52 protein-coding genes (2 of these 52 only partly in view) are annotated in these 56,233 nt (G+C 70.9%); 27 read left to right on the top strand and 25 right to left on the bottom strand.

Annotated elements, in window-relative coordinates:
• Together ACWEPL_RS03815 and ACWEPL_RS03820 are read left to right on the top strand one after the other, a co-directional pair.
• Positions 1–805, top strand: partial view of a sugar phosphate isomerase/epimerase family protein gene (locus ACWEPL_RS03815; RefSeq protein ID WP_350726095.1) — the 3' portion only. It extends 188 nt beyond the left edge of the window; only the last 805 of its 993 coding nucleotides appear in the window; the start codon falls outside the window, past its left edge; the stop codon is at positions 803–805.
• On the top strand, positions 805–2,352 hold the full coding sequence (locus ACWEPL_RS03820; protein WP_452435082.1) for an apiosidase-like domain-containing protein: 1,548 nt from the start codon (positions 805–807) through the stop codon (positions 2,350–2,352). Before ACWEPL_RS03815 ends, ACWEPL_RS03820 begins: the two co-directional genes overlap by 1 nt.
• Before the next feature lie 48 nt (positions 2,353–2,400).
• Here the strand turns inward: ACWEPL_RS03820 and ACWEPL_RS03825 are convergent, their stop codons facing one another.
• The 5 genes from ACWEPL_RS03825 to ACWEPL_RS03845 all read right to left on the bottom strand — a co-directional run bounded on the left by ACWEPL_RS03825 (position 2,401) and on the right by ACWEPL_RS03845 (position 10,047).
• Positions 2,401–3,660 (bottom strand): serine hydrolase domain-containing protein, encoded by a 1,260-nt coding sequence (locus ACWEPL_RS03825; RefSeq protein WP_452435083.1) that lies wholly within the window; start codon positions 3,658–3,660, stop codon positions 2,401–2,403.
• 103 nt (positions 3,661–3,763) lie between these two features.
• On the bottom strand, positions 3,764–3,889 hold the full coding sequence (locus tag ACWEPL_RS03830; protein WP_350726089.1) for a hypothetical protein: 126 nt from the start codon (positions 3,887–3,889) through the stop codon (positions 3,764–3,766).
• Between the two features lie 100 nt (positions 3,890–3,989).
• Positions 3,990–8,291: an HAD-IC family P-type ATPase gene (locus tag ACWEPL_RS03835; protein ID WP_452435085.1), complete on the bottom strand. Its 4,302-nt coding sequence runs from the start codon at positions 8,289–8,291 to the stop codon at positions 3,990–3,992.
• A gap of 83 nt (positions 8,292–8,374) precedes the next feature.
• Positions 8,375–9,277 (bottom strand): hypothetical protein, encoded by a 903-nt coding sequence (locus tag ACWEPL_RS03840; protein WP_452435087.1) that lies wholly within the window; start codon positions 9,275–9,277, stop codon positions 8,375–8,377.
• Positions 9,278–9,402: 125 nt separating this feature from the next.
• Entirely contained in the window at positions 9,403–10,047 is a 645-nt protein-coding gene (locus tag ACWEPL_RS03845) for a TetR/AcrR family transcriptional regulator (RefSeq protein ID WP_452435089.1), read from the bottom strand.
• 59 nt (positions 10,048–10,106) lie between these two features.
• Between ACWEPL_RS03845 and ACWEPL_RS03850 the strand changes: the two genes are divergently transcribed.
• Positions 10,107–11,513 carry an MFS transporter gene (locus ACWEPL_RS03850; RefSeq protein ID WP_452435091.1) on the top strand — a complete coding sequence of 469 codons (1,407 nt, stop codon included), beginning with the start codon at positions 10,107–10,109 and terminating at the stop codon, positions 11,511–11,513.
• Positions 11,514–11,558: 45 nt separating this feature from the next.
• Here the strand turns inward: ACWEPL_RS03850 and ACWEPL_RS03855 are convergent, their stop codons facing one another.
• Entirely contained in the window at positions 11,559–12,026 is a 468-nt protein-coding gene (locus tag ACWEPL_RS03855) for a PPOX class F420-dependent oxidoreductase (protein ID WP_350726078.1), read from the bottom strand.
• Positions 12,027–12,168: 142 nt separating this feature from the next.
• Here ACWEPL_RS03855 and asnB point away from each other — a divergent pair, with 142 nt between their 5' ends.
• On the top strand, positions 12,169–14,013 hold the full coding sequence (gene asnB, locus ACWEPL_RS03860; protein ID WP_452435093.1) for an asparagine synthase (glutamine-hydrolyzing): 1,845 nt from the start codon (positions 12,169–12,171) through the stop codon (positions 14,011–14,013).
• A gap of 81 nt (positions 14,014–14,094) precedes the next feature.
• Here the strand turns inward: asnB and ACWEPL_RS03865 are convergent, their stop codons facing one another.
• On the bottom strand, positions 14,095–14,997 hold the full coding sequence (locus ACWEPL_RS03865; protein ID WP_452435095.1) for a hypothetical protein: 903 nt from the start codon (positions 14,995–14,997) through the stop codon (positions 14,095–14,097).
• A 197-nt stretch (positions 14,998–15,194) separates the two neighbouring features.
• Here ACWEPL_RS03865 and ACWEPL_RS03870 point away from each other — a divergent pair, with 197 nt between their 5' ends.
• The 5 genes from ACWEPL_RS03870 to ACWEPL_RS03890 all read left to right on the top strand — a co-directional run bounded on the left by ACWEPL_RS03870 (position 15,195) and on the right by ACWEPL_RS03890 (position 20,069).
• Positions 15,195–15,899 carry a ThuA domain-containing protein gene (locus ACWEPL_RS03870; RefSeq protein WP_355197721.1) on the top strand — a complete coding sequence of 235 codons (705 nt, stop codon included), beginning with the start codon at positions 15,195–15,197 and terminating at the stop codon, positions 15,897–15,899.
• Positions 15,884–16,960 carry a Gfo/Idh/MocA family protein gene (locus tag ACWEPL_RS03875; protein ID WP_363970417.1) on the top strand — a complete coding sequence of 359 codons (1,077 nt, stop codon included), beginning with the start codon at positions 15,884–15,886 and terminating at the stop codon, positions 16,958–16,960. Before ACWEPL_RS03870 ends, ACWEPL_RS03875 begins: the two co-directional genes overlap by 16 nt.
• 35 nt (positions 16,961–16,995) lie before the next feature.
• Positions 16,996–18,366, top strand: coding sequence for a cytochrome ubiquinol oxidase subunit I (locus tag ACWEPL_RS03880; protein WP_452435097.1), 1,371 nt, complete (start codon positions 16,996–16,998; stop codon positions 18,364–18,366).
• A 45-nt stretch (positions 18,367–18,411) separates the two neighbouring features.
• Positions 18,412–19,395, top strand: coding sequence for a cytochrome d ubiquinol oxidase subunit II (gene cydB, locus ACWEPL_RS03885; RefSeq protein WP_452435099.1), 984 nt, complete (start codon positions 18,412–18,414; stop codon positions 19,393–19,395).
• A 92-nt stretch (positions 19,396–19,487) separates the two neighbouring features.
• Positions 19,488–20,069 carry a TIGR03086 family metal-binding protein gene (locus ACWEPL_RS03890; protein ID WP_350726063.1) on the top strand — a complete coding sequence of 194 codons (582 nt, stop codon included), beginning with the start codon at positions 19,488–19,490 and terminating at the stop codon, positions 20,067–20,069.
• Between the two features lie 14 nt (positions 20,070–20,083).
• Here ACWEPL_RS03890 and ACWEPL_RS03895 read toward each other — a convergent pair whose 3' ends face one another.
• Both ACWEPL_RS03895 and ACWEPL_RS03900 read right to left on the bottom strand, forming a co-directional pair.
• The gene (locus tag ACWEPL_RS03895) at positions 20,084–21,283 is read right to left on the bottom strand and encodes an FAD-dependent monooxygenase (RefSeq protein ID WP_452435101.1); all 1,200 of its coding nucleotides are present in this window, start codon (positions 21,281–21,283) and stop codon (positions 20,084–20,086) included.
• A 108-nt stretch (positions 21,284–21,391) separates the two neighbouring features.
• Positions 21,392–21,898 (bottom strand): N-acetyltransferase family protein, encoded by a 507-nt coding sequence (locus ACWEPL_RS03900; RefSeq protein ID WP_452435103.1) that lies wholly within the window; start codon positions 21,896–21,898, stop codon positions 21,392–21,394.
• A 69-nt stretch (positions 21,899–21,967) separates the two neighbouring features.
• Here ACWEPL_RS03900 and ACWEPL_RS03905 point away from each other — a divergent pair, with 69 nt between their 5' ends.
• Both ACWEPL_RS03905 and ACWEPL_RS03910 read left to right on the top strand, forming a co-directional pair.
• On the top strand, positions 21,968–22,105 hold the full coding sequence (locus tag ACWEPL_RS03905; RefSeq protein ID WP_452435105.1) for a hypothetical protein: 138 nt from the start codon (positions 21,968–21,970) through the stop codon (positions 22,103–22,105).
• Positions 22,106–22,164: 59 nt separating this feature from the next.
• Positions 22,165–23,961 carry a DJ-1/PfpI family protein gene (locus tag ACWEPL_RS03910; protein ID WP_452435107.1) on the top strand — a complete coding sequence of 599 codons (1,797 nt, stop codon included), beginning with the start codon at positions 22,165–22,167 and terminating at the stop codon, positions 23,959–23,961.
• Between the two features lie 38 nt (positions 23,962–23,999).
• On the opposite strand, the gene ACWEPL_RS03915 is transcribed toward ACWEPL_RS03910, so the two are convergent.
• Entirely contained in the window at positions 24,000–26,501 is a 2,502-nt protein-coding gene (locus ACWEPL_RS03915) for a hypothetical protein (protein WP_452435109.1), read from the bottom strand.
• Positions 26,502–26,706: 205 nt separating this feature from the next.
• Here ACWEPL_RS03915 and ACWEPL_RS03920 point away from each other — a divergent pair, with 205 nt between their 5' ends.
• The 4 genes from ACWEPL_RS03920 (at position 26,707) to ACWEPL_RS03935 (ending at position 30,012) form a co-directional block, all read left to right on the top strand.
• Positions 26,707–27,534 (top strand): CPBP family intramembrane glutamic endopeptidase, encoded by an 828-nt coding sequence (locus ACWEPL_RS03920; protein ID WP_452435111.1) that lies wholly within the window; start codon positions 26,707–26,709, stop codon positions 27,532–27,534.
• A 75-nt stretch (positions 27,535–27,609) separates the two neighbouring features.
• Positions 27,610–28,725 (top strand): sensor histidine kinase, encoded by a 1,116-nt coding sequence (locus tag ACWEPL_RS03925; protein ID WP_452435113.1) that lies wholly within the window; start codon positions 27,610–27,612, stop codon positions 28,723–28,725.
• Positions 28,722–29,408: a response regulator transcription factor gene (locus tag ACWEPL_RS03930; RefSeq protein ID WP_350726049.1), complete on the top strand. Its 687-nt coding sequence runs from the start codon at positions 28,722–28,724 to the stop codon at positions 29,406–29,408. Before ACWEPL_RS03925 ends, ACWEPL_RS03930 begins: the two co-directional genes overlap by 4 nt.
• Before the next feature lie 79 nt (positions 29,409–29,487).
• Positions 29,488–30,012 carry a hypothetical protein gene (locus ACWEPL_RS03935; RefSeq protein WP_363970437.1) on the top strand — a complete coding sequence of 175 codons (525 nt, stop codon included), beginning with the start codon at positions 29,488–29,490 and terminating at the stop codon, positions 30,010–30,012.
• A 19-nt stretch (positions 30,013–30,031) separates the two neighbouring features.
• On the opposite strand, the gene ACWEPL_RS03940 is transcribed toward ACWEPL_RS03935, so the two are convergent.
• Positions 30,032–30,874, bottom strand: a complete 843-nt coding sequence (locus tag ACWEPL_RS03940; protein ID WP_452435116.1) for a poly-gamma-glutamate hydrolase family protein — start codon at positions 30,872–30,874, stop codon at positions 30,032–30,034.
• 11 nt (positions 30,875–30,885) lie between these two features.
• Entirely contained in the window at positions 30,886–31,437 is a 552-nt protein-coding gene (locus ACWEPL_RS03945) for a TetR/AcrR family transcriptional regulator (protein ID WP_363970441.1), read from the bottom strand.
• A 175-nt stretch (positions 31,438–31,612) separates the two neighbouring features.
• Here ACWEPL_RS03945 and ACWEPL_RS03950 point away from each other — a divergent pair, with 175 nt between their 5' ends.
• The 3 genes from ACWEPL_RS03950 to ACWEPL_RS03960 all read left to right on the top strand — a co-directional run bounded on the left by ACWEPL_RS03950 (position 31,613) and on the right by ACWEPL_RS03960 (position 34,342).
• Positions 31,613–32,245, top strand: coding sequence for an esterase/lipase family protein (locus ACWEPL_RS03950; RefSeq protein WP_355197696.1), 633 nt, complete (start codon positions 31,613–31,615; stop codon positions 32,243–32,245).
• A gap of 124 nt (positions 32,246–32,369) precedes the next feature.
• Positions 32,370–33,623 carry a serine hydrolase domain-containing protein gene (locus tag ACWEPL_RS03955; protein ID WP_452435118.1) on the top strand — a complete coding sequence of 418 codons (1,254 nt, stop codon included), beginning with the start codon at positions 32,370–32,372 and terminating at the stop codon, positions 33,621–33,623.
• 287 nt (positions 33,624–33,910) lie between these two features.
• Complete coding sequence (locus ACWEPL_RS03960) at positions 33,911–34,342, top strand: DoxX family protein (RefSeq protein WP_363970445.1); 432 nt, start codon at positions 33,911–33,913, stop codon at positions 34,340–34,342.
• On the opposite strand, the gene ACWEPL_RS03965 is transcribed toward ACWEPL_RS03960, so the two are convergent.
• From ACWEPL_RS03965 to ACWEPL_RS03980, 4 genes are read right to left on the bottom strand one after another with little or no spacing between them, the layout of a single operon-like run.
• Positions 34,332–35,618, bottom strand: a complete 1,287-nt coding sequence (locus tag ACWEPL_RS03965; RefSeq protein ID WP_452435121.1) for an alpha-L-fucosidase — start codon at positions 35,616–35,618, stop codon at positions 34,332–34,334. The two genes, ACWEPL_RS03960 and ACWEPL_RS03965, sit on opposite strands and share 11 nt — an antisense overlap.
• A 4-nt stretch (positions 35,619–35,622) precedes the next feature.
• The gene (locus tag ACWEPL_RS03970; protein WP_363970449.1) at positions 35,623–36,486 is read right to left on the bottom strand and encodes a carbohydrate ABC transporter permease; all 864 of its coding nucleotides are present in this window, start codon (positions 36,484–36,486) and stop codon (positions 35,623–35,625) included.
• Positions 36,479–37,408 carry a carbohydrate ABC transporter permease gene (locus ACWEPL_RS03975; RefSeq protein WP_350726029.1) on the bottom strand — a complete coding sequence of 310 codons (930 nt, stop codon included), beginning with the start codon at positions 37,406–37,408 and terminating at the stop codon, positions 36,479–36,481. Before ACWEPL_RS03975 ends, ACWEPL_RS03970 begins: the two co-directional genes overlap by 8 nt.
• 31 nt (positions 37,409–37,439) lie before the next feature.
• The gene (locus tag ACWEPL_RS03980) at positions 37,440–38,681 is read right to left on the bottom strand and encodes an ABC transporter substrate-binding protein (protein WP_452435123.1); all 1,242 of its coding nucleotides are present in this window, start codon (positions 38,679–38,681) and stop codon (positions 37,440–37,442) included.
• Between the two features lie 129 nt (positions 38,682–38,810).
• Between ACWEPL_RS03980 and ACWEPL_RS03985 the strand changes: the two genes are divergently transcribed.
• From ACWEPL_RS03985 to ACWEPL_RS03995, 3 genes are all read left to right on the top strand, one after another.
• The gene (locus ACWEPL_RS03985; RefSeq protein ID WP_452435125.1) at positions 38,811–39,962 is read left to right on the top strand and encodes an ROK family protein; all 1,152 of its coding nucleotides are present in this window, start codon (positions 38,811–38,813) and stop codon (positions 39,960–39,962) included.
• A gap of 81 nt (positions 39,963–40,043) precedes the next feature.
• Positions 40,044–40,454: a VOC family protein gene (locus ACWEPL_RS03990; protein WP_363970455.1), complete on the top strand. Its 411-nt coding sequence runs from the start codon at positions 40,044–40,046 to the stop codon at positions 40,452–40,454.
• Between the two features lie 9 nt (positions 40,455–40,463).
• On the top strand, positions 40,464–40,919 hold the full coding sequence (locus ACWEPL_RS03995; RefSeq protein WP_363970457.1) for a nitroreductase family deazaflavin-dependent oxidoreductase: 456 nt from the start codon (positions 40,464–40,466) through the stop codon (positions 40,917–40,919).
• A gap of 2 nt (positions 40,920–40,921) precedes the next feature.
• Here ACWEPL_RS03995 and ACWEPL_RS04000 read toward each other — a convergent pair whose 3' ends face one another.
• Genes ACWEPL_RS04000 through ACWEPL_RS04010 form a run of 3 tightly spaced genes read right to left on the bottom strand, consistent with a single transcriptional unit; the run spans position 40,922 to position 43,867 of the window.
• Entirely contained in the window at positions 40,922–41,752 is an 831-nt protein-coding gene (locus tag ACWEPL_RS04000) for a carbohydrate ABC transporter permease (protein ID WP_452435128.1), read from the bottom strand.
• Positions 41,742–42,641, bottom strand: coding sequence for a carbohydrate ABC transporter permease (locus tag ACWEPL_RS04005; protein WP_452435159.1), 900 nt, complete (start codon positions 42,639–42,641; stop codon positions 41,742–41,744). The genes ACWEPL_RS04000 and ACWEPL_RS04005 overlap by 11 nt, the downstream gene beginning before the upstream one ends.
• A complete protein-coding gene (locus ACWEPL_RS04010; protein WP_452435130.1) occupies positions 42,608–43,867 on the bottom strand; it encodes an ABC transporter substrate-binding protein in 1,260 nt (419 codons plus the stop codon). The genes ACWEPL_RS04005 and ACWEPL_RS04010 overlap by 34 nt, the downstream gene beginning before the upstream one ends.
• 152 nt (positions 43,868–44,019) lie before the next feature.
• On the opposite strand from ACWEPL_RS04010, the gene ACWEPL_RS04015 reads away from it, so the two are divergent.
• The 6 genes from ACWEPL_RS04015 to ACWEPL_RS04040 all read left to right on the top strand — a co-directional run bounded on the left by ACWEPL_RS04015 (position 44,020) and on the right by ACWEPL_RS04040 (position 51,522).
• The gene (locus tag ACWEPL_RS04015) at positions 44,020–46,308 is read left to right on the top strand and encodes a glycosyl hydrolase family 95 catalytic domain-containing protein (protein WP_363970461.1); all 2,289 of its coding nucleotides are present in this window, start codon (positions 44,020–44,022) and stop codon (positions 46,306–46,308) included.
• 59 nt (positions 46,309–46,367) lie between these two features.
• Positions 46,368–48,065 (top strand): sensor histidine kinase, encoded by a 1,698-nt coding sequence (locus ACWEPL_RS04020; protein WP_452435131.1) that lies wholly within the window; start codon positions 46,368–46,370, stop codon positions 48,063–48,065.
• Positions 48,056–48,703, top strand: coding sequence for a response regulator transcription factor (locus tag ACWEPL_RS04025; RefSeq protein WP_350726012.1), 648 nt, complete (start codon positions 48,056–48,058; stop codon positions 48,701–48,703). Before ACWEPL_RS04020 ends, ACWEPL_RS04025 begins: the two co-directional genes overlap by 10 nt.
• 94 nt (positions 48,704–48,797) lie before the next feature.
• On the top strand, positions 48,798–49,886 hold the full coding sequence (locus ACWEPL_RS04030; RefSeq protein ID WP_363970464.1) for a hypothetical protein: 1,089 nt from the start codon (positions 48,798–48,800) through the stop codon (positions 49,884–49,886).
• Positions 49,883–51,145 (top strand): hypothetical protein, encoded by a 1,263-nt coding sequence (locus ACWEPL_RS04035; RefSeq protein ID WP_452435132.1) that lies wholly within the window; start codon positions 49,883–49,885, stop codon positions 51,143–51,145. The genes ACWEPL_RS04030 and ACWEPL_RS04035 overlap by 4 nt, the downstream gene beginning before the upstream one ends.
• Entirely contained in the window at positions 51,142–51,522 is a 381-nt protein-coding gene (locus ACWEPL_RS04040) for a hypothetical protein (protein ID WP_452435133.1), read from the top strand. The genes ACWEPL_RS04035 and ACWEPL_RS04040 overlap by 4 nt, the downstream gene beginning before the upstream one ends.
• Positions 51,523–51,610: 88 nt before the next feature.
• Here the strand turns inward: ACWEPL_RS04040 and ACWEPL_RS04045 are convergent, their stop codons facing one another.
• The 6 genes from ACWEPL_RS04045 to ACWEPL_RS04070 form a co-directional block, all read right to left on the bottom strand.
• Entirely contained in the window at positions 51,611–52,042 is a 432-nt protein-coding gene (locus tag ACWEPL_RS04045) for a MarR family winged helix-turn-helix transcriptional regulator (protein WP_452435134.1), read from the bottom strand.
• 1 nt (position 52,043) lies between these two features.
• Complete coding sequence (locus ACWEPL_RS04050; RefSeq protein WP_452435135.1) at positions 52,044–52,448, bottom strand: SRPBCC family protein; 405 nt, start codon at positions 52,446–52,448, stop codon at positions 52,044–52,046.
• Positions 52,449–52,500: 52 nt separating this feature from the next.
• Positions 52,501–54,576, bottom strand: coding sequence for a DUF4132 domain-containing protein (locus ACWEPL_RS04055; RefSeq protein ID WP_452435136.1), 2,076 nt, complete (start codon positions 54,574–54,576; stop codon positions 52,501–52,503).
• 14 nt (positions 54,577–54,590) lie between these two features.
• A complete protein-coding gene (locus ACWEPL_RS04060) occupies positions 54,591–54,680 on the bottom strand; it encodes a DUF7737 domain-containing protein (RefSeq protein WP_435054238.1) in 90 nt (29 codons plus the stop codon).
• Positions 54,681–54,694: 14 nt separating this feature from the next.
• Positions 54,695–55,087 (bottom strand): hypothetical protein, encoded by a 393-nt coding sequence (locus ACWEPL_RS04065; RefSeq protein ID WP_363970472.1) that lies wholly within the window; start codon positions 55,085–55,087, stop codon positions 54,695–54,697.
• A gap of 126 nt (positions 55,088–55,213) precedes the next feature.
• Positions 55,214–56,233, bottom strand: the 3' portion of a protein-coding gene (locus tag ACWEPL_RS04070; RefSeq protein WP_452435137.1) for a hypothetical protein. It continues 234 nt past the right edge of the window; the window shows 1,020 of its 1,254 coding nt (coding positions 235–1,254); its start codon lies off the right edge, out of view — the gene reads right to left on this strand; the stop codon is at positions 55,214–55,216.

Consider the following 56,233-nt stretch of genomic DNA (forward strand, 5'->3'; position numbering starts at 1 on the left):
GCTGGAAGACCGGCTGAAGGCCAACGGGCTGCGGGCCATCGCGCTGACGCCGGAGATCTACACCAGGAAGTTCGCCCGCGGCGGCTTCACCAACCCCGACCCCGAGATCCGGCGCGCGGCCATCGAGCTGGTCAGCGAGTCCGCCGACCTGGCCCGCCGCCTCGGCTGCGACTACGTCAAGCTCTGGCCCGGCCAGGACGGCTGGGACTACCCCTTCCAGGCCGACTACAAGGCGCTGTGGCAGATGTCCATCGACGCCGTCCGCGAGCTGGCCCAGCGCCACCCCGACCTGCGCTTCGCCATCGAGTACAAGCCGCGCGAGCCGCGTAACCGCATGACCTTCTCCTCGGCCGCCCGCACCCTGCTGGCCATCGAGAAGATGGACGTGCCCAACGTCGGCATCCTGCTCGACTTCGGCCACTCCCTGTACGGCCTCGAGTCCCCGGCCGACGCGGCCCAGCTCATCCTCGAACACGACCGGCTCTACGCCATCGACGTCAACGACAACTTCCGCGGCTGGGACGACGACATGGTCGTCGGCTCCATCCACCTCGTCGAGACCTTCGAGTTCTTCCACACCCTGCGCCAGGCCGGCTGGCAGGGCGTCTGGCAGCTCGACCAGTTCCCCTTCCGCGAGGACTCGGTGGAGGCCGCCCGCGCCGGCATCGAGGTCATGCGGACGATCTGGCGGGCCCTGCAGGTCCTCGACGTGGACGCCCTCGCCGAGGCCCAGGCCCGCCAGGACGCCCTGGCCGCGCAGCGCATCGCGCGCAAGGCGCTGCTCAGCGCCCAGGTGGACGGCTGATGGGCGACGTGACGCGCGTCGGGGGAGCCTGGCGCGAGGTGGAGATCACGCTCACCGCCTCGGCCGACCTCCCCGACGCCTACACCGCCGTCGAGGTGTGGGCCGACTTCACCCACGACACCGGGCTGTCCCTGCGCAGGCCGGCGTTCTACGACGGCGGCCGCACGTGGCGGATCCGGTTCAGCTCGCCGCTGGCGCACGGCCGCTGGCACTGGACCACCGACGCGTCCCTCGACGACCGCGGGCTTCGCGGGGCGTCCGGGATCATCGAGGTGGACGCCGCCGAACCGCCCGCGCACCGCTTCCGGCGGCACGGCTTCTGGACCATGTCGCCGGGCGGGCGCAGCCTCGTGCACGCCGACGGCACCCCGGCGATCATGGTCGCCGACACCGCCTGGGGCCTGCCCTGGCGGGCCACCGAGGAGCAGGTGCGCACGTACGCGGCCGACCGGCAGGCCAAGGGCTTCAACGCGGTGCTGCTGATGTCGGTCCAGCCCGACATGCGCGCCGTCGGCCCGCGTGACCGCTCCGCCGACGAGGGCTTCGACGTCGCCTTCGAGGACCTGCCCGGCGGGCACGTCAACGCGCTCAACCCCGCCTACTTCCAGTATCTGGACCGGCTCCTGGACATCCTGGCAGAGCACGAGATCGTGCCCGTGCTCCAGCCGGTCTTCCAGGGGTTCGGCTGGAAGGGGCTCGACGTGGCCGGCACGGTCGTGCCTCCCGAGGAGTACGCCCGCTACTGCCGCTACCTGGTGGCCCGCTACGGCGCCCGCCCCGCGATCTACCTGGTCGGCGCCGACGGCTCCGGCCGCGAGCCGCAGATCGCGGCCGGCGGCGCCGAGGTCCACGCCTGGGACTGCTACGCCCAGCCCACCGGCATCCACTACCGCCCGCACGCCGACAACCGGGCCTGCCAGGACGCCGACTGGCTGGACTTCCAGTGGTGCCAGACCGGCCACGGCGGCGAGCACGTCCCCGAGCGGGTCGCGGTCATGCGGCGCGACACGCCCGTCAAGGCCGTCGCCAACGGCGAGCCCACCTACGAGCAGACCCGCAGCGTCACCAACGCCGCCGGCTGGTGGCAGGGCCACGAGGCGTGGAGCAACCTGTGCGCGGGCGGGGCCATGGGCGTGGTCTACGGCGCCGCGAACATCTGGCAGTGGAAGCTGCACGCCGACGAGCCCGGACACGCGCCGTACTTCCTGGCTCCGTCGGGCGGCTGGCGCGAGTCCCTCGACTTCGAGGGCTCCACGTACGTCGGGCTGCTCGGCAAGATCCTGGACGGCCTGCCCACGACCGACATGGAGCCGGACTGGGAGACGTTCATCAGCCCGCGCTCCCTGCGCGTGCCCGGCCGCCTGCACGTCGTCTACCAGGAGCACGGCGGCGCGCTGCGCCCGACGCGCGAGGACGGGCTGCCGACCGCCTACCGCGTCGTCGACCCGCGCACCGGCGACGTCGTCGCCAGCGGCCGGCGCCGGCCCGGCGAGGCCGTCGAGGACGAGCGGCAGGTGGCCCGCGTGGTCATCTTCTACGACGAATAAGACGAATGACCCGCCGCCACGCCTTGGAGGGGGCGTGGCGGCGGGGCCTCAGGCGATCGCCTGGTAGGCGGTGGTCCAGAAGTCCTTGTGGAGGCGGGGCGTGTGGACGGAGTCCATCGCGCTCTGGGTCAGCAGGATGCCGACCAGGTCCTCGGCCGGGTCGGCGTACCCGGTGGTGCCGAGGCCGCCGTCCCAGCCGAACTGGCCCGGCGAGGCCAGGTCGCGGCGGTGGGTGCGGACCGCCAGGCCGAACCCGTACCCGCCGTGCCGGCCGAAGTGGTCGCCGAACGCGTCCTTCTCGACCTTCTGCCCCGGCGTCAGGTGGTCCGTCGTCATCAGCTCGACCGAGGCCCGCGACAGGACGCGCGCGCCGCCGAAGGCGCCCTTGTCCAGGAGCATGCGGAAGAAGGCGTGGTAGTCGTCGACGGTCGAGACCAGCCCGTCGCCGCCGGCCTGGAAGAGCGGCGGGCGGCTGTATTTACCGCCTGCGGCCTCGTCCCAGACGACCGGTTCGCCGTTCTCGGGGTTGTGCGCGTAGCTGGTGGGCAGGCGGTGGATCCGGTCGGCGGGCACGTGGAAGCCGGTGTCCTTCATGCCGAGCGGCCCGAACAGCCGCTCGCGCAGGAACTCCTCCAGCGGCTGCCCGCTCACCCTGGCCACGAGCACGCCGAGCACGTCGGAGCCGACGTGGTACTGCCACAGCTCGCCCGGCTGGCGCATCAGCGGCAGCGTGCCGAGCCGGCGGATCCACTCGTCCGGCCCGAAGTCCGGCGAGGTGGTGTCCAGGCCGAGCTCGCGGATCGCGGTCTGGATCGGGTACGTGTCCGGCGCGGCCAGCACCACCCCGAACCCGAAGGTGAACGTCAGCAGGTCGCGCACGGTGATCGGCCGGGCCGCGGGGACCGTGTCGTCCAGCGGCGCGTCGATGCTCCTGAGCACCTGGCGGTCGGCCAGCTCGGGCAGCCACTCGTCGACCGGGTCGTCCAGCCGCAGCCGGCACTCCTCGACCAGGATCATCACCGCGGCGGCCGTGATCGGCTTGCTCAGCGACGCCATCCGGAAGAGCGTGTCACGCCGCATCGGCTCGGTGCCGCCCACGTGCAGGGTCCCCAGGGCCTCGACGTGCGTCTCGTCGCCCCTGCCGACCAGCGCGACCAGCCCGGGTACGCTCCCGGACCCGACATGTCCGGCCAGCACCTGCCGCATCCGGTCCAGCCCCGCCTGTGACAGGCCGGGCCGCTCGTGCACGTCCCACCGGCCCTTGGTGTCCCAGGTGCCCTTCATGTCCCAACTGGTGCTCGTGGACATCGTTCATCTCCCCGCGCTGCGTACGGCGTTCCCTCTTGCGAACACTGTACTCACAAGGAACAGTGTGCGCAACGAGGAAACGCCGGACGGGCGCGCGGGGCGGTCAGGCGATCCGGAGGCCCGCCGGGCTGAAGATCGACGCGGCGAGGCTCTGGACGAACCGAGCGAGCAGTGCCTCAAGGAGCATCATCGCGGCCTTGGCGAGCAGGGAGGCCAGGAATTCGGACAACTCTCTACCTCTTCGTTGAAACTACGCTTCAAGTCATATTGGGGTAGAAAGATGTATATACGGTGAGAAACCGGATGTCCATAGGGTGAACTCCAGATGACTATCCCTCGGCGTTCGACCGTTCGATCATGGTGGTCACCCAGGCCGTGGCCCCGGCGCACCCGAGCGCGATCCCCCACGCCAGCGGCCCCACCGGCCGGCAGCCGAAGAGCTGGCTGAGACCGGGCACGGAGACGATCACGCCCAGCGCCGCCAGGGACGACACCGAGGCGAGCACCACCGTGCGATCCCCGCCGCCCAGCGCCAGCGTCTGCAGCAGCTGCGCCGCCACCAGGCCGATGAGCCCCACCGTATCGGCCCGGCCCCGGGTGCCGGTCATCCGGGCCAGCACCCAGGCCGCGCCCGCCGCCACGGCCGTGGTGATGGCGCGCAGGTAGATGTCCCTGGTCAGCGCGGCGCCCAGCGAGGCCTCCGGGCCCTCGGCCAGGAGCTTCTCCGGGCTCGCGGCGCTCGGCGGCCGGATGGCCACCGCCATCGCGGGCAACATGTCGGTGAGCAGGTTGACCAGCAGGAGCTGGCGGGCGTTGAGCGCGCTGCGCCCGGTGAGCAGGCTGGAGCCGAGGGTGAAGGCGATCTCCCCGACGTTGCCGCCGAGCAGGATGCCCAGCGCGTCGCGCACGGAGGTCCACATCGCCCGGCCCTCGACGATCGCGTCGATGATCGTCTCGATGCGGTCGTCCACCACGACGATGTCCGCGGCGGCCCTGGTGGCCGGCGCGGCGCGCGACCCGAGGGCCACGCCCACGTCGGCGAGCCGGATCGCGGGCACGTCGTTGGCGCCGTCGCCGGTCACGGCCACGACCTTGCCGGCCTTGCGCCAGCAGGTGACGATCCGGGCCTTGTGCTCGGGCGTCACCCGGGCGAACACCGCCACCTTCGGCAGCTCCTCGGCCAGCGCCTCGTCGTCCAGCTGCTCCAGCTCCGGGCCGGTCATCACGCGCAGGCCGTTCAGGGCGCCGATCTCCGCGGCGATGGCCTCCGCCGTGCTGGGGTGGTCGCCGGTGAGCATGGCGACCCGCACGCCGGCCCGCATCAGGTCCTCCACGCTGCGCTTCGCCGTCGGGCGCACCGGGTCCGCCAGGCCCAGGAACCCGAGGAAGCACAGGTTCTCGATGCGCGACTCGTCGAGGTCGGCGCGGCTCGAGGCGGGGCGCTCGGCGACGGCGAGCACGCGGTAGCCGTGCAGGGCCAGCCGGTCCACCTCCTCCTCCAGCTGCCGCCTCATCCGATCGTCCAGGGGTACGGTCTCCCCGTCGACGACGATGCTCGTGGAGCTGGTGAGCACGATCTCGGGAGCGCCCTTGACGCTCAGCAGCTGTCCCGCCTCCGACCGGCCGAGGACGGCGTGGTAGCCGCGGGCCGGCTCGAAGGGCAGCTCGTCCACGCGGTGCCACGTACGCAGGCCGTACCTCGGGGTGACGCCGAGCTTGCCGGCGCCCTCCACGATCGCGCGGTCCGTGGGGTGCGGGATGGCCCGCCCGCCCTCGAACCTGGGCCCCGCGCGCAGCGCCGCGCCCACGATGGCCCGCAGCTCCGGCGTGGCCTCCTCCACCGACTGCTCGGCCCGGCCGTCCGACACCCGCCGCAGGCTGATGTGACCTTCGGTGAGCGTCCCCGTCTTGTCGAAGCAGAGCACGTCCACGCGGCCCAGCGCCTCGATCGTGGACGGGTTGCGCACCAGCGTGTTGTGCACCGACAGCCGCTTGGCCGAGGCCAGCTCGGCCGCGGTGGCGACGAACGGCAGCCCCTCGGGGACCGCCGCCACCATCATGCTCACCGCCGGGGCGAGCGCCTGAGACAGCGGCGAGCCGCGTACCAGCTCGACGACCATCAGGAGCAGGCCGGAACCGAGAGCCGCCGGGAGGATCCGGCGGCTCAGCGCGCGCAGGCGCAGCTCGACCCCGCTCGGCGGCGGGCCCTCCTGGCTGAGCCTGGCCGTCCTGCCCGCCTCGGTGGCCGCTCCGGTCGCCACGACCACGGCGTACCCGTGGCCCGCCGCGACGGTCGTGCCCTCGTAGACCATCGAGGTGCGGTCCGCGACGGCGGGCGCCGCGGTCGGCGTGTCCGTCTTGGAGACGAGCTGCGACTCGCCGGTGAGGGTGGACTCGTCGATCTCCAGCCCGGCCGCCTGGATGAGCCGCCCGTCCGCCGGTACGGCGTCGCCGGCGCGCAGCTCGATCACGTCCCCGGGAGCCAGGCCGTCGGCGAAGCCCGCCACGGCGCCCGTGGGCCGGCGGATCCGTACCCGGATGGCGGTGGTCTCGGTGAGGCGATGCAGCGCCCGAGCGACGTTGCGCCGCTGCGCGCCGCCGAGGACGGCGTCCACCACCATCACGCCGCAGATGAGCACGGCGTCCAGCGCGGAGCCGAGCCCGGCCGACACGCCCGCGCCCGCGGCCAGGACCGGGCTCAGCGGGTTGGCCAGCTCGTGCAGGGTCGCGCTGAGCATGGATTCGGGGCCGGCCGCAGCGGGCCGCGCCGGGCCCGTCCTGCGGCGTGCGGCCTCCGCCTCGCTCAGCCCCTCGGGCGAGGTGGCGAGCCGGGCCAGGACGTCGCGGGCCGCCATGGCGTGCCAGGGCGTGTGGTCGGCGAGGATCGGCGCGGGCCTGCTCCCGGCGCTGCGCCCCATCCACTCACCGACCGTGAGGGTGGCGAGCGCGGTGCAGTCGCGTGCCAGGTTGGCGCGTCCGATGGCGAGCGTGGCGGGGCCGAGGAACGCCAGGCCGGTGCCGACGACCGAGCCGGCGGCCGCCACGAGGACCCCGCGGACGCTCGCCTTCCTGGCCGACGACAGGCACTGCAGCAGCAGGTGCACGCCTTCGAGCCCGCCCATCACGTCGGCGTCCCAGGGGACGCGCCGCGCCCCTTCGAGCACCCCGATGCCCAGGTCGGCCTGGCGCAGCCCGCTGCGCCCCCGCTGCGAGACCACGGCCACGGCGTGGCCTTCCGACTGCAGCGCCCGCACGGACGCGCCCAGCCGCGGCCCGTTCTGGACCACGCGGTCCATGCGCAGCCGCTTGGCGAGGGCGGGCTCCCCGCCGGCCAGGACCATGTCGCAGGTGCCCCGCGCCGCCTCGACCAGGGCCTCGGCGAGCGGATGCAGCTCGGGGACCAGGTGGACCAGGGCGATCGGGGTCCCGTCGCGCTTGACCATGACGGTGGTACGGTCCTGCGCTCCATGGGGCTCGGCGCTCCACCCGTCGCGCTCGCGCCGGGCCGAAGGGTCGGCGAGGTCGATCAGCGCGTAGAGCCGGGTGTACAGATCGTCGCCGTCCACGTCGGGGCCGAGCGAGGTCACGTCGTCGATCGCCCACGCGCCCGTGGTGAGCACGGCGGCGTCGAGGACCACGGTGTCGATGCGATCCATGCGGACGAGGACGTCACGGTTGAGCACGATCGTGTCGCGCCCGGCGAGGCCGCGCGCGACGGCGCTGGCGAAGGCCTCCCTGCCGAGGTTCGCGGCCTTGGGGATGCCGGCGATCAGCACGGACAGGCCCCGCTCGCGGTCGCTGCTGAGCACCGTGGTCAGGCCGAGCCCCGCCAGCGACACCGCGCTGGCGGCGTCGGCGTACCGCTCCACGGGCCCGCGGGGCAGCCGGCCCGGGCGCGGCGGCGAGGCGGCCCTGGTGTGGCGGTAGGCCCCCGTCACGGTCGCGAACTGCTCCTCGCGCTGTTCCCACGCCTTGAGCCCGGCACGCGAGTCGACGTACCGGCCGGCCGCGGCGACCGAGTCGATCAGCAGGGACATGGGCCGCATGGCCAGCGTGTGGGAGACGACCCGGGTCATCGCGATCATCGCGTCCGCGCGGGGCTTGCCGATGCGCTCCTCCAGTTCCCTGCGTACCAGGGGGGTGTGCTCGGCCAGCGAGAGGAGGCCGGGCACCGCCGCGGACAGCCGCGGGACGCGGGCCAGCCGGCCGGCCAGGGCGAGCCCGGTGCCGGCCAGGTGCAGGCCGAGGCTGACGACGGAGCGGTCCTGCTGCTCCACGCCGTCCCGGGCGGGGGGCGGGGAGCCGTCCCCGGCCCCGTCCTCGGCATCGGCCTCGTCGAGCTCCTCCACGACGGCCACGAGCTTGTCCATGTCGTCCGTCGTGACGTCGCAGGCCACGAAGACGCAGCCGAGCGCCCCGTTCACCTCGGCGCGCCGCACTCCCACCGCTTTGAGGCGGTCTTCCAGCTCGCGGGCGCGCCGCTCGGTGCGCGGGCCGCCGATGGTGCGCAGCTCGATACGAGCTCCGCCCGGGCACGGCTGAACCCGGCGGGAGCGCGGGAGGACGCTCCGCACCGGCTCCGGGAGCATGTTCAGCAGCGTGCCAGCGTTGAGCAGGCCGAACAACGCCATGTGGTCTCCCGTCTACGGCGTCGTGGTCACCTGCTCGGTGCGGTGCTCTTTCGCCTGCTTGTCGAGCTCGAAGTCGAGGTGGTCTACCTGGTGGTGGTGCCGGAGGTCCCGGTCGCCTTGCGCGTGGTGCTTCTCGTGCTGCGGGTGCTCTTGGCGGCGGTGCCTCTGGTGGTGCTCCCGGTGGCGCCGGTCGCGCCGCTGGTCGTGGCGGCCCTGCGCCGCGTGGTGGTGCCGGTCGTGCCGCCGGTTGTGGTGGCCCTGCGCCTTGTGGTGGTGCCGGTCGTCGTGGCCGGCTTGGCGGCGGTGCCTCTGGTCGTGCTCCGGGTGGTGCCGCCGGTGGCGGCGGTCGTGCCGCCGGTCGTGGCGGCCCTGCGCCTCGTGGTCGTGCCGGCGGTCGTGGTGCCGGTCGTGCCACCGGTTGTGGCGGCCCTGCGCCTCGTGGTGGTGCCGGTCGTCGTGGTCCCGGCAGTGCCGCGCCGGGTGGCGGTCGTGGCGCGCTTGGTCGTCCCGGTCGTGGCCCGCCTGCTCGGGGTCGTGGTCTCCCGGGCCGCGGGCTCCCTGGTCGGTGTGGTGGTCGCGCGCTGCCTCCCGAACGCGGCCCGCGGCAGACCCCGCCGGGCGAGGATCGTCCCGGCGCCGATGGCGGCCGCGACGGGCCATTCGAGCACCCCGACCGCGGCGAGCGCGCCGAGCGCGCCGTAATAGGCCATGCGTTCGGGCGGAGGGAGGAACGTCCGGGCGACGTCGACGTAGTGACCGAGCTCCTGCTTGCTGACACGTGGCATCGGGATGTTCGGCATCTGCATCCGTGGCATCTGCATCCGCGGCATGCGTGGCATCTCGATGTGTGGCATTTCTAGGTGTGGCATCCGCATTTCGGGCTGCCGGACCTGGATGCCGAGCATCGGCAGGTCCAGGCTGAACCGCTTGGTGCCATTCCCGTCGGGTCCGGCGGTCGTGCGCCCTCGCGGCTGGGTGACGGCCATGATCCCTCCTAGCAGGACGCGAATTCCTTATATGTCCCTATCCACGGCACGGGTCCTCTAATTCCGGAAGAGAGAGATTTGGGGATTTTTGCTGTCCTTTATCTGTTCCTTGGCTAAAGCCCAGGTCAGGACGAGGACGATCGTGCGCCCGCGAATCCCTCGACGACGCGGCGGACCTTGCCCACGGCCTCGTGGTCGCCGAGGCGCAGCGCGGTGTTCGCCGACATGAGCACCGCGTCGATCTGGAAGGCCGCGAGCTCGGCGTCCAGGTCGGCGATCTCGCCGGCGGCCACGGCGCCGCGCAGCTCGCCGGCGATGAGCGCGAGCCAGTCGCGGTGGTGGCCGACGAGCGCGTCGCGCACCGGCCCCGGCCGGCTGTCGAAGTCGGGGAGGTTCGCCGCCCAGAAGCAGCCGCCCGCGAACAGGGGAGTCTCGGCGTAGGAGATCCAGCGCTCGGTGAGCGCGCGCAGCCGGGCCACGCCGTGCGGCACGTCCGAAACCGGCCGGATGACGGCGTCGCGGAACGCCTCGCGCGCCGAGGCGACGGTGGCGAGCTGCAGCTTCTCCTTCGTTCCGAAGAGCGTGGCGACCCCGCTCTTGCTGAGCCCGAGGTCGGTGGCCAGCCGGCCGATGCTGAGCCCGTTGAGCCCTTCCAGCGACGCGACGTCCACGGCGTGGCGCGTGATCGTCTGCCTGGCCCGCGCGCCGCGCAGGAGGCGCTGGTCGGAGATCCCGGCCGTCGCGGGGGCGGGTTGCTCGAGCTCGCTCATGGGCCCTCATCATGTCACTTGCTATTAAGTACGAACGATCGTACGTTTTCTTCGTGACTATGACAACAACGCCTCGCACCGTGGCCGCCACGCCATGGGGCGCCGTGTCGATCGTGCTGGTCGGCGCGTTCATGGCGCTTCTGGACTCGTACATCGTCATCGTCGCGGGACCGGCGATCCAGGCCGACCTGGGCGCCTCCGGCGGCGAGCTCCAGTGGATCCTGGTCGGCTACCAGCTCACCTACGCGGTGTTCCTCGTCACCGGTGGCCGGCTCGGCGACCTGTACGGCCGCAAGCGGACCTTCGTCGCCGGCATGGCCCTCTTCACGCTGGCGTCCGTCGCGTGCGCGCTCGCCCCGGCCGCGCTCGCCCTCATCGCGGCCCGTCTCGCGCAGGGCCTGGGGGCCGCGCTGATGCTCCCGCAGGTCTACGCGGTCATCACCGTGCTGGTCCCGGAGCAGGGCAGGCACCGCGCGTACGGGGTGCTCGGAGCCGTCATGGGGCTCGCCACCGTCGGCGGCCAGCTCGTCGGCGGCCTGCTGATCGGCGCCGACCTGCTCGGCTCGGGATGGCGCCCCGTGTTCTGGATCAACGTCCCGATCGGCCTCGTCGCGATCCTGCTCGCGGCCAGGCTCCTGCCGGAGTCGCGGGCGCCGCTCGCGCGCCGGCTCGACCTGCCGGGGGTCGTCGTGCTCAGCGTCGCGCTGTTCCTCCTGGCCTTCCCGCTCATCCAGGGCCGGCAGGCGGGATGGCCCTGGTGGACCTGGGCCTGCCTGGCCGCGGCGATCCCCGCTTTCGCCTTCTTCGTCCTCGTCGAGCGCAGGACCGCCACTCCGCTGGTGCGGATCTCCCTGTTCCGCGCGCGGTCGTTCGCCGTCGGCATCCCTCTCGTCCTGACGATCTACGCGCTGCTCTCGTCGTACTACCTCGTGCTGTCGATCTCCCTCCAGGACGGGCTCGGCATGCCGGCCCTCGGGGCGGGGCTGGTCTATGCGCCGGCCGCCCTCACCTTCTTCGTCTTCAGCGTGGTCGCCGGCCGGCTCGTGCCCAGGTACGGCCGTCGCGTCCTGGAGTTCGGGGCCGTCGTGCTCGCCATCGGGTACGCGGTCACGGCGGCCGTGCTGATCGGCGGCCTGCCGTTCACGCCGGCGGTCGTCATCCCGACGCTCATGCTGCAGAGCGTCGGGGGAGGGCTGCTCATCACGCCGTCGCTCAACGCGGTGCTGGCCCGGACGGACCCCGCGGACGTGGGCATGGCCTCCGGCGTGCTGTCCACCGCCCAGCAGGTCGGCAACGCGCTCGGCGTCGCGCTCATCGGAGTCGTGTTCTTCCACGCCTTCGATCCCGCCACCGGAGACCGGGCCGCCGCGGCGGCCCACGGCCTGGGGATGTCCTCGGTGTTCACCTTCGCCGTCGCGAGCGTGGCGGCGGTCCTGGTGTACCTGCTGCCCGCCCGGAAGGACTGACCGGCGTGCTTCAGGAGGGTCCCCGCGACCACGGCCGGCCGGGTGTCACTCCGATATCAGGCGGGCGGGGAAGCCGCCGGTCGCGATGGGGCCCCAGCGGTCGATGTGGACGCGGATCAGCGACTTGTCCTGGCGCCGCATGGCGGCCCGGTACTCGTCCCAGTCGGGGTGCTCGCCGGCGATGCACCGGTAGTACTCGACCAGGGCTTCGAGGGCGTCGGGCATGTCCAGCACCTCCGCGTGCCCGTCGACCTGGACGTACGGGCCGTTCCAGTCGTCGGACAGCACGCAGATGGACACCCGCTCGTCGCGGCGGGCGTTGCGGGCCTTGACCCGGTCGGGATAGGTGGAGACCACGATCCGGCCGTCCTCGTCGACCCCGCAGCTGACGGGTGACAGCTGCGGCCGGCCGTCCTTGCGGGTGGTCGAGAGCAGGCCGTGGTGCCTGGGGCGGAGGAACTCCAGCAGCTCGGGCAGGTCGACGTGGCGTGCGGTGGCGATGTTCGGAGCCATCTCATGTGCCTTTCGGTCATACGAAAACGCTTCGATCCTTTCATCCGAAGCGGCGGCCGCCGGGCGGGAGGCGTTCCCCGGCGTGATAACCCGCCCGGGCGGGGCATCAGGGAGGCGTCGGGGCAATCGGGAGGAGTCGGGCATGTGCGGCATCTGCGGCTGGGTTGACTTCGAGCGGGACCTGATGGGCGAGAGGGCCACCGCGCAGGCCATGACGGACACGATGGCCTGCCGCGGCCCCGACGACCAGGGGCTCTGGATGGCGCCGCACGCCGCCATCGGCCACCGGAGGCTGGCCATCATCGACCTCCCCGGCGGCCGGCAGCCCATGGTCGCCGACGAGGACGGGCTGGAGCCGGCCGTCCTCACGTACAGCGGAGAGGTGTACAACTACCGCGAGCTGCGCGAGGAGCTGGCCGCCCGCGGGCACCGCTTCCGCACCCAGAGCGACACCGAGGTCGTCCTGCGCGCCTACGTCGAGTGGGGCGAGGACCTGGCCGCCCGCCTGAACGGCATGTACGCCTTCGCCGTCTGGGACGCCGAGCGCGAGGAGCTGCTGCTGGTCCGCGACCGCATGGGGATCAAGCCGCTGTACTACTACCCGACCGCCCACGGCGTGCTGTTCGGCTCGGAGCCCAAGGCGATCCTCGCGAACCCGCTCGCCCACCGGGTGATCGACGCCGACGGGCTCCGCGAGCTGGTGGCGTACGTCAAGACGCCGGAGCACGGGATCTTCAAAGGCATGTACGAGGTGCGCCCCGGCCAGCTCATCCGGGTGAGCCGCGACGGGTGCAGCAAGCGCCGCTACTGGCAGCTGGAGTCCCACGAGCACCAGGACGACGTCGACTCCACCGTCAAGACGGTGCGCGACCTGCTGGAGGACATCGTCCACCGCCAGCTCATCAGTGACGTGCCGCTGTGCGCGCTGCTGTCGGGCGGCCTCGACTCCAGCACGATCACCGCGCTCGCCGCCAAGGGCCTGGCGGAGCAGGACCTCGGGAGGGTCCGCTCGTTCGCCGTGGACTTCGCCGGCTACACCGAGCACTTCAAGCCCGACGCGACCCGTTCGACGCCCGACGCGCCGTACGTCCACGAGGTGGCCGAGCACATCGACGCCGAGCACACCGACATCGTGCTCGACTCGCGGGAGCTGATGAACCCGGCCGTGCGGGCCGCCGTGCTGCGCGCCCGGGACCTGCCGATCGGCATCGGCGACATGGACAGCTCGCTCTACCTGCTGTTCGAGGCGATCAGGGGACACTCCACGGTGGCGCTGTCCGGGGAGTCGGCCGACGAGGTGTTCGGCGGCTACCGGTGGTTCCACGACCCCGCGGCGGTGGCGGCCGACACCTTCCCGTGGTTCATCGGCGGCCTCACCGACCGCCTGGGGGTGGAGCAGCTGTTCAAGGAGGACCTGGAGCGCACGCTCGACGTCACCGGCTACCAGGACACGAGCTACCGCCAGGCCATGGCCGAGGTGCCCGAGCTGCCCGGCGAGACGGGGCACGAGCGGCGCATGCGCGAGATCAGCTATCTGCACCTCACCCGGTTCGTGCAGATCCTGCTCGACCGCAAGGACCGGATGAGCATGGCCGTCGGGCTGGAGGTCCGGGTGCCGTTCTGCGACCACCGGCTGGTGGAGTACGTCTTCAACGCCCCCTGGGCGATGAAGACCTTCGACGGGCGGGAGAAGAGCCTGCTGCGCGCGGCCGCCGCGGACCTGCTGCCGGAGTCGGTGCTCCAGCGCGTCAAGAGCCCCTACCCGGCCACCCAGGACCCCGCCTACGAACAGGCCCTGCGCGAGGAGGCCCGCGCCCTGCTCGAGCGTGACACGCCCTGCGCCCAGCTGCTCGACCTGGACAAGGCGCGTGCGCTCGTCGACCGCCCCGTGGGCGACTCCAGCTCCCTTGCGGCCCGCGCCTCGCTGGAGCGGCTGCTGCAGCTCGACGCGTGGCTCAGGGAGTACCGGGTCCATCTCGCGCTCTGACCGCCGGCCGAGACGCGGCACGCCGTTCGACGCCCGAGTGAGAGGGGAGCCGCTCGGGACGAAGACGGCGCTACCTGCCGATCAGGAGGTCGGCGTGGGCGTCGGGGTCGGGGTCTCGGAGACCGATGACGTCGGATCGGGGGTCGGGGTCTCGGTGGGCGTTTCCGTCGGAGTGTCGGTCGGTGTCTCGGTCGGCGTCGTGGTCGGCGTCGTGGTCGGCGTTGGGCACGCGGTCGGGGTCTGCCACGCAGGCGTGCCTGGCCACCACTGCCATGCCTGCTTCCAGCCCTTGTACGACCAGATCCGCTTGGTGGGCCGCGACAGGTCGTAGACGGTGGCGGCCGTGGCAGTGGACGTGTCTGTGGCCGTGTCTGTGCCCGTGTCTGTGGTCGTGGCTGTGGCTGTGGCCGTGGCTGTGGGCGTGGCCGTCTGGTCGGCGCCGATCGCGGTCACCGACACCCAGTCGTCCTGCTTGACCGCGCTGTTGCCGCGGCGTCCGGCGACGGTGTGCGTGTTGTCGTCGATCGCGTACGTGCGCTCGAAGCCGTCCTGGCTGCGCACGGTGATCGAGTCCTCCGCGACGGCGGTCGCCTGCCCGGTCTGGGCGAACAGGGTCACGGTGCCGCAGCCGTCCTTCGTCGCCACCGCGAACTCGCCGTGCATGGTTCCGACGAACGCCGACGGGTTGATCGGCGCTATGTCAGGAGGCGTCGTGGTGGGCGTGTCCGTGGGTGTTTCGGTCGGAGTGTCGGTCGGTGTTTCGGTCGGTGTCGTGGTCGGTGTCTCCGTGGGTGTCTCGCTGATCGTCGGCGTGGGGGTCGGCGTGCCCGTCGGCGTCGTTCCCGACGCCGCCGAGGCGGCTCCGATCCCGCCCGTCGTCGCCAGCACGACGGCGGCGGCGACGATCAGCGGTCGTGGGACGCGCCTGCGCGGCCCGTCCGTTTCGAATGACAGTTCCTCGTGTGGTTGGTCAGTCGGTGGCACCTTGTCCTCCACATCGGGTTTGTCCGATTAGAACCCCCACGGACTAAGCCACGTGTAAGCCGGCGCCGGGGGATCCGCCCGCACAGCGCTGCCCGCATCCGTCGCCTTCATGCGCCAGATGGTGGACACCTCTTCAGATAGTTAGGTGTGAAATGCGAATATCAGAGTCGTTTGTCCCTTAAGCGATAGGCGGGAGCATGGCAGACGAACACGGCAGGAAGGCGCTGGTGGTGCGCGGCGGCTGGGAGGGTCACGTCCCGGTCGAGGCCACCGAGCTCTTCGTGCCCTTCCTCGAGAAGCAGGGGTTCGAGGTGCATCGGGCGGAGTCTCCTGCGCCGTACGCGGACTCCGCGTTCATGTCCGGCATCGACCTCATCGTGCAGTGCTACACGATGGGCACGATCGAGAGGGAGGAGCTGAGCGGGCTGGAGGCCGCGATCCGCGCGGGCACCGGGATGGCCGGCTGGCACGGCGGCATCGCCGACTCCTACCGCAACTCCTCCGACTACCTGCATCTCATCGGCGGGCAGTTCGCCTGCCATCCCGGCAAGGACCCGGCCGAGCGGGAAGGCACGCAGGCCGACAACTTCGTGCCGTACACCGTCAACATGCTGCCCGAGGCGGCCACGCACCCCATCACCGAGGGCATCGCCGACTTCGACCTCGTCACCGAGCAGTACTGGGTCCTGGCCGACGACTACATCGACGTGCTGGCGACGACGACGCAGCAGGTCCGCCCGTGGGATCCCTGGCACCGGGAGGTCACCTCGCCGGCGATCTGGACCCGCCGGTGGGGGAACGGGAAGATCTTCGTCACCACCCCCGGGCACAGCCTCGACGTCCTGCAGAACGACAGCGTGCGCACCATCATCGAAAGGGGAATGTTGTGGGCCAGCCGGTGAACGTCGGCGTCGTGGGGTGCGGGGCGATCTCGGCCCAGTACTTCCGGACCATCGACCGGTTGCCGCAGCTGCGGCTGGTGGCCGTGGCCGATCTGGATCTCGACCGGGCCCGGGAGGCGGTGCGCCCCTATGAGGGGGTCGACGTGCTGAGCGTGGCGGAGCTGCTGGCGGACCCGCGCGTGGACGTCGTGCTCAACCTCACCATTCCCGCCGCCCACGCCGAGGTCGCGCTGCAGGCCATAGCGGCCGGCAAGGACGTCTACTGCGAGAAGCCCCTTGCCGCGACGACCGCGGACGCCACGCGCGTGCTCGAGGCGGCCGCAGCCGCTCAGGTACGCGTGGGGTGCGCGCCCGACACGGTGCTGGGCACGGGCACGCAGACCGCGCGCGAGGCCATCGACGACGGCCGGATCGGCAGGCCGATCGCGGCGACCGCGACGATGATGACGCCCGGTCACGAACGCTGGCATCCGAACCCCGACTTCTACTACGTCCCCGGCGGTGGCCCGCTCCTGGACATGGGGCCGTACTACATCACCAGCCTGGTGACGCTGCTCGGGCCGGTGGCGCGCGTCATCGGCGCGGCCAACCGTACGCGTGCCAAGCGCACCATCGGCTCGGGCCCCCGCCAGGGCGAGGAGATCCCGGTCATGGTCGACACCCACGTCACCGGGGTGCTGGTGCACGCCTCGGGCGCGCTGTCCACGCTGGTGATGAGCTTCGACGGCGCGGCGACCAAGGCGCCCAACATCGAGGTGCACGGTGAGCAGGGCTCGCTCGTCGTACCCGACCCGAACCGCTTCGACGGCCAGGTCCTGATCTCGGGCAAGGACGGCTGGCAGGAGCTTCCGGAGTCGGCCGGCTACGTCGGGGCCGGGCGCGGCGTGGGGCTGCTCGACTTCGCGGCGGACCAGGAGCTCCGCGCGGGCGGCTCGCTGGCCTTCCACGTGCTCGACGTCATGGAGTCGCTGCTGGCCGCGGCGGGCTCGGGTACGGCGGTGACCATCACGAGCACGTGCGAACGTCCTCGTCCCGTGGCCCTCCATTCGAGCGTGTCGTAACCGAGTGCGCCCGATCGGGCACTTACCGTTAGAACATGGACACCGTGGATCTCGCTCGCTGGCAGTTCGGGATCGTCACGGTGTACCACTTCCTGTTCGTGCCGCTCACGATCGGGCTGTCGGTGCTGGTGGCGATCCTGAACACGGCCTGGGTGCGCACCGGCAACCCGGCCTACCTGCGCGCCACCAAGTTCTGGGGCACGCTCTTCCTGATCAACTTCGCGATGGGCGTGGTGACGGGGATCGTGCAGGAGTTCCAGTTCGGGATGAACTGGAGCTCCTACTCCAGGTTCGTCGGTGACGTCTTCGGCGCCCCGCTCGCGCTGGAGGCGCTGCTGGCGTTCTTCCTGGAGTCGACATTCCTGGGGCTGTGGATGTTCGGCTGGGACCGGCTGCCCAAACTGGTGCACCTCGCGTGCATCTGGACGGTCGCGATCGGCAGCATGGTGTCCGCCTACTTCATCCTGGCCGCCAACTCGTTCATGCAGTGGCCGGTGGGCTTCACCGTCGACCGGCGGGCGGAGCTGACCGACTTCGGGGCCGTGCTGACGAACAAGGTCCTGCTGGCCACCTTCCCGCACACCATCCTGGGCTGCTGGCTGGCCGGCGGGGTGATCCTCATGGCCGTCTCCGCCTGGCACCTGGCCAGGAAGCGGGACGCCGACGTCTTCCGCCCGTCCCTCCGGCTCGGCGCGGTCGCGGTGCTGGTGGGCGCCGTCGGCACCCTCGGCACCGGCGACGTCCTCGGCAAGATCATGACGCAGACGCAGCCGATGAAGATGGCCGCCGCCGAGGCGCTCTACGAAACCCGGCAGCCGGCGCCGTTCTCCCTGTTCACCATCGGGACGCTCGACGGCACGAGGCCGATCTTCGCGCTGGAGATCCCGGGCCTGCTGTCCCAGCTGGCCACCGGCTCGTTCGACGGCAAGGTGCACGGCGTCAACGACCTCCAGCGGGAGTACCAGCGCAGGTTCGGCCCGGGGGACTACCGTCCCTACATCCCGCTCGCCTACTGGTCCTTCCGGCTGATGATCGGCTTCGGCATGCTCGCGGGGCTGGTGGCGCTCGTCCTGCTCTGGCTGACCCGCGGCGGACGCGTACGCGGCAAGGGCTGGATCTGGCGGGCCGCCGTGTGGTCCGTCGTGCTGCCCTTCCTCGCGCACAGCTTCGGCTGGATCTTCACCGAGACGGCCAGGCAGCCGTGGATCGTCTTCAGCCAGATGAAGACCGTTCACGGCGTCTCGCCCAGCGTCGGGGTGGGCACCGTGCTCACCTCGCTGATCGTCTTCACCCTCCTGTACGGCGTGCTGGCCGTGGTGGAGGCCGGTCTCATGATCAAGTACGGCCGGATGGCCCCGCCGTCCGGCGACAGCACCGAGCCAGGCGAGCCGTCGCCCGCCTACTAGTCGCCCGCCTACCAGTCGCCCGACTACCTGGGGAGAGATCGCGGCATGGAGCTCACCGACGTCTGGTTCGTGGCGATCGCCGTGCTCTGGCTCGGCTACTTCGTCCTGGAGGGGTTCGACTTCGGCGTCGGCATGCTGCTGCCCGTCGTCGCCAGGAACGACGCGGAACGCCACGCGATGATCGAGACGATCGGCCCCGTCTGGGACGGCAACGAGGTTTGGCTGATCACCGCGGGAGCGGCCACGTTCGCCGCCTTCCCCGAGTGGTACGCCTCGCTGTTCAGCGCGTTCTACCTGCCGCTGCTGGTGATCCTGGTGGCGCTGATCGTGCGCGGGGTGGCCTTCGAGTACCGCGGCAAGCGCGACTCCCCGACCTGGCGGCGGCGGTGGGACGCCGGCATCGTGGCGGGCTCGTTCGTGCCGGCGCTGCTGTGGGGCGTCGCCTTCGCGAACATCGTGCGGGGCCTGCGGCTCGACTCCCGCCACGAGTACGTGGGCACGGTGGCGGACCTGCTCAACCCGTACGCGCTGTTCGGCGGGCTGATGACGCTGGCGCTGTTCGCCACGCACGGAGCCATGTTCCTGGCGCTGAAGAGCGCGGGGGAGATCAGCCGGCGCGCGGTCGCGGTGGCGGTGCGGACGGGCGTCGTCGCGGCGGTGCTCGCGGTGGTCTTCCTGGCCTGGACGCAGCTCCAGGGCGGGAGCCCCGCCACGGTCGTCCTGGCGGTCCTGGCCGTCGTCGCCTTCGCGTCCTCGCTGGTCGCCGTGGGCCGGGGCCGCCAGGGCTGGGCGTTCCTGCTGTCGGCGGTCGCCATCGGCCTGACCGTGATCAGCCTGTTCACGGTCCTCTATCCCGACGTCCTGCCCTCGACGATCAACCCGGCCTACAGCCTGACCGCCCGCAACGCGGCCGCGACCCCGAAGACGCTCGGCCTCATGACCTGGGTCGCGGTGATCTTCCTGCCTCTGGTGCTGCTGTACCAGGGCTGGACGTACTGGGTCTTCCGCCACCGGATCGGCGTCGGCTGACGTCCATCACCTGGCGGCGACCTGCGCTTGATCATCGCACGCGGCCTCGCCACGGATATCATCATCGGAGCCGGGGAGGAGAAGGAGCCCTCATGAGCGAGATCGCCGACCGCTATCGGACCCGAGCCGACATCTTCGCGGCCAAGATCGCCGCAGTCGCTCCCGGCCAGTGGTCCCACCCGTCCCCCTGCGCGGAATGGACCGCCAGAGACGTCGTCGGCCACATCGTCGACATGCACGCCGCGATGCTCAGCCCGCTCGGCAGGTCGCTCAGCCCCGCGCCGCCCGTCGAGGAAGACCCGGCCGCCGCCTTCGCCTCCGCGCGTGCGGACGTCGAGCCGCTGCTCACCGACCCGGCCGCCGCCGCGCGGGAGATCGACACCCCCGGCGGGCGCATGTCCGTCGAGCGGCACATCGACCAGGTCGTCAGCGCCGACATGGTGCTCCACGGCTGGGATCTCGCCCGCGCGACCGGCCAGGACGACACGATCGACCCGGCCGAGATCGAGGAGATGTGGCCCGCCGTCCAGCGGATCCCCGAGGAGATGCGCATCCCCGGCGCCTTCGGCCCGGGCGTCGTCGTCTTCGGCCCCGAGGTCGCGGTGCCCGGCGACGCTCCGCTCCAGCATCGCGTCCTCGGTCTGCTCGGCCGCGACCCCCACTGGTCCGCCTGACCGGAGCCCCGCGATCACCTCGCGGGCGCCTCCGGGGTGCGCGTGACCTTCGAGCCCAGCCAGGACGCGAGCCCGGTCAGCGACTCGGCCGTCTGACTGATCACGTAGAACAGCTTCGGCGGCACGTGCGGGAGCAGCGCGGAGTGCCGGTGGCCGAGCAGCGTGAACATCTGCCCCGGCGGCAGGTCGATGTAGCGCGGCAGGTTCTCGTACCACTGGGCGCTGCGGTGGGCACTCTTCTGGGTGCCCTGGATCGCGGTTTTGCGGTCGCGCTCGTAGCGGGCGAGGGCGGCCGGCAGCGTCGCCTCCTCGTACAGCGCGTTGACCAGGCCGGCGGCGTCCCCGAGCGCGAGGGCGGTGCCGGCGCCGATGGAGTAGTGCGTGGTGTGCGCGGCGTCCCCGAGCAGGACGACGTTGTCGCGGTGCCACGTGCGGCAGGTCAGGGTGCGGAAGTTCAGCCAGTGCGAGCTGCCGTCGGGGTGTGCCCGGCCGATCAGCGGGTGCCCGTCCAGGATCTCGGAGAAGAGCTTCTCCAGGAGGGCCAGGCTGTCGGCCTCGTCTGCCTCGTGGAACCCGAGCCCTCGCCAGGTCGCGGGGGAGCACTCGACGACGCAGGTGCTGTGCGTCCGGCTGAATCCGTAGCCGTAGCACCAGATCCAGCCGTGCGGGGTCTCCGTGAAGGCGAAGGTGAAGTCCTTGAAGATCCGGGTGGTGCCGAGCCAGGTGTAGAAGTTGTTCCCGACCGCGAACTCGGGGCCGAAGTGGTCGGCGTGGCGCTGCCGCAGCGTGCTCTTGACGCCGTCGCCGGCGACGATGAGCTCGGCCTCGGGCAGCTCGTGCTCGCCGGTGATCTCGCGCTCGAACTCGACGCGTACGCCGAGCGCGCGGGCCCGTTCGACGAGGATGTCGAGCAGGAGGTGCCGGCCGATGCCGTAGCCCTCGTCGCCGTGATCCACCGTCACGGTCGCGCGGTCGCGGATGTGCGCGACCCAGCTGTCCCAGTGGACCGAGTTCGCGCGGATGGCGCTCGCGGACTCGGGGTCGGCGGCGAGCAGGTAGCCGAGCAGCTCGTCCCAGTAGGTCACGCCCCAGCCGTACGTCGATCCGGCCGGGTTCCGCTCGTAGACGGTGATGTCGTGGGACGGGTCCACCCGCTTCATCAGGATGGAGAAGTACAGATTGGCGGGTCCGCCACCGACGCAGGCGACCTTCACAAGAGCCCCCGAAATACCCAAGGTAACCTATTTGTCACTAAGAGTAACAGGGCTCGGTCGGTTGCCTGGGAGCGGGGGCGTTCCGGAGGACAGGACGAGCGCGTCCGCTCAGAGGATCAGCTCGTACTCGATCTGCTCGATCGGGTTGCCGTCGCCGAAGTCGTGGCCGCGGACCGCGCCGGACTCCGTGAAGCCGCTCTTGGCGTAGAAACGGCGGGACTGGGGCGTGCCACGCAGCGTCCACAGATGGATCCGCCCGAAGCCCTCCTCGCGGATCCTGTCCAGGGACGCGGTCATCAGGGCACCCGCGATGCCGGTGCCCCAGCCGTCGGGGTGGCCGTAGAAGCCGAAGATCTCCGCTGACTCCGGGTGCGTCGGCGAGGCGCCGAAGTAGGAGAACGCCAGCGGTCGCCCGTCCAGCGCGGCCAGCAGGATGGTGTCCTTGTCCTCGGCGAGCACGCCGTGCCATTTGCCGCGCCGGTGGCTCACCGCCTCGTCGAAGAACTCCGTAGAGAAGAATCCGGCATAGGCGGCCTTCCATGACTCGGCGTGGATCTCGCCCACCGCGTCCCCGTCGCCGGGAGATGCCGGGAACACGTTGATTGCTCCGTTCATGGGAAAACGCTATCGCCGCGTGCGACCCTGCGGATGGCGTCGATGAGCTCGTCCACGTGGGGCAGGCCGATGTCGATCACCGCCACGTCGGGGCGGTGCTGGTCGGCAGCAGAGCCCCTGATGGGCAAGGCCGAAAGCGACACGATGCCCGGCTATTCGGACAAGCCGGCCGGTCACCGCTTGCCCGGCTTCCGGCCGCCGGGCTGAACTGGCACCGGTCAAGCAGGGTGCCACAACCCCCATCGACGACGTTCAGGAGTCCGGCAATGGCTGTTGACGAACTATCTACGGGAAAGGCGCGCCTGGCCGGGCGCTTCGTCTGGCACTACATCGAGATGGTCATCGCGATGAGCCTCGGGATGCTGCTGCTCGGCCTGGTGTGGAGCGCGGTCCTGCCGGGGGACACCCGGTTCGACGTCAGCACGTTGATCACGGCCGCCGACATGACCGTCGGCATGGCGGTCTGGATGCGGGTGCGCCGCCACGGCTGGGCCGCCGTCGGCGAGATGAGCCTGGCGATGTTCGCGCCGTTCCTCGTGCTGCTCGTCCCGTACTGGTTCGGCGCGTTGCCGGGCCACCTGGTGATGTCGATCGGGCACACGCTGATGTTCGTCCTCATGGCCGTGGCCATGCTGTGGCGGCGCGAGGAGTACCTCCACCATCACCACCGCCTGCGCGTCCCGTGGAAGTGGGTCAGAAGGACGGCCGTGGTGCTGGCCGTGCTGCTGATCCCCGCTTCGGTCTCAGCCGTGAACACCATCGGCAAGTTCGGCGACCTGTACCGGGCGCGCTCGGACGCGGCGTCGGCCCAGCCGGTGGCCAAGGCCCATGATCCGGCCAAGCCCACGGTGGCCTTCCTGGTCGGCGGCAAGGGCTCCAACGTGGCCGACCTGCTCGGGCCGTACGAGGTGCTGGCGGGCACCGGCCGGGTGAACACCTACGTCGTCTCGGCGGGACCCCGGCTGGTGCCCCTGACCGGCGGCCTGGACATCGTGCCGGACCTGACGTTCGACGAGCTGACGCGGCTGATGAGCGAGCGGGACGACAACCTCGACGCCGTGGTGATCCCGGCCCTGCAGCCGCCCGATCCGGCCGAGTCCGCCTCGATCCGCGCCTGGCTGCGGCAGCAGTCGGCCGCCGGCGCGCTGACCGTCAGCGTCTGCGCCGGCGCCCGTACGTTCGCCGCGAGCGGGCTGCTGGACGGCAGGCCCGCCACCTCCCACTGGCTGCGGCTGTCCGGGCTGCGGAAGGACTTCCCCGACGTCAGGTGGACGGGCGGCACGCGGTACGTCGACGACGGGAACGTGATCACCACCGGCGGCGTGCTGTCGGGGGTGGACGGCGGCCTCCGGATCATCGAACGGCTGCTCGACGCGGACACCGCCCGTGCGGCGGCGCAGCGGGTCCACTGGCGCCACTACCTGCCCGGCAGGGCCGCGCAGATCCCCCAATCCGCTCTGGAGCCGTCGGACGTGGTCGTCGCGCTCAACGCCTCCTACCAGACCGGGCCGACGACCATCGGCGTCCAGCTCACCGAGGGCGTCGGGGAGCTGGAGCTCGCCTCCGCGTTCGTCTCCTACACCGAGGAGTCCATGGTCGGGCGCACCGTCGCGGTCGGCGACGGCGTGATCCACTCCAAGCACGGACTGACGTTCGTCCCGCGTTCGACGGTCGCGGCGGCCGGCCTCGACCGCCTCCTCGTGCCGGGGCTGGACGCCGCGAGCCGCCGCGCGGCGGCCACCACGGGGCCGCGGCCCGAGTACCTCCACGTCAACCCGGAGTTCGCGTTCGACCCGGTGCTGCGCGACCTCGCCCGCACCTACGACGTGCGGACCGCCCGGTTCACCGCCAAGACGCTGGAGTACCCGGTGCTCGACGTCAAGCTGACCGGCAGCGCCTGGCCGTGGTCCGCCACCCTCGTCCCCGTGCTGCTCGCCCTGCTGGGCGGCGCCGCCGCCGTCGCGACCGGCATGGTGTCCCGCCGGATCCGTGCCCGGCGCCCGGAACCGTCCGACGCGCCGGCCCCCGAGGAGCCGCCGGTGACGACGGCTCCCGAGCGCTGACCCCCTCCGCGTGGTATCGGTTCAGGCCGAAATCCGCCTCATGGCCGGGCGAGCCGGAACAGGCGCTCGTTGATCTTGTAGTAGAGGTTGCCGAAGCGGTCGGCCGTCAGCCCTTCCATCCCCGCTTCCGTCCGCAGCACGGTCACCGCCTTGGTCGACCTGTCGATGGCGAAGATCTGGTCGCCGGCCGTGCCGTACACGCGGGCCGGGTCCTGGGGCACGGTCAGCAGCACCCCGTCGCGCCAGGCCACGCTGGGCTTGGCCGTGTAGTCGGGGTCGGCGAACAGCCGTTTGACGGTGATCGCCTCGGGCCGCGCCGGATCGAGGGTGAACAGCGAGCCGCCCGCCAGCCCCCACAGCTCGCCGTCCACCGCCGCCAGGGCCGTGACGGCCTTGGGCGACGTCAGCGGGAGCGGATGCGTGCGCACGGCGCCGGTGGCGGGGTCGTAGGAGAACAGCGTGGCCGACGCTCCAGGGGCGTAGACGGGGTCGACGCCCAGGGCGCCGCGCGTGGAGGTGCCGCCGAACACCTTGCCGCCCGCGTACGCCAGCGAGACGACGGCCTGGTCGGGCACCACGCACAGGGTCCGCCCGGCCGTGCCCTGCTTCCAGACGGTGAGGGCGCCGCTGCGCTTGCCGTACTTCGGCACCGTGCCCATGTAGACGGTGCCGTCCGGCCCGCCGGCCAGCGCGTACGGCCGGTCCTGCGGGGGCGGGCCCTTGCCCGGCTCGCAGTCGTCGGCCTTGTCGCCCGCCTCGCCGCCCGTGTACCTGAGCGTGGGCGGCCACGGGCCTCCGGGCTGGTAGCTGTAGATCCGGGCCGAGGGATAGACGCCGATGTAGAGCAGGCCGTCGTGGGCCAGCAGGCTGTCGGTCTGGTTGAGCCCGTTGAGGGTGGGCCGGTCCGGCTGGTTGTCGTCGCCGTCGCCCCGCAGCGGGTCGTAGACGCCGGTGCCGCCGGTCAGGTAGCCGCCGGTGTAGACGCGGCCGTCGGGTCCCGCGCCGAGCGCGTTGATGGCGGCGGGCAGGACGGGGGTGCCGGTCACGAGGTTGCTGCTCCAGCGCCCGCCGGCGGGCTCGTACTTGAAGATCCTGGTGCCGTCCGTGGCCGCGCCGAGGCCGACCAGGGTGCTGCCCGACCAGGTGTAGCCGGTGACGTCGAGTCCGGGCCGCACGGAGGTCGCCTGCACGGTCCGGGCGGCGATGTCGTACGAGTGCAGCAGGCCGTCCTTGACGAACCAGACCAGGCCGTCGCGGGCCGGGGAGTGGTGCAGGTCAACGTCGGTGATCGCGGCGTCGGTGGCGGCCGTGTACGAGCCGTCGGAGTTGCGGACGACGCGCAGGACGAGCAGGGTGCGGTCGATCCAGGCGAACAGCCTGTCGCCCGTCCAGGTGAGGCCGCCCACCATGGAGTTGTGGGCGTAGGCGGCCGGAAGGAGGCTGTCCACCCGGCCGGTGACGTTGTCGTACCTGATCAGGGCCGCGTTCGTGCCGGTGCCGAGGTAGGTGGCGTTCGCGGCCGGGTCGTGGGCGAGGCTGCGCACGTACTGGGCGCCGGCCACGATGGGCACGCTGCCGATCGTGGTGAAGGCGCCGTTGTCGTACTTGAAGTAGCGGCCGTCGTTGTAGGTGCCGCCGTACACCTTCCCGCCCGCTCCCGGCTCCAGGTCCCAGATGAAGGAGTAGCCGCCCTCAGCCCGGCCGAGGTCGCTGATCGTGGACTGGCCGGGGACGTGCCGGTAGAGCTTGGAGTTGGGGTAGGTGCCGAGGTAGACGCTGCCGTCGGTGGCGGTGGCCGCCGCCCAGCCGCCGACGGTGGGCGTGGCCGCGCTGTCGGGGATGGTGAGCTTCTGGGTCACCTTCTCGGTGGCCACGTCGATCACGGCCAGTTGCGGGTTGGCCTCCGCGGTGCCGGTGTAGACGGCGTACGCGCTGCCGCCCGCGAACGTGGTGGCGTTGGGCACGCTGCTGTCGATCTGCACGCCCAGGTCGGTCACGTCCTTGGTGATCAGCACCTCGTCCCAGTAGGCGGTGCCCACGTCGGCCACGCCCGAGTAGATGAGGGCCGAGACGGTGGCCGTACCGGCGGGCGCGACGCCCGAGGCCGTGACGCGGTTCCAGCGCCTGCCCGTCGCCGGGGCGTTGCCGCCGCCGGCCAGCAGGTTGCCGGAGGCGTCACGGAAGCGCAGATACAGGTACGCGGTGCCGCTGTCGGCCCACACCTGGGCCTGCAGGGTGTAGCGGGTGCCCGCGGTGGCGGGCAGGCCCGGCATGCTCTCCCTGCCGTAGGCGGCGGCCGGGTCGGCGTCGGTGACGCGCGCCGTGGTGCGCCCGTCCCAGGACATTGCCTCGACGCCGCCCGCGGTGTGCGAGCCGCTCCAGCCGGCCAGCCCTTCGTCGAAGCCGTCGTTGGCGATCCGCAGGTCGGCCGCGAACGCGGGCGTTCCTGGCGCCGCGAGCAGCGCCGCAAGGAGCGCCGCCGCCACCGCTCCGCGCGTGAGCCGGGGCCACCTTAAGTGCCCCTCCACGGGAATCCGCACGGCACCACCTCCGGGGTCGTGTTCGTTTACGCTCAATTCCGGTCCTGACCGTAACCTTATGGGCGGGGTCCGTCAATGGCGCCGGTCCATCCCCCGTGAGAGCTACCTGAATCGTCCGCTCATTGGTGATTCGCCGGACATCATCGCGCTCATACCGTCTTCGCCGGGGCCGCCGATCGCGCGGCCGACGCCAACGGAGGTCACCATGAGCACGCCAGCCACAGTCCCCGGCGACGGCCGGATACGCAGGATCGCCCGCTTCCCCCTCACCTGGATGCTGATCGGGCTGCTCGGCCTCATCGTGGTGTCGGCGCTGACCGGTGGCGGAGCGCCGGTGCTCGCCGTGGTGGGCGCGGTCGCCGCGGTGGTCGTCTACCGGGCGGTCATGCGCTTCGTCGCGGGGCGGCCCACTCCGGAGATCGCCAGAGACGGGGCCGGACGGGAGGCGCTGTCCGGTGCCGGGATCGGCCTGGGGTTCGTGCTCGGCTCCGTGCTCCTGATCGCGGCGGCCGGCGGCTATTCGTTCTCGTGGTCGTCGGGGACCATCCTGCCGGTGGTGTTCACGGCGGTCGGCGCGGCGGTCACCGAGGAGCTGATGTTCCGCGGCCTGGCGCTGCAGGCCCTGGAGGCGCTGTGGGGCAGCCGGGTGGCGCTGGCGATCACCGCGTTGCTGTTCGGCGCCATGCACCTGGCCAACCCGGGAGCCAGCCTCTGGAGCTCGCTGGCGATCGCCGTCGAGGCCGGCGTCCTGCTCGGTGCCGCGTACCTCTGGCGGCGCAGCATCTGGTTCGTCGTGGGACTCCACTTCGCCTGGAACGCCACCGAGGGGCTGCTGGGAATCCCGGTCTCCGGTCACGTGTCGCCCGGTCTGCTGACCGCCGAGGTCTCGGGTCCGGCGGTGCTGACCGGGGGCGAGTTCGGGCTGGAGGCGTCGATCGTGCCCGTCCTGCTGAGCTTGCTGCTCGCCGTACCGATGCTCGTCCTCGCGCACCGGCGCGGCGGACTGCTCCCTGCGCGGCGTGGGGGTCGTTAGGCTTGCCCGGTGTTCGCGAACGCCGCCCGTTCCGCCCGCTTATGGTCAGACTGGTGGCGAGCTTGCCACCTGTCCGTGAAGGACACCGCGCTCGCGGCGGCGCTCATGCTGCTGGCGTCCGTGCCGACGATGTCCGCCATCGGGGCGCAGCTCGGCGACCTGCCCAAGCGCCCGCTGGACGCGCTGGCCGTGGCGCTGACCGTGGCCCAGTCCGCGCCGCTGGTGGTACGCAGCCGATGGCCCGCGGGCTGCCTCGCGATCATCGGCGCCGCCTTCGCTGTTCATCAGGCGCTGAGCTACCCGCAGACGTTCGCCAGCATCGGGCTCTATCTGTCCCTGTACGCCGCCGGCGCCTATCAGGTCCGGTTCCGCCGCGGCCTCGTCGCGGTGTCGACCGTGGGCTACGTCCTGCTGGTCGTCGTGCTGCACGGCCTGGGGTCGCCCAACGGAGTCCCGGCGTTCCTCGCGTTCTATCTGACGTTGGCGGTGATCTGGATGGCAGGTGCCGGGATGCGCCGGTGGCGGGCTGACGAGGCCGAGCGACGGCGCCTGAGCGCGGAGGTGGCCGCGGCGGCCGAACGGGCGCGCATCGCCCGCGAGCTGCACGACGTGGTCACCCATCATGTGACCGCCATGGTCGTCCAGGCCGACGCGGCGCAGTTCCTGGTCGGCAGCGCGCCGGAGCGCGCCGGGGCCGGACTCGTCGCCATCAGCGACACCGGCCGGCGGGCGCTGACGGAGCTGCGCTACCTGCTCGGAGTGCTGGAGGCCACCGGCGATTCGGCGGTCGCGGGCCGCGCGCCGGCCCTGGGCAAGATCGGCGACCTGGTCGAACAGGCCCGGCTGGCCGGCCAGCCCGTCGAGCTGACCGAACGCGGCGACCAGCGGCCGCAGTCCGTCGACGTGGAGCTGGCCGCCTACCGGGTGGTGCAGGAGACGCTCACCAACGCGATCAAATACGCGACGGGGCGGCCCACCGCGGTCACGGTCCACCACCACGACGACCACCTCGAGATCGAGGTGATCACCGACGGGCCCGCCGGCGCCGCACCCGTCCTGCCGTCGGGCGGGCGAGGTCTGGACGGGCTGCGGGAACGCGTACGCATGCTCGACGGCGAACTGGCGGCCGGGCCCCGCCCCGGCGGCGGGTTCGGCGTCCGAACCCTCATCCCGTACAGGAGCAGTCCATGACCGACACGCCGATCCGGGTGCTCATCTGCGAGGACCAGGCACTGGTGCGCGCCGGCTACATCACCATCTTCTCCGTCCAGCCGGACATGGAGGTCGTCGGGGAGGCCGCGGACGGCCGCGCGGCCGTCGAGGCCGCCCGGCTGCTGCGCCCGGACGTCATCGTGATGGACATCCGGATGCCCATCGTGGACGGCATCGAGGCCACCCGGCGGCTGGCCGGCCCCGGCACGGAGGCCCCGGCGAAAGTGCTGGTCGTCACCACCTTCAACGTCGACGAGTACGTCTACGAAGCGCTCAAGGCCGGCGCCAGCGGCTTCCTGCTCAAGGACGCGCCACCGGCGGAGCTGGTCAACGGCGTGCGGACCATCGCCCGCGGCGACTCCCTCCTGGCGCCCGCCGTCACCCGCACGCTCATCGGCCACTTCGCCGAACGGCTCCGCCCCGCCGACCCGTCCCGCCCGGCCAGGGACGAGATCGTGCGCACGCTGACCCCCCGCGAACTCGAGGTCCTCGAACAGATCGCGGGCGGCCTGTCGAACGCGGAGATCGCCGAGAAGCTGTTCATCACCGCCGAGACCGTGAAGACCTACGTGTCCCGGATCCTGGCCAAACTCGAGCTGCGCGACCGCGTGCAGGCCGTCGTCCTCGCCTACCGGGTGGGGCTGGTGTCCGGCACGGACTGAGCCGCCACTTTGATTACGCAGGGTTATTTTCGCAGCTAGGACGGGCACAACGTCAGGAGTGTCCGCCTGGAGGAGCCCAATGCCGACCGTCGTCCGGTTCACCGCCGCCGCTCTGCTGGTCGTACTCGCCGCTGCCTGCGCCGACTCGCGTACCACGCCGTCAACGCCGCTGTCGGTGGCGACGGACACGCTGCCACCCACGACGGACACCGTGTCTCCCATGCCGACCGCCTCCGTCCGGCCCTCGTCCACCGGGCATCACCCGGCCGACGGGAGCAGCCTGGCGTCCTGCAAGGACGCCGACTGCGAGGTCGAGGTACGGGCAGGCGACCGGCTCCGGATCGACAAGCGGTTCGGCGTGCAGCGGATCACCATCAGCTCGCTCGACCCGGACGAGGCCACCATCGCGCTCCTGGGCTTCACCGGCGGGCTGCAGGCCGAGGGGGCGAACGTCAGCATCTCCAGCAGCTGCGTCAACGGGCGCTGTCGCGACGAGGGCAAGCTGTCCCTGGCTCCCGGCAGGTCCGCCCGCATCAACAACCTGCGGCTGGAAGTGCCCTACCTCTCCCGCGACCACGCCATCCTGCGCCTCACCCCCAGGTGAGGCGCCGGGCTTTCGGCTCTCAGCTCAGGGCACGATTGACGGCCGCGACGTACTTGTAGAAGGCTTTCGTGCGGTTGGCCGGGCTCTCGATCCAGGCGCGATTCAGCTTGCCTTCCTTGAAGAACCGCTCCCGCTGACCCCGGCTGATTTCCAGCTGCACCCCCATGCCCCTGCGGTTTCTGTTCGCGATGTTCCGGGGGCTGTCGCCGCCGATTTCGTCGGGTACGGACGCCGAGACGGGGAACCCGGCGGCGCGCAGCTCGGCCGTCACCTTTTTGATCAATGTCGTGTCACGCCCGCCGACGTAGGTGGTGGCGGCAGTGCCCGCCGCGGCGTGCCAGGAGATGGTGTAGTCGACGGCGGCCACCACCGAGAGCGCCTTGGGTTCGTCGAAGTGCGTAGAGGTGATGTGCAGAGCGCTGTTGCCGCTGTCCTTGATGCCGACGAATGAGTAGTAGGCGTGCTTGCGTCCCGCGGCCTGGTCCGCGAGCTGGGACGTCGGCGCCTCAATGGCGCCGCCGTGGATGGCGATGTGCGCCACCTTCGCTCCGCCGGGGACGCGAAGGACGCGGCGATAGTCCCGGCCCTCGGTTTCGTGGGCGGAGAGCTCGGCGTAGTTGGCGTAGACATCGCTCGCGGACACGGCGTGAGCGGCGGGAGCGAGGCCGATCACGAGCACGCTCGCGACGGCGACGGACACGATCTTCTCCACGTGGCACCTTTCGACGATCTTCTTGACCGCCATCATGCCGCCGTCTTCCCTGGGAGCCATCGATCCCGGTACGAGTTTCGGGGTCGGCTTCAACGCGAGTGGCTCGAATGACCAGCCCACCGATTTCACGCTCAACGGCGTCCCCTGCACCACCTGAGCGGTCAGAGGAGCCCGCACGTCAGGTCGTGCTCCAGCGTGCGGGCGTAGGACTCGACGCCGGCCACGATGTCGATCGTGTCGGGGTCGAGCAGCCACTGGGTCTGCAGGCCGTCGAGAGTCGCGATGATCTCGGCGGCCTTGGCCGCGGGGTCGATGTCCTGACGGGCGAGCCCGGCGGCCTGGGCCGACCGGATGCTGTCGGCGACGATGGCGCGCATCGCGCGGTAGCGGTCGACGAAGTGCCGGTGGCCGGGCGCGCCGGGCTCCAGGCTCTCGGCGACCAGCACGGTGAACAGCTTGGCCAGCCCCGCCCGCTCCTTGTTGCGGCGCGCGAACTCCGGCATGGCCCGCAGCCGCCCGGAGGGCTCCATGCCCAGGAGCTCCATCGCGAACGCCTCGCTGTCGAGGTCGCGCCGTTCGATCACGGCCAGGAGCAGTCCCGCCTTGCTGCCGAAGTGATGCAGGAGGCCGGGCTCGCTGATGCCGGCCCGGGCCGCGACGGCGGGCAGGGAAGTGCCGCGGAAGCCGTCGCGCGCGAACATCTCCGCGGCCACGGCGATGATCTCCTCTCGCCGTAAGCGCGCGCGTTCCTGTCTGCTGGGGTCTTGCCTACTTCGGGCCACGGTGTTAAATCTAACCCATCACTTACCGAGTGCTCAGTAAGTGAATTCCCCCAGAAGTAGCGAGGTGTGACTCATGTCATCGAGGCGCCGGCGCATCACAGGGTTAGTGACCGCGGGAATCCTGCTGGCCGGGCTGGGCACCTGCCAGCAGGTGCAGGCCGCGCAGCGGGAGCCGGTCATCCTGATCCACGGCTGGAACGGGTCGCCGACGGAGTTCGCTCAGATGGAGGCGGCGCTGGAGCAGGCCGGCCATCCCGCGTACACGATCGACCTCCCCGGCGAGGAGAACATCGCCAACGCGGGAGCCATCAGGGACCTGGTGGCACAGGTACGGCAGGAGAACGGCGGCGGGAAGGTCAGCCTCGTCGGGCACAGCATGGGAGGGCTGTCGGCGCGCTATTACCTGAAGTCCCTCGGCGGCGCCGATGCCACGCTGAGCTACGTCTCGATGGGCACCGGGCAGCGCGGCTACTGGCCGGCCTGCCTCCTGCCGGCGAACCAGGGCGGGCAGATGTGCCCGACCAGCACCTTCATCAGCCAGCTCAACAGCGGCGACCCGACGCCCGACCCCGTCCGCTACACGCTGCTGGTGAGCTCGCTCGACGAGACCCGCAACGACGTCATCGACGGCGTGTGGTGCAAGGCCGAGTTCCCCGGGGTGGCGCATGCCGACGAGCCGAAGTCGCAGGTGTTCATCGACGGGGTGATCAGCGCTCTGGACGGGACCTGCCCGTCCTGATCCCGGTACAGCTGGCTGTACCCGAACGCTCCAGCGCACGGGATCGATCAAGGATGCCGTGCGCCGACATGCTGGGTGATGTCCGGAACGGACGACCCCCACCAAGAAATCAGGAGCGTTTCCCATGTCGCGTACCTCTTCCGAGTCGAAGTCCTCCCGGCGCGTGCGGGTCCTCGCCGCGGCGGCGCTGGCGGCGCTGTCGGGGCTGGTCGTGGCGGGTACGCCGGCCGCCGCGGCCACCGGGCTCGGCCGCACCGCGAACGTCGTGCGGCAGAGCCCGGACGAGAGCCTGTCCGCCGAGCTGGCCGAGGTGCGGGACGAGCTGAAGCGCAACCACCGGCCCGACGCCGTGCAGCGGAAGCTGGACGCGCTGGTGGAGAAGGACAAGTTCCCGGCGGCGCTGGCCGCGGTGCAGGACGGCAAGGGCCGGACCCGCCACTACACCGCCGGGGTCGCGGACCTGACGACCAAGGAGGAGGTCCCGGTCGACGGCCGGGTACGGATCGCGAGCAACACCAAGATGTTCACCGCGGTGGCGGTGCTGCAGCTGGTCGGCGAGGGCAAGGTCGACCTCGACGAGCCGATCGAGACGTACCTGCGGAAGGTGGTCCGCGGCAAGGGCATCGACGGCAGGAAGATCACGGTGCGGCAGCTGCTGCAGCACACCAGCGGCCTGCCGAACTACACCCGCTGGATGCCGGGCATCTTCGAGAGTCGCAACGTCTACCGCTCGCCCCAGGACCTCCTGGACATGGCGTTCGCGCACAAAGCGTCGTTCGCGCCGGGCACGAGCTGGGAGTACAGCAACACCAACTACGTGCTGGCGGGCCTGCTGATCGAGAAGGTCACCGGCCGTCCGGTGGCCGAGGTGATCACGGATCGCATCATCGAGCCGATCGGGCTGCGTGACACGTACTGGCCGGGCAAGGGGGACAGGACGATCCGCGGTCGTCACCCGCAGGGGTACGGGTCGGAGAAGCCCGGCGGCAAGCTGAAGGACATCACGAACCTGGACCCGTCGTGGGGATGGGCGGCCGGCCAGCTGATCGGCACCCCGAGCGACCTCAACCGCTTCATGACCGCCCTGATGGGCGGCAAGCTGCTCAAGCCGGAGCAGCTGGCGGCGATGAAGCACACGATGAAGGCACCCGGGTTCCCGGCCGGCTGGGAGTACGGGCTGGGCCTGATGAAGATGCCGCTGAGCTGCGGCGGCGTCACCTGGGGCCACGGCGGTGACATCGACGGGTACGAGACCCGCAACGGGGTGACCGAGGACGGCCGCGCCGCCACCGTCGCCGTCACGGCGCTGCCTCCCGACGAGGAGGCCCACCAGCACGTGATCGAGGCCATGGACACCGCGCTGTGCGCCGAGCGGTAGCCGATCCTTGACGAAAGCCGCCCGGATCCTGTCCGGGCGGCTTTCGTATGTCGGGATTTACCGCGGCCCGATCATTTGTGTCAACTTTCCCTGCTGACTTTCGTCGGGCGCTGATGAAAATTTCACGAATGCGAAACTTTATGGCCGGGAAGTTCGGGCAGGTTATACGTATACAGCGCGTTTTGGACCGATCCTATGAGTGGCGTGGCATTGACATATGTGCTTGATCTCAAGAATCTGTTTGGGAGCGCTCCCATACTTTTCAACAGCTGGAAAGGGCATTTGCCGTGGATCTGTTGGACAAGAATCAGGGGCTCTTCCTGGCCCTGTACCGGATCGTGCTGGGACTGCTGTTCGCCTGCCACGGCGCGGCGACGCTCTTCGACGTGCTGGGCGGGGCGCAGGGCCCGGTGCCCACCTTCGGACAATGGCCCGGCTGGTGGGCCGCGGCCATCGAACTGGTCGGCGGCATCCTCGTCCTGCTCGGACTGGGCGCCCGCGCCGCCGCCGTCCTCTGCTCGGGCACCATGGCCTACGCCTACTTCGTCGTGCACCAGCCTCAGGCGTTGTTCCCGATCGAGAACGGCGGCGAGAAGGCGGCGCTCTTCTGCTGGGGCTTCCTGCTCATCGCCGTCCTCGGGCCCGGCCGCTGGGCGCTGTCCACGCTGCTGACGCCTTCGCGGCAGCTCGCCCGCGAAGGGGCTGAAGTCACTCGGTGAGGAACAGCTCGACGACGGGCACGGCGACGTCGGGGCGCTGTACGGGCAGGTCGAGGGTCAGGACGTCCGGCGACACGGCCCCCATCGTGGTGAGGCCGGCCTGCTGGCCGGGGTCGATGACCCGCGTACGGATCTCCGACGCGTCGTGCAGGAACTGGGCGTACTTCACCCGCCCGGCCAGCCCCGGCAGGTGCAGGTGGCCGAACGGCCAGGCGAACAGGTGCAGGTAGAGCCGGTCGCCACGCTGGGTGTAGCGGCAGTCGGGAGGCGCCGTGAAGCCGCTGGGCCCGCAGCCGTAGATCGAGCGGGAGTTCAGCCGCATCCAGGCGCCGATGTCGGCGAGCGTCCCGCGCGCGCGGGGGTCGATCTCGCCACGCCCGTCCGGGCCCACGTTGAGCAGCAGGTTGCCGCCCTTGGCGACGCTGTCGACCAGCATCCGTACGAGCAGGTCCGGAGACTTGTAGTCGAGGTTGTCCCGGTCGTACCCCCAGCTGCCGTTGAGCGTCTGGCACGCCTCCCACGGCACCTCGTGCCCGTCGACGACCATCGGCCCGGCGGGCTGGTACTGCTCGGGGGTGACGAAGTCGCCGGGGATGTCGAGCCGGTCGTTGACGATGACCTCCGGCTGGAGCTCCCTGACCATCGCGAGCAGCTCGTCCGAGCGCCAGTCGTCGGCGCCCTTGCCGCCCCAGTTCCCCGGCCTGCCCCGGTAGGAGAAGTCGAAGAACAGGTAGTCGATCCGGCCGTAATCGGTGAGCAGCTCGCGCACCTGGGCATGCAGGTAGTCGGCGTACTTGGAGACGTCGCGGGCCGCGGCGGCGGCCTTGAACGCCTCGTCGTCACGCTGGGGGTGCAGCGAGTCGACCGGGAACTCGGGATGGTGCCAGTCGATCAGCGAGTGGTAGAACCCGACCTTCAGGCCCTCGGCGCGGACGGCCTCCACGAACGGCGCGATCAGGTCCTTGCCCCAGGGGGTGCGCGTCGCCTTGTAGTCGGTCTGCGCCGAGTCCCACAGGCAGAAGCCGTCGTGGTGCTTGGTCGTGAGGACGATGTAGCGCATGCCGGCCTCCTTGGCCAGCCGCGCCCATCGCGCCGGGTCGTACAGGTCGGGATCGAAGTGGTCGAAGTAGCGCTGGTAGTCCTCGTCGGTCAGACGCTCGCGGTTCTTCACCCACTCGTGCCGGGCCGCCAGAGAGTACAGACCCCAGTGCACGAACATGCCGAACCGGGATTCGGCGAACCAGGCGTGGTGCTGCACGATGTCCCTCTTCTTCAACTGTTCAGCGTCCGCCGAGACCGCTGGTCGCGATCCCGCGTACGAGATGTTTCTGCAGGATGATGAGCAGCGCCGTGGTCGGCGCCATGGAGATCACGGCCGCGGCCATGATGAGGTTCCACTGGGTACCCTGCTGCCCGAAAAAGAGCTGCAGACCCAGCGGGACCGTGGCCTTCTCGTCCACCGAGTTGATGATGATCAGCGGCCACAGGAAGCTGTTCCAGTAGTTGATGAACGTGAAGACCGCCAGCACCGCGAGCGCGGGCCTGACCAGCGGCAGCATGATGCTGGTGAAGACGCGCACCGCCCCCGCGCCGTCGAGGCGGGCGCTCTCGGCGAGCTCCTCGGGGATGGTCAGGAAGAACTGGCGCAGCATGAACGTCCCGAAGGCGGTGAACGCCCAGGGGAAGATCAGCGCCTGGTACGAGTCCACCCACCCGAACCAGCGCATCAGCATGAACATCGGCACGACCAGCACTTCCTGGGGGATCATCAGGGTGGCCAGGAAGACCAGGAAGACGCCGTCGCGACCGCGCCAGCGCAGCCGCGAGAAGGCGTACGCCGACATGCTCGACGCCACCAGCACCACGAGGGTGCCGCAGACGGCGACGGCGAGCCCGTTGACCACGAAACGCGCGAACGGCAGGAACTCGAACGCCTCGCTGTAGTTCTCCCACCGGATCACCGACCCGAACAGGCTCGGCGGCGACCCGAACACCTCGTCGGCGCGCTTCAGCGACGTCGCCACCATGTACACCAGCGGCGACACGAAGGCGGCGGCCACCAGGTAGAGGGCGGCGTGCGAGACGACCAGCCGGACCCTGTGCGCCCATGGGGAGGCCGGGGCGGCGTGCGCGTGCTCAGACATCGTAGGTGACCCATCTGCGCTGGCCGGCGAACTGCATCGCGGTCACGCCCAGGATCAGCACGAACAGGATCCAGGCCGCGGCGGAGGCGAGTCCGAACTGGTAGACGGAGAAGCCCTGGTTGTAGACGAACATCATGAGGGTCTCGGTGTCGATGCCGGGCCCGCCGCCGGTCATCAGGAACGGCTGGGTGAAGACCTGGAACGACGTGATCAGCGTCATGGTCGTGGCGAAGAACATCGCCGGGGAGATCATCGGCAGCGTGATGCGGAAGAACAGCCGCCACGGCCCCGCCCCGTCGATCTGCGCCGCCTCCACGAGCTGCCGCGGGATGGCGTCCAGGGCGGCCGAGAAGACCAGCATGTTGTACCCGAACCCCTGCCACACGCTCATCGCGACGACGGCGAACATGGCCCAGCCCTGCTCGCCGAGGAAGTTCGGCGCGTGCACGCCGGTGGCGGCGTGCAGCGTGCCGTCGATGAACCCGTTGGGCTGGTAGATCATCCGCCAGACGATCGCGTTGGCCACCATCGGCGTGACCACGGGCAGGAAGAAGACCACCCGCAGCGCCTGGCGGCCCTTGATGCGCGGCGAGATCCACACCGCCAGCCCCACCGACACGATGAGGTTGAGCGGCAGGTAGAGCACCACGAACAGCAACGTGTTGAACAGCGTCCGCCGGAACACGGGATCGCCGAACAGCGTCGCGAAGTTCCCCAGCCCGGTGAAGACGTGCTCGCCCACCGCGGGCCATCGGAAGAAGGCGATCACCAGGGACATCACGATCGGGAAGAGCGTGAACAGCGTCAATCCGATCAGGCTGGGCCCGGCGAACAGGGCGGCGACCTTTCCGTCGCCGCGCCGGCGGCGGGCACGCTGTCCGCGCGCTACCGCCGCTCGCCCGGGTATGGCGTCGTTGTACACGTCACTCCCTGTGGATGGTTGCGCATGCTCGTTACGCCGGTGCCTGCTGCTGGACCTGCTTGAGGACGTCCGCCGCCGTGCCCTGCCCGTTGAAGACCGGCACGCCGTACTGGGCCAGCAGCTTGGACACCTGGTCCCAGCTGGAGGTCGTGCGGAACGGCGTCGCCGAGGCGTTGGCGGCGTCGAGGACCTCCTTGGCGCCCTCGAAGGCGTTCTCGTACCACTTGTTCTGGACGGACTTGCGCGCCGGGTAGGCGCGCCCGATGGTGGCGAGCTGCCCGAGCACGTCGGCGCTGGTCATCACGCTGATCGCCTTGAACGCCTCGTCGGGGTACTGGCACGACTGGGAGATACCGAAGCCGGACCCGGCCGAGTAGGTCTTGGACCCGTTGGGACCGGCGGGGATGGTGGCCAGCCCCACGCCGAACTTGGCCTGCTCCTTGAGCGACAGGACGGCCCAGGGTCCGTTCACCTGCATCGCCACGTTGCCGTTGAGGAACTGGGTGTCGGGGAAGTTGTTGTCCACGCCGGGCACCTTGGGCGCGACCCCGGCCTTGGCGACCAGGTCCGCGTACCACTGGAAGCCGGTCGCCATCTGCTCGGAGGTGAGGGTGAGCTTGCCGGACGCGTCCACCGGCTCCGCGCCGGTCTGCGACAGGATCATCGAGAACATCGGCAGGTCGATGGGGTAGGCCACGAAGCCGTACTTGCCGCCGGTGGTCAGCTTCTTGGCCGTGGCCTCGAAGTCGGCCATGCTCCAGCCGACCTTCGGCGCTGCCACGCCGGCCGCCTTGAACATGTCCTTGTTGTAGGTGACGATCAGCGAGCCGACGTCGTACGGCAGGGCGTACTGCTTGCCGCCGGAGGCCAGCCCGGCCATGATCGAGGAGTCGAAGTCGCCTGTGTCCAGGCTGTTCTTCTTGACCAGCTCGTCCAGCGGAAGCATGCCGTTGACGTAGCCGCCGGTGCGCAGGCTCTGCATGGAGACGATGCACGGCGCGCTGCCGCCGGCCAGGCGGGTGCCGAGCTTGGTGAAGTAGTCGTTGAACGGAGAGGTCTCCAGCGTGATCTTGATGTTCGGGTATTTCTTGGTGACCTCGTCGGCCACCTTCTGCCAGGCGTCGCGGTCCTCCGTGCCGGAGGCCCACATCGACCAGGTGAGCGTCACCGCTCCGTTGCTCGCCTTGCTGCCGCCTGATGACTGCTGACCGCCGTTGTCCCCACAACCGGCGGTGAATCCCCCCGCGATGACCACCGCTACGGCGACTGCCAATGATCGCCGACCGCCATGCATCCGCCTGCCCATCGCAGCTCCACTCAATAAGCTCGGGGCCGAGTTAATAATTGTGAAACTTAGGCGTCGCGTTCTGTAGTGTCAATGAGATCGAGGTGGAAATATCCGATGACTGCTCGTCGAGTCGCCCCTCGTGGAGATCTGACCCGCGTCGAGATCCTGGCGCTGCTCGGCACCGCGGGAGCCCTGGACCGCCGCCAGATCGCGGCCCGCCTCCGGCTCGGCGACGCGACCGTGCACGAGCATACGCGACGCCTGCTGGCCTGCGGCTACCTGCGGACTCTCGCCCCGCAGGCCGGGGCCGTCGGCAGGCCTCGCATCCCGCTCCAGGTGGTGCCCGAGGCCGCCGCGACCATGGGTGTACGGGTCGCCACCGACCATGTCGTCACCGTCGTCGCGGGTCTGGACGGTCGCGTGATCACATCCGATGTATCACCCTTCGACTGCCGTTCCGATCCGATCCCTCAGCTGCTCGCGGTGATCAACCACCGGCTGGTCGACCCCACCTTGGGGCCCAGGTTGCGGGCCGTGGGAGTGGTCACTCCGTCCTCTGTCGATTCGGCCACCGGCTATATACGTGTATGTCCCCGATTCGGCTGGAGCGAACTTCCCCTCGGCGAACGGCTGCGCGCCGAGCTGCCGATCCCGGTGCTGGTCGACAACGATCTCCGGGCGAGCACCACCGCCGAGCTCCTGTACCGGACGGGCCGCGAGCACGACGACTTCCTGGTGCTCGGCATCGGCGACGGGGTGGGGCTCGGCGCGGTCCTGCAGCGGCGGGTGCACCGCGGCCCGAGCGGGCTCTCCGGCGAGTTCGGCCACACGCCGGTCGCCACCACCGGACCGCGCTGCGCCTGCGGTGCCCGAGGCTGCCTGGAGACGCTCACCAGCGACGGCGGCATCCTGCGGGCCGCCCGCCGCGCCGGCCTCGCCGAGTCGGCCACCACCATCGAGGAACTCCGCGCGCGCTGGGTCTCCGGCGGCGAGCCGGGGCTGGCGGAGGTCCTCGCCGGGATCGGCACCGTGCTCGGGCGGGCCGTCGCCGGCGTCGTCAACCTGCTCGGCACGCCCACCATCGCGGTCATCGGCGAGAACCACGTCCTCTGGCCGGGGCTGGAGCCGGGGTTCCTCGCCGCGATGCGGACCAGCCGGGTCACCGCCGCCCACCGCGTTCAGGTGATCGTCCGTCCCTGGAGCGACGCCCAGCACGCCCTGGGCGCCGCCGGCCTGGCCCTCGCCGCCCCGGAGACCCTCGGCTGACGCCTGACCGTTCGCCTGACCACGGCGAACGGTCAGGAATGGAGAAGCGCCGGTCACCGGGCCGCAACTAGCGTCGTCGCCATGGACTTCACCATTCACCAGACGTTCCTCCCGCACAACGACCCGGAGGCCTCCCTGGCCTTCTACCGCGACAATCTGGGCTTCGAGGTCCGCAACGACGTCGGCGACGGCACGATGCGCTGGATCACGGTCGGCCCCGCCGGCCAGCCCGGCACGTCCGTCGTCCTGCACCCGGCCGGCGCCGAACCCGGCATCACCGACGACGAGCGCCGCACCATCCTCGAGATGATGGCCAAGGGCACCTACGCCCGCATGATCGTGGCCACCGCCGACCTCGACGGCGCCTTCGCGCGGCTGCGGGACGGCGGGGCCGAGGTCGTCCAGGAGCCGGCCGAGCAGCCGTGGGGGATCCGCGACTGCGCCTTCCGCGACCCCGCGGGCAACATGATCCGCGTCAACGAGCTGGGCTGAGGGGCACCGATGACACAGCAGCAGCAGCGCAAGAGCGGTACGCCCGGGCCGATGTCACGGTGGATCCAGCGGAAGATGAACGCCCGGATGAGTCGCAAGATCCGGCGCGGCCAGGGCTCGTTCATGGGCATGGACGTGCTGATCCTGAACACGGTGGGCCGCCTGAGCGGGCAGCCGCGGCAGTCGCCCCTGGCGTGGTTCGCCGACGGCGAGGACGCCTGGCTGATCGTCGCGTCGGGCGGCGGGGGCCGACACCCGGACTGGCACGCCAACCTGATGGCGCACCCCGAGCGGGCGTCGGTCGAGCTCCCCGGCCGCGACGCCGTGCCGGTGACGCCGCACCGGCTCGACGGCGCCGAGCGCGCGCAGGCATGGCAGCGCATCACCGCCGCCCAGCCCCGCTACGCCAAGTACCAGGCCAAATCCGACCGCGAGTACCCGGTGATCCGGCTCACCCCGCGGTGACGTCACCCCTTGAGGCCGGTGGTCGAGATGCCCTCGGTGATGCGCCGCTGGAAGATCAGGAAGAAGCCCAGGATGGGGATCAGCGACAGCACCGCCATCGCGAGCATCGGCCCCCAGGTGGAGCCGCCGCTGGAGTCGAGGAACGCCCTGAGCGCCAGGGGCACCGTGTACGTGGACACGTCGCTCAGATAGACGAGCTGGCTGAAGAAGTCGTCCCAGGTCCAGATGAAGGTGAAGATCGCGGTCGTGATCAGCGCCGGCCGGGACAGCGGCAGGATGATCCGCCAGTACACCAGGACGGGCCCGCACCCGTCGATGCGGGCGGCGTCGTCCAGCTCGCGCGGCAACGACCGGATGAACTGCACCATCAGGAAGATGAAGAACCCGTCCACTGCCAGGAACTTCGGCACGATGAGCGGCAGGAACGTGTCCACCCAGCCCAGATACTTGAACAGCGTGTACTGCGGCACGATCAGCACGTGGATGGGCAGCATGATCGACCCCAGCATGATCGCGAACCAGAGCTTCCTGAACCGGAAGCTCAGGCGGGCGAAGGCGAAGGCCGCCATCGAGCACGACATCACGTTCCCGGCCACGGCCGCCGCGGCGATGACGAACGAGTTCGCGAAGAACCCGCTGAAGGGCACGCCCAGCGCGGTCCACCCGGTGGCGTAGTTGTCCGCGACCACGGTCTCCGGCACCAGCCCGGGATCGGTGAAGATCTCGTTGTTGGGCTTGAACGAGGAGCTGATCAGCCAGAACAGCGGATAGAGCATGACGAGCGCCCCCACCACGACCAGCAGGTGGAGGGCCCAGCGGCGGCTAGTCGGCATAGTGCACCCAGTACTTCGAGGAGCGGAAGGCCAGCGCGGTGAAGGCCGCGGTCACCAGGAGGAGCACCCAGGCCAGCGCGGAGGCGTAGCCCATCCGGAAGTTCCCGAACCCCTCCTGGTAGATGAAGAGCGTGTAGAAGAGCGTGGAGTCGGCCGGTCCGCCGATGCCGCCGCTGATGATGAAGGCGGGGGTGAAGGCCTTGAAGGCGTTCACGGTCTGCAGCACGAGGTTGAAGAAGATGATCGGGCTGAGCATGGGCAGCGTGATGCGGAAGAACGCGCGCACCTTCCCGGCGCCGTCCACCGCGGCGGCGTCGTAGAGCTCGGCGGGGATCTGCTTCAGCCCGGCCAGGAAGATCAGCATGGGGGAGCCGAACTGCCAGATGTGCAGCAGGACCAGCGTGTAGATCGCGTACTGGGGCGTGGAGATCCAGCTCGGCCCCACGATCCCGAAGTAGCTCAGGGCGTCGTTGATCAGGCCGTCCGCGCCGAAGATCTGCCGCCACAGGATCGCCACCGCGACGCTGCCGCCCAGCAGCGACGGCAGGTAGTAGGCGGCGCGGTAGACCCCGACGCCCCGTACGGGCCTGTTCAGCAGCACGGCGACCAGGAGCGCGAAGGCGCCGGACAGCGGCACGGAGAACACGACGTAGATCAGCGTGACCCGTACGGCGTTGACGAAGTGCGGGTCGTCGGTGAGCATCCTGGCGTAGTTGTCCAGCCCCACGAAGGACGGGGCGGTGAGCAGGTCGAAGTCGGTGAACGAGAGGGCCAGCGAGGCCAGGATCGGCCCGCCGGTCAGCAGGAGCAGCCCGGCGAACCACGGCAGCAGGAACAGGTAGGCCGCGCGTCCCTCTACTTGAGCACTCGTCGAGCTTCTTCGAAGAATCGGGACACCCCCTGCTCGATCGTGAGCTTGCCGAAGCCGATCTGCTGGTTGATGTTGGTGAGCACCTTGTTGTGCAGCTCCCCGGCGCCGAGCGGCTGTGGCGGCGGCAGCGGGCCGACCTGGTCCTTGATCGAGTCGATGTAGTCGTAGACCGGTTGCTCGGACGGCGACGCCTTGGGCCGCAGCGCGGCGCGGATCGGGGTCGCGGGCGGGATGCCGCGCTCCGACCCGAGCCGGCCGGCCACGTCCGGGTCCGCGACGAGCGCGTTGACCAGGGCCACCGCGTCGTCCTTGGCCTTGCTCCCGGAGCTGACGGTCAGCAGCATGGACGGTTTGTAGTACTGGCCGGGCTTGTCGCCGGTCGGGAGGGTGTGGACGCCGACCTCGTCCTTGGTGAGCGACATGTAGGCGGTGAGCTGGTTGGACCAGGCGAAGTCCATGACCGCCTTGCGGGTGGCGACCAGGCTGTTCTGCACGTCGCCCGCCGCGGTGGCCTGGACGTCCGGCGGCGTGGCCGCGCCCGCCTTGCGCAGGCCGTCCCAGAAGGTGAACCACTCCTTGAGGTCGTCCTCGTCGTAGGCGAGCCTGCCATCGGCGGTGAAGAACATCTTGCCCCGCTCCAGCAGCCAGTTCTCCAGCGCACCGCCGTCCTGGGCGCCGTCCTCGGTGCCGAAGACGCCCTTCCCGGCCAGCTTCTTGGCCAGCTCGCCGTACTCGGGCCAGGTGAAGGTCTCGGGGATCTCCACGCCGCGCTCGGCCGCCAGGGTCTTGTTGACGATGAGGGCCGTGGAGTTGATGCCGAAGTTCACGGCGTACTGCTTGCCGTCGATCTTGCCGGCGTTCACCACGTCGGGGTCGAAGCCGGACAGGTCCAGGCCCTTGCCGACGTACGGGCCCAGGTCCAGCAGGCTGCCGCGCCTGGCGTACTCGCCGAGGTAGGAGTAGTCCATCTGGATCACGTCGGGAGCGTTGCCGCCCGCGGTCTGGGTGGCCAGCTTCTCCCAGTAGCCCTCCCAGCCGGAGAACTGGGTCTTGACCTGGATGCCGGGCTTCTTCTTCTTGAACGCGTCGATGGCCTTCTGCGTCGCGGTGTGCCGCGTCGTACTGCCCCACCAGGCGAACTGGAGGCCGGTACCCGAGCCTCCGCCTCCGGCGCAGCCGGTCAGGGCGAGGGCGGCCGCGGTGACGCCGGCCTGGAGGAATCCACGTCTGCTGAGCTCTCTCATGCGGGGGGTCCATCCGTTATCAAATATTTAACTGGGGACGTTAATTGGCGGGTAACACGACGTCAACGCCATGGGTCAATCGGTTGCGGCTTCGAGACGATCCGACCTCTGGGGGTCTTGACCTTGCCGCTTTCCGGAAATACCGTTCATTGGTGCCCGATACATCCGATCTATTTGCGGCGAGCGAGCCGTCCAGGCGCGAACTCCTCGGCGCCGCGCTGGCCGCTCCCGCGCTCGGCGGCGGCGGCGGTCCGCTGCTCCATGACGAGATCGACTGGGAACGCTTCCTGGCCGACGCCGACCTGGTGTGGAAGCGGATGCCGCAGACCTGGTACGAAGGGCCGTTCCTGGGCAACGGCTTCCTCGGCTCCGGCGTCTACGCGCAGCAGGGCGCCAACGCCGTGCGCTTCACCGTGCAGCACAGCGAGGTCCAGGACCACCGTCCCGAGTACGGCGCGTTGTTCGGCCTGGCCCGGCTGCCCGTCGGCCACCTCACGCTGGAGCCCGTCGGCGCGATCACCGGCGTCGACTGGCGGCTCGACCTGTGGAACGCCGAGCTGACCGGCGCCATCACCACCTCCTCCGGCAGCCTGGAGATCAGGGCGTTGATCCACAACGACCGCTCCGTACTGGCCGTCGAGGTCTTACCCAGCGACGGCGAGCGCGACTTCCGGTGGACCTTCCACCCCGAGGAGGCCGTCAGCCCCCGCGCCGACCCGATCTTCAACCGGCCGCCTCCGCCCGGCTACACGGCCAACCCCGCCCCGTCCGTGACCCGCCACGACGACCTGGAGCTGATCACCCAGCCGCTGCTGTCCGGCGGCGGGCACGCGACCGCCTGGCAGGAGGTGCGGCGCGGCGCACGGCGTACCCTCTACGCCGCGGTCGCCTGGTCGTTCCCGCGGGACACGGCGGGCGACGAGGCGGTCAGATCGGTACGCTCCGCGGCCCGGCTGCCCGTCGAGGCGCTGGCCGCCGACCACCGGCGATGGTGGCACGGCTACTACCGCAAGAGCTTCCTGTCGCTGCCCGACCAGCGGACGCAGAGCTTCTACTGGATCCAGCTCTACAAGGTCGCCGCCGCCGCGCGCGGGGACGCGCCGCCGATGGCGACCACCGGCCCATGGCTGGAGCCGACGCCGTGGCCGGCCACCTGGTGGAACCTCAACGTGCAGCTCGAATACTGGCTGATCCACGGCTCGAACCACCTGGAGCTGGACGCGGTCACCAGGAGCCTGTCGCGGTACCGGCAGAACCTCGTCGACCAGGTGACGTTCCCCGAGGACTCCGCGGGCATCCCGCGTACCACGGACATGACGCTCGACAACGGCTCCGGCCTCGGCAACAGCGGCTACCCGGTGGGCGTCCCCGGCCAGGCCACCCCCGTGCCCGAGGTCGGCAACCTGACCTGGGCGCTGCACAACGTCTGGCTGTCCTACCGGCACACGATGGACACCCGGATCGTGCGGGACGTGCTGTTCCCGCTGCTGCGCCGGGCGATCAACTACTACCTGCACTTCCTGGAGCCGGGCTCCGACGGAAAGCTGCACCTGCCCGCCACGTTCTCCCCGGAGTACGGGGTCAACGCGCCGGACACGAACTACGACCTGGCGCTGATCCGCTGGGGCTGCCGGACGCTCGTCGAGTCGGCGCGCCTGCTGCGCGTGCGTGACCCGCTGCTGCCGAAGTGGCAGGACGTGCTGGCGAACCTGGCCGGCTACCCGATCGACGAGAACGGCTTCATGATCGGAGCGGGCGCCCCCTTCGCCAAGTCGCACCGGCACTACTCCCACCTCCTGATGATCTATCCCCTGTACCTGGTCACGTGGGAGCAGGAGGACCGGCGCGCGCTCATCGAGAGGTCGCTCAAGCACTGGATCAGCTTCGAGGGCGCCCTGCAGGGCTACAGCTTCACCGGCGCGGCCTCGATCTCCGCGCAGATGTCGCGCGGCGACGACGCCCACTTCTACCTCGACGAGCTGCTGCGCCGCTTCGTCCAGCCCAACACGATGTACAAGGAGAGCGGCCCCGTCATCGAGACGCCGCTGTCCGCCGCCCAGTCCGTGCACGACATGATCTGCCAGAGCTGGGACGGCGTCATCAGGGTCCTGCCCGCCATGCCGGCCGCCTGGCCCGACGTCACCGTGCACAACTTCCTGACGCAGGGGGCGTTCCTGCTGTCGGCCGCCCGCCGCGGCGGCCGTACCGACTTCGTACGGCTGGTCTCGCTGGCCGGGGCGCCGTGCCGCGTCCGCACCGGCATCGACGGCCCCTTCACCGTACGGAGCGACGGCCGCAAGGTGCCGTGGCGGACGCTGCCCGGCGGGGACCTTGAGCTCGACCTGCGCCGTGGCGAGGAGGTCCTGATCCAGGCCCGGGGCGACGCGGTCATCCGCCCGGTGACCCCGGCGAACCAGGCCCGCTGGGGCCTGCCGGCCTAGGGTCCGATCCGTCCGCGTTCCGGATGGTTCGCCCGTACAATCCCCATCGGGGGTGGGCGATGGCGACACGTTCCAGGGGCACCACCGCGTTACTCGCCGTCGTGGCGGGAGGGGTTTGGCTGCTGGTCGTCAACGCCCTGGGGGCCAGCCCGGGCGCCATCTGGCGGCACAGCCCGATATTCGTGCTCGGCGCGCTGGCCGGCGTCTCCTTCCTCGCGGGCGGGATCGTGGCCTGGCGGGAGCATCCGCGTAACCAGGTCGGCCCGCTCATGGCCGTGCTCGGGGTCGCCTGGATCCCCCAGCAGGTGCTGTTCTTCCCAGGACAGCACCTGTGGGCGCTGGCGCTGTGCGGCCTGTGGGCGGGGATGGCCTGCCACCTGTTCCTCGCCTTCCCCACCGGCCGGCTGGACCTGGTGTCGTACAAGGTGGTGACCGGCCTGGCCTACGTCCTGGCCCTCGTGCTGCCCACGGCCAAGGCCCTCATGCGCTTTCCGATGCCCGTGCCGCTCCGGAATTTCACCGACGCGCTCGATGCCTCGTCCTGGCAGCTGACCGTCCTCATGTCGGGCATGGTGCTCGCTCTCAAGGTCAAGCGCTGGCGTCAGGCCAGCATGGCGCAGCGCCGGGCGGTCGCGCCGGTCACCGGCGCGTCGATGGTCGCGACGGTCGCCTTCGCCGTGGACCGCATGGCCGAGCTCTTCGGCCCGAACCCGCTGCAGGCCCCCATCACGCTCGTCATGCTGGTGTCCTTCATGGCGGTCCCGATGGCGTACCTGGTCGGCCTCATGAGGAGCCGGATGGACCACGGCCGGGTGGCCGACCTCGTGGTACGCCTGAGCAGGCGCGAACGGCGGGGCACGCTGCGCGACGAGCTGGCCGCCACCCTGCGGGACCCCGGGCTGGCCGTGGGCTACTGGACGGCCGAGCAGGACAGGTACGTGGACGCCGACGGCCGCCCGGTCGACCTGAACCCGGGGCCGAGCAGGGTCGTCACCCGCGTCGACCAGGGCGAGGCGCCGCTCGCCGTACTCGTGCACGACGTCGCCCTCCTCGAACAGCCCCTTCTCGTCGAGGCCGCGTGCGCCGCCGCGGCGCTCGCCCTGGAGAACGAGCGGCTCACCGCGGACCTGCGGGCCCGCCTGCGGCAGCTCGCGGCCTCGCGGCGGCGGATGTTGCAGTGGGGCGAGGCCGAGCGCCGCAGGTTCGAACGCGACCTGCACGACGGCGTGCAGCAGCGGCTGCTGTCGGTGGCGATGACGCTCGGGCTGGCCGAGGCCGGCACCGACCCCGGGCGGGCCGCGCCGCTCATCGGCGAGGCCAAGACGGCGGTGCTGGCCGCGCTGGACGACCTGCGCGCGGTCAGCCACGGCATCCACCCGCCGGTGCTGACCGAGCGCGGCCTGTCCGGCGCGGTCAAGGAGCTGGCCGCGGTCGCCCCCATGGCCGTCACCTGCGACCTGGCGCTGGACGAGCCGCTGCCGCAGGCCGTGGAGAGCGCGGCCTACTACATCGTCAACGAGGCCCTGGCCAACGTGACCAAGCACGCCGCCGCGTCGAAGGCATGGGTACGGCTCTCCCTGGTCGGCCGCCGCCTCCTGGTCGAGGTGGGCGACGACGGCGTGGGCGGGGCCGATCCCGCGCTCGGCTCGGGGCTCGCCGGGCTCGTCGACCGCGCCGAGGCCAACGGCGGCAAGCTCACGATCGACAGCCCACCGGGGAAGGGAACCGTGCTGAAGGTGGTCCTGCCGTGCGCGTAGCGATCTGCGAGGACTCCACGCTGTTCCGCGAAGGCCTGGCCCGGCTGCTGACCGAGGCCGGGTTCGCGGTGGCGGCGTCCGTCGAGCACGCCGACGAGCTGCTCGCCCATGTGGCGAAGGACCCGCCCGACGTGGCTGTGCTCGACATCCGGTTGCCGCCCACGCACACCGACGAGGGCCTGCGCGCCGCGGTCACGCTGCGGGAGCGGCATCCGCAGGTGGGGGTGCTGGTGCTGTCGCAGTACGTACGGGTGAGCTACGCGGTCGAGCTGCTCGGCGGCCGCACGGAGGGCGTGGGCTACCTGCTGAAGGACCGGGTGTCGGACCTGGCCGAGTTCGCCGCGGCCATCCGCCGGGTGGGTTCGGGCGGGTCCGCGCTGGACCCGGTCGTGGTCGAGCAGCTCGTCGGCCGCCACCGGCAGCCCGGCGACCCGCTGCGCATGCTCACCGAGCGGGAGCGCGCCGTGCTGCGGTTGATGGCCGAGGGGCGTACGAACATGGCGATCGCCGAGCTGCTGGTCATCGCCGAGCGCACCGTGGAGAAGCACTGCACCAGCATCTTCGTCAAGCTCGGCCTGGAGGCGAGCCCGCACGACCACCGGCGGGTGCTCGCGGTGCTGCGCTATCTGAACGCCTGAGGGGTGCGGATAACCGTACCTACCGGTGGGTGCCAGCCGGGTTCCGCTTCCGGTGGCCATCGCGAAGGATCGGATCAACGGAAGGAGCATGCTCATGGTGGCAGTGGACGCCGGGGTCCGGCGGCTGCTGGCGGACTCCGGGGAAGCACGTACATGGGTGAGCCCTCGGGCGGACCTGGTCATGGCGTTGCTCGGCGTCTGGTACGGCGTCGGGCTGATGATCGACGCCTGGGCGCACAGCACCCTGGCCGAGTTGGAGACGTTCTTCACGCCGTGGCACGCGGCGTTCTACTCGGGGTTCGCGGCGGTGTCGGGGTGGATCATCTGGCAGGTCTACCGCAACGTGCGCACCGGCCGGAGCGGGCTGGCCGCGGTGCCGAACGGGTACCTGGCGGGGTTGCTCGCCATCCCGGGGTTCGCCGCGTTCGGGTTCGCCGACATGATGTGGCACACGTTCCTGGGCATCGAGCAGACCATCGACATCCTGTTCAGCCCGTCCCACCTGGGGCTGATCCTGACGATGATGCTCATCATCACGACCCCGCTCCGCTCGGCCTGGAGCGCCCCGGACGTCGGGGAGCGGCCCCGGCTGTCGCGGCTGCTGCCGGCGCTGATCGGGCTCGGCTTCGGCGCCACGCTGGTGTCGCTGTTCGTGTCGTACGGCAACGCCATGCAGCGGAGCCCGGACGGCATCGTCCGGGACTTCTCCGCACTGGAGGGCAACGGCGCCGACATCCTGGCCGCATCGATGATCATCACGAACATTATGGTGCTCGCTCCCGTGCTGTTCCTCCTGCGGCGCTGGCAGCTGCCGTTCGGGAGCGCGACCGTGCTGTCCGCGGTCGGCATCCTGATGCCGGGCGCGCAGACGGCCTTCCGCAACCTGCCGATCCTGCTGGCGTTCGTCGCCGCCGGGCTGGTGAGTGACCTGCTGATCCGGTGGCTGCGGCCCTCGCGGGAGCGCCGGGGCGCCTACTGGGCCTTCGCCGGCCTGTCGGCGTTCGCCACCTGGTCCCTGTACATCGCGGTCGCCTCCGTGTTCGCCGGGCGGCTGCCCGTCGTACCCGAGCTCTGGACCGGCGCCCCGATCGTGGCGGGTCTGGTCGGCCTGGCCCTCGGCGCCCTGTTCCTCCCGAACGCGCTGCCCGCGGAGACCGGCGAGTCCGGCGTACGGCGGGCATGATCCGGCTTCTCTGCCTGGTCGGCCTGCTGCTGGTGGTGCTGCTGGCTTCGCCGGCGGCGGCGCACGACGTCAAGGCGGGGGCGGACCTGCGGATCGCGCAGACGATCGCGGGCGCGGAGCTGACCCTCGTGATCAAGGCCACGACCCGGGTGCCGGGGCCGCTGCGCGTCGAGGTGATCGGATTCCCGTCCGCCCCGACGCTGGACCTGCGGCTCCGGTCGGTGACCGACGGACGGGTCGTGACCGGCACGGTGACGCCGGGCCGCCCCGCCCAGCTGCGGGTCGAGGAGACCGGGCCGCACGAGCTGACCGTAGGCGCCGGGGGCGAGAGCGCGGTGATCCCGTTCCGGGTCCTGGTGGACCGGGGTTCGGGGTGGGAGTTCCTGATCTACGGCGGCCTGTTCGTGGCCGGGCTGCTCCTGGTGGGCGGGCTGCTCACCGGCGCGTTCAACCGGCGCGGCCGGTCGGCGTTCGTGGTGACCGCGGTCGCCGCGGCGGGGCTCGCGGTGGCCGCGTTGATCGTGATCCTCGACCCCTGGCTGCCCGCCCGGTCGCCGGACGGCGCCGAGCCGCGTCCCACGGACTCGCTGCTCGGCAGGCCGTACGTGCAGCGGGTCGTGACCACGGTCCCCGCCGCCCCGGCGGTGGGCGAGGAGTTCGTGGCGCGCGTGGAGTTGTTCGACGGGTCCACCGGGCGTCCCGTCGACGACCTCACCATCCACCACGAGGCCATGGCCCACCTGGTGGTCACCAGCGAGGACGGCCGTTACTTCCGCCACGTCCATCCGCTGCGCACCGCGCCCGGCCGCCTGGAGGTACGGCTGCGCGCCGACCGCCCCGGCCGCTATCTCACCTACGTCGAGCTCGAACGCACCGACTCCGGCGGCCAGCTCCTCACCGGCTCTTTCACGGTCACCGGGTCGGCGAAGCCCACGGCCGCGTCCGACCCGGCGATCCAGGACGCCGCCGCCACCGGGACGGTCACGGTGACGCCCGCCGCACCGCAGGCGGGACGGGCGGCCACCGTCGAGGTGGCCACCAGCGGCACGCCGCGGCCGTGGCTCGGGATGGCGGGTCACCTCATCGTGCGCGGCGCGGACGGCGAATTCCTCGGCCACGTCCACGAGATGGGGACGCCCGGCAGCCGGTTGCGCTTCACGTTCAGCTTCCCCGCGCCGGGCCGCTACCTCGCCTGGGCGCAGTACGCGACGGACCGCGGCATCACCACCGTGCCCTTCACCGTGGAGGTCCCCCGATGAGGCAGGTCACGGGCCTTAGGCTACTGATCCTCGGCGGGCTCGTGGCGGTCGTGGCGGCCGCGTTCGTCATCGCCCGCACCTCGGGCCCGGACCCGGTGACCACCACGGGAACCCGCTACGCCGTCACCGTCACGGCCGACCGGAGCGCGGTCGACATCCGGGTGGACAGGGGCGAGGCCGACACGGTCATCGTCGCCGCCGTCATGACCACCATGGGTCACGCGGTGCCCGAGGTCACCGCCAGGAAGGCCGCCCCCGGCCACTTCGTCGCCGAGGGTGACCTGTTCCTCATGAACGGCGCGTGGGAGCTGTCGGTCCGCCTCGCCGGCCGCTCCGGCGAGGAGACCCTCACGCTCAACACTCTCGTCACCGACTAGCTCTCCGGGCCCTTCGGCGGGCTGTCGCAGGACGGTGACGAGGGTCACGGTTGTCCTCCCGCGAGTTGTCGCGGGACGGTGACGAGGGTCACGGTTGTCCTCCCGCGAGTTGCCGTAGGACGGCGACGAGGCCGGCCGTGTCGGGCACGGCCCGGAAGAACTCGGCGTCGGCCCGCTCCACCTCCTCGACAGCCCGCCGGGCCAGGCCGGCGCCCTGATCGGTGACCCGCAGCAGGCGGGCGCGGCTGTCGGCGGGATCCGGCTCACGGACGAGCAGGCCCTTTTCCTCCAGCTTGCGCACGACCTGGGAGGTCATCTTGACGTCGGTGTCGGCGAACGTGGCGACGGCGAGCTGATTGGGCAGCTCGCCGTGCCGGTTCAGCCACTCGGTGCTGGCCAGCAGCACGAACTGGACGTGCGTCAGGTCGAAGGGGGCCAGCGCGGCGGCGATGGCCCGCTGCCAGCGCAACGTGGTCCGCCAGAGCAGCAGTCCCGGGCTGTCGTCGGGCGCGAGCGCCATCTCAGGACGCCTCGGCCAGCTTGATCAGGGCGGCCATGGCGTCGGGGACGTCGGAGGTGACCATCGGGCCGATCTCCTCGGCGCCCGGGCCGGTGATCTCGACGCGGTGGGTGACGCGGGTGCCGGTCCCGGTCTCCGCCAGCCGGTGGATGAAGCGCAGGGTCAGCTCTCCGATGACGGTCTCGTCGGTGAACAGCTCGCCGGTGACCAGCTCGACGATGCGGAAGCGGACGGTGTCCTGGCCTTCGGGGGTCATGGTGCCCTCGGTGCCCACCTCGAAGGGGCCCTCCAGGTCGATCTGGAGGAGGCTGGTGTCCCATGCGGTCCAGCCGTTGACGTCGGCGTAGAGGGCCCAGACGGCCGCGGCGGGGGCGGGGGTGTCCAGCGTGTGCTCGTAGGCGTACATGCCGCGTTCCTCCTGGAGGGTTTGATCCGTGCGCAGACTATCTACGCGTAGACTATATCGCCCGGAGCTGGCGAGTGATGGAGGGGTCGGTGATGGCGGTGTCGTTCGTCAGCAGGAAGGCCTTGCTGAGGATGAGCGCCAACCGGCCGTCCTCCTCGAACGGAAGGAACAGCCCGGCCTGGGGGGCTCTTGCGGCGACGATGCACAGGTAGGCGTCGTTGGGTTCCATCAGGATGTTCGCCGACCCCAGGTGGATCTTGTAGGTGCGCAGATCACCGCGTACCACCAGGAAACGGTCGGTCATGGTGCAGCGGTCGGCGATGGTCGTACGCCCGATCAACCGGGACAGCGCGTCGCGGCGCACCTCGGCGGAGGGCGGCAGGGCCGCGAACGAGCCCGTCCGCCAGTAGTCCCGCAGGTGGTCCGGCCCCTGGTCGGCCCACTGGGGATCACTCGTGATCGAGGCGACGCCCACGAACAGGTCCACGTCCCGCATGGCCTCGCTGAACACCAGCGCGGGAACCTCCGTCAACGGCGCCTGCTGCCACCTGCCCTCGGTCAGCCGTTGGAAGTGGACCGGGCCGGTGCTCGCGTGGTGCTCGTCGTACAGGCCGTGGTCGAAGTACACCCGCCACCGTCCGCTCGCCAGCACCCGATGGGCCTCACCCTGGTAGCCGCCGTCCCACGGCCCGAGGAAGGGCGACTGCCAGCCTCGCTGTTTGAACAGCGCCCGGAGCCTGCGGTAGTCCACCACGTGCCCGTCGAACCGGAAGGAGTGGATCCCGGTCTCCTCCTCGGCGGGCGTGAGCAGGTAGACCTCGCGGAAGGCCTGCTTGAACGGCTGGCGCAGCTCCTTGCCCTGCACCACCTCCCGCCAGGCGCGGACCTCCTCCACCGACGCGCGCGCCGGATGCCACAGCCGTACGGGCACGTCCGGCACGCTCATCCCCAGCTCGCCGCGCCACACGCCGGGCGAGACCTCGAACTCCCAGATCAGCCGGTCGACGACCGAGCGGCCCTCCAACTGCCGGTAGGGAGCGGCCTTCTCGCCGGTGTATCCGGCCTCCAGCGCCCTGAACAAGGTCACCTGCTGCTGCATGGTCTGCTTGGCCAGCTCGCGCAGCCGCTTGACCTCGTCCGGGTGCTCCCGCCTGACCGCCGCCGGGACCGCCTTCAGCTTCCTGTCGCCGTGCCACCACGACAGCTCGACCTCGCCGTCGGTCGAGATCACCGCCGTGTGCTCGCCGAACGCCTGCCGTACGCGCCCGTCGGGCAGCCTGAACGCCACCTCCAGCCGCTCGGCCAGGGCGGGCTCGATGCGCTTGAACATGCGATCCAGCTGCTTGGGCACCCCGGCGTGCCGCGTGACCTGTCGGGCGGCGCGCAGCGCGGAGATCGCCTCGGGCGTCGGGTGGTCCCGCACCGCGCGGGCGATCTCGAACAGCAGCCCCTGGGAGGGCAGGGTCCTGGCCTGGGTGGGCGCCACCGCGATCCCGCGCGCCAGCGGATCCAGCAGGCCGGGCAGCCAGGGCTCGTCCCGGTAGAGCGCCAGCCGTACGGCCCGGCCGAGGGTCGACTTCTCGTCGTCGCCGAACGCCTTCTCCGCCGTGTAGGGAATCTCACCGGCGTGGATCGCCGCGACACGGGCCTCGGCCGCCTCCAGCGCCGTCCGGGCGAAGCCGGGGTAGCCGGGCAGGGCGTCGAGCCATTCGATCACGCCGGGCAGCGACTCCTCCCACCGCACCCGCGCCGCCTCGGCGAACAGCGCCCGGCGTTCCACGTCCCAGCCGAGCAGCATGTCCGTCTCGGCGACCGCGATCGGCCCGCACCTCTCGGCGAGCCGGGCGCTCACTTCGGCGTCCATGCCCGCCAGCCCCGCCGCCACCAGCATGGGGAAGCGTCCGTACGACCATGCGCCGTCCTCCGGCATCAGGAACCCGACCAGCTCGCGGGCCGGCGCGACGAGCTGCTGCCTGGCGCGCTCGTCGATCGCGTACCGCCCCGGTGCCGAGCCGGCGACGCCGGTCAGCCCGACGTTCAGCTGGGAGGCGTCGGGCCAGCGCGTGGGGTCGTTCGCGGTCCCGTTGATCAGATCGAGCAGGCGCTGCGCGAGGGGGGAGAGGTGCATGCCGGTGGGTCCTGTCAGAAGTGGATCTGTCGGGTGATGGACGGGTCGGTGATGGCGGCGTCGGCGGCCAGCAGGAACGCCTTGGACAGAATGATCGACAACATGCCGCCGCCCTCCGTCAGCCTCCGACCAGCGGGACGAGCTTGACGAAGGAGACGACGGGGTCGGCGATCAGGTCGATCTCGTCGTCCAGATCCAGGATCTGCCGGTCACCGACCAGCAGCAGGAAGCCGTTGCGGGCGAAGGCGGCCTCGGCGGTGTCGGCCTGCTTCTCCCAGTCCAGCCTGCGCGCGCTCCGCATCCGGTAGCCGTTCAGCTCGGCCTCGGCGTCGGTCGGTTTGACCAGACCGCGGAAATGGTGGGAGGGGGAGGCGTTGTAGCGGGCCACCTCCTCGCGTACGCGCAGCCGTACCAGCTCCCGGGCCGAGATCCGCTCGGGCAGCTCGGGCACGGAGAACTCCTCCAGAGCCCGGCCGGTCGCGGTCTCGTCGCGAAACGTCACTGATGCCATCGGACACCTTGCTTCCATGAAGATCAGGCGGTGCGGCAATCTATAGCAGCGGCGAACGACAGAAACCCCGACGGCGGCGGGCCTGCTGTCCGAGACCTGCGCCGTCTTCCCTGAGGGCTGAATCCGTCAGGGACGTCGCGGCCTGGGCAGCGCCGCGATGACCCCGGCGAGCACCGGCAGTCCGGTGGCCAGGGCGGCGATCGCCCACCACGGGGTCTCGAAGGGCACCCGTGGCAGCACGTCCCAGTCGATCGAGGCCGTCATCGGCCACGCCAGGAACAGCCCGACGACGCACCCCGCGAACGTCCCCAGCGCCGTTCCGCAGAGCATGCTCCAGCCTGCGCGACCCGCGGCGAACATCCGCAGCGGCAGGGGCGAGCCGGCGCCGACCCGCAGCAGCACCCGTCTCGTCCGGCCACCGGCGCCCGCCTGGCCCCCCGCGACCAGCGCGCTGGCGACCGCCACGACGATTGCCGCCGCGACCTCGCCCATCCATTCGGCCGACTCCTGGAACTCCCGCTCGACGTAGGTGTTCAGGTCGCCACCCAATCGCTGGTTGATCCGCTCCTGCTCGGCCTCGGTCGTCCGGTGGGCTGAGGGATCGACGATCAGTTCGATCGGCTCGGGGCGAAGGCCCAGGTCCCGTATGACCTTCGTCGGGATGAAGAGCTCGTTCACATACGGGTCGGCGGATTCGACGGCGATCGCGGGGATGGACTTGCTCGATAGTTCTTTCGCCTGGTCGTCGTCGGCGTAGAAGATCGTCACCGTGTCGACCTGGATGTCGTTGGGCGTGACCACCACGGCTTTGCCCTCGTCGTACGGCGTGTCCGGATCCCCTGTGAGATAGCGGAGAAGCTCCCGGTCGCCGATGAAACCCTCCGGATCGATGCTCTCCGTGTCCGGCAGGTCCTTGACTTCCATACTGAAGTGCCCGCGATGGTTCGGAGCGTCTCTCTGGGCGATCGGCACCCCGGGCAACTCCTGCTGTACGGCTGCCCGTGAGACTGCCGGGTCGTCCGACCGGACATCCACGACAAGCGCGCCCGAACGAGCCCGGGGAGAGTACCCGGCCCTGGTCTGCGCCGCCTCGGCGACCGAGACGATCATCCATGCGATGGCGATGGCGGTCATCACCATCGTGAT

This window comes from Nonomuraea sp. NPDC004186 (genome assembly GCF_053603495.1).

Bases quoted from the DNA above. Each gene is read 5' to 3' on its own strand.
- ACWEPL_RS03935 (WP_363970437.1), top strand. From the start codon at position 29,488: ATGCCGACCGTCGTCCGGTTCACCGCCGCCGCTCTGCTGGTCGTACTC.
- ACWEPL_RS03880 (WP_452435097.1), top strand. From the start codon at position 16,996: ATGGACACCGTGGATCTCGCTCGCTGGCAGTTCGGGATCGTCACGGTG.
- ACWEPL_RS03870 (WP_355197721.1), top strand. From the start codon at position 15,195: ATGGCAGACGAACACGGCAGGAAGGCGCTGGTGGTGCGCGGCGGCTGG.
- ACWEPL_RS03850 (WP_452435091.1), top strand. From the start codon at position 10,107: ATGACAACAACGCCTCGCACCGTGGCCGCCACGCCATGGGGCGCCGTG.
- ACWEPL_RS03890 (WP_350726063.1), top strand. From the start codon at position 19,488: ATGAGCGAGATCGCCGACCGCTATCGGACCCGAGCCGACATCTTCGCG.
- ACWEPL_RS04000 (WP_452435128.1), bottom strand. From the start codon at position 41,752: ATGCCGACTAGCCGCCGCTGGGCCCTCCACCTGCTGGTCGTGGTGGGG.
- ACWEPL_RS03985 (WP_452435125.1), top strand. From the start codon at position 38,811: ATGACTGCTCGTCGAGTCGCCCCTCGTGGAGATCTGACCCGCGTCGAG.
- ACWEPL_RS04045 (WP_452435134.1), bottom strand. From the start codon at position 52,042: ATGGCGCTCGCGCCCGACGACAGCCCGGGACTGCTGCTCTGGCGGACC.
- ACWEPL_RS03835 (WP_452435085.1), bottom strand. From the start codon at position 8,291: ATGGCGTTGTTCGGCCTGCTCAACGCTGGCACGCTGCTGAACATGCTC.
- cydB (WP_452435099.1), top strand. From the start codon at position 18,412: ATGGAGCTCACCGACGTCTGGTTCGTGGCGATCGCCGTGCTCTGGCTC.
- ACWEPL_RS03970 (WP_363970449.1), bottom strand. From the start codon at position 36,486: ATGTCTGAGCACGCGCACGCCGCCCCGGCCTCCCCATGGGCGCACAGG.
- ACWEPL_RS03825 (WP_452435083.1), bottom strand. From the start codon at position 3,660: ATGTCCACGAGCACCAGTTGGGACATGAAGGGCACCTGGGACACCAAG.
- ACWEPL_RS03995 (WP_363970457.1), top strand. From the start codon at position 40,464: ATGACACAGCAGCAGCAGCGCAAGAGCGGTACGCCCGGGCCGATGTCA.
- ACWEPL_RS03900 (WP_452435103.1), bottom strand. From the start codon at position 21,898: ATGAACGGAGCAATCAACGTGTTCCCGGCATCTCCCGGCGACGGGGAC.
- ACWEPL_RS03930 (WP_350726049.1), top strand. From the start codon at position 28,722: ATGACCGACACGCCGATCCGGGTGCTCATCTGCGAGGACCAGGCACTG.
- ACWEPL_RS04055 (WP_452435136.1), bottom strand. From the start codon at position 54,576: ATGCACCTCTCCCCCCTCGCGCAGCGCCTGCTCGATCTGATCAACGGG.
- ACWEPL_RS03820 (WP_452435082.1), top strand. From the start codon at position 805: ATGGGCGACGTGACGCGCGTCGGGGGAGCCTGGCGCGAGGTGGAGATC.
- ACWEPL_RS03840 (WP_452435087.1), bottom strand. From the start codon at position 9,277: ATGGCCGTCACCCAGCCGCGAGGGCGCACGACCGCCGGACCCGACGGG.
- ACWEPL_RS04050 (WP_452435135.1), bottom strand. From the start codon at position 52,448: ATGTACGCCTACGAGCACACGCTGGACACCCCCGCCCCCGCCGCGGCC.
- ACWEPL_RS04020 (WP_452435131.1), top strand. From the start codon at position 46,368: ATGGCGACACGTTCCAGGGGCACCACCGCGTTACTCGCCGTCGTGGCG.
- ACWEPL_RS03990 (WP_363970455.1), top strand. From the start codon at position 40,044: ATGGACTTCACCATTCACCAGACGTTCCTCCCGCACAACGACCCGGAG.
- ACWEPL_RS03955 (WP_452435118.1), top strand. From the start codon at position 32,370: ATGTCGCGTACCTCTTCCGAGTCGAAGTCCTCCCGGCGCGTGCGGGTC.
- ACWEPL_RS04030 (WP_363970464.1), top strand. From the start codon at position 48,798: ATGGTGGCAGTGGACGCCGGGGTCCGGCGGCTGCTGGCGGACTCCGGG.
- ACWEPL_RS03845 (WP_452435089.1), bottom strand. From the start codon at position 10,047: ATGAGCGAGCTCGAGCAACCCGCCCCCGCGACGGCCGGGATCTCCGAC.
- ACWEPL_RS04060 (WP_435054238.1), bottom strand. From the start codon at position 54,680: ATGTTGTCGATCATTCTGTCCAAGGCGTTCCTGCTGGCCGCCGACGCC.
- ACWEPL_RS04065 (WP_363970472.1), bottom strand. From the start codon at position 55,087: ATGGCATCAGTGACGTTTCGCGACGAGACCGCGACCGGCCGGGCTCTG.
- ACWEPL_RS03855 (WP_350726078.1), bottom strand. From the start codon at position 12,026: ATGGCTCCGAACATCGCCACCGCACGCCACGTCGACCTGCCCGAGCTG.
- ACWEPL_RS03905 (WP_452435105.1), top strand. From the start codon at position 21,968: ATGTCGATCACCGCCACGTCGGGGCGGTGCTGGTCGGCAGCAGAGCCC.
- asnB (WP_452435093.1), top strand. From the start codon at position 12,169: ATGTGCGGCATCTGCGGCTGGGTTGACTTCGAGCGGGACCTGATGGGC.
- ACWEPL_RS04040 (WP_452435133.1), top strand. From the start codon at position 51,142: ATGAGGCAGGTCACGGGCCTTAGGCTACTGATCCTCGGCGGGCTCGTG.
- ACWEPL_RS04010 (WP_452435130.1), bottom strand. From the start codon at position 43,867: ATGAGAGAGCTCAGCAGACGTGGATTCCTCCAGGCCGGCGTCACCGCG.
- ACWEPL_RS03910 (WP_452435107.1), top strand. From the start codon at position 22,165: ATGGCTGTTGACGAACTATCTACGGGAAAGGCGCGCCTGGCCGGGCGC.
- ACWEPL_RS03920 (WP_452435111.1), top strand. From the start codon at position 26,707: ATGAGCACGCCAGCCACAGTCCCCGGCGACGGCCGGATACGCAGGATC.
- ACWEPL_RS04035 (WP_452435132.1), top strand. From the start codon at position 49,883: ATGATCCGGCTTCTCTGCCTGGTCGGCCTGCTGCTGGTGGTGCTGCTG.